The sequence below is a fragment of the Spirillospora sp. CA-142024 genome (assembly GCF_050942325.1).
Classification (GTDB): domain Bacteria; phylum Actinomycetota; class Actinomycetes; order Streptosporangiales; family Streptosporangiaceae; genus Spirillospora.
Genome location: NZ_CP192077.1, coordinates 1 through 56,955, shown reverse-complemented (window position 1 = coordinate 56,955; position 56,955 = coordinate 1). Strand labels below are relative to the sequence as shown.

At 69.3% G+C, this 56,955-nt stretch carries 53 protein-coding genes, 2 tRNA genes and 1 pseudogene (1 of these 56 only partly in view); 32 read left to right on the top strand and 24 right to left on the bottom strand.

The window, feature by feature from the left end; translation table 11 throughout:
- The 17 genes from ACQPZP_RS00280 to ACQPZP_RS00200 all read left to right on the top strand — a co-directional run.
- Positions 1-36: the 3' end of an iron-containing redox enzyme family protein gene (locus ACQPZP_RS00280; RefSeq protein ID WP_433475586.1), read on the top strand. 1,353 nt of this gene lie to the left of the window's left edge; 36 of the gene's 1,389 nt are visible here — the last part of the coding sequence; its start codon lies off the left edge, out of view; the stop codon is at positions 34-36.
- A 116-nt stretch (positions 37-152) separates the two neighbouring features.
- A complete protein-coding gene (locus ACQPZP_RS00275) occupies positions 153-521 on the top strand; it encodes a Rieske (2Fe-2S) protein (protein ID WP_433475585.1) in 369 nt (122 codons plus the stop codon).
- Positions 518-1,579, top strand: a complete 1,062-nt coding sequence (locus tag ACQPZP_RS00270; RefSeq protein WP_433475584.1) for a 50S ribosomal protein L11 methyltransferase — start codon at positions 518-520, stop codon at positions 1,577-1,579. Before ACQPZP_RS00275 ends, ACQPZP_RS00270 begins: the two co-directional genes overlap by 4 nt.
- The gene (locus ACQPZP_RS00265; RefSeq protein ID WP_433475583.1) at positions 1,576-2,988 is read left to right on the top strand and encodes an iron-containing redox enzyme family protein; all 1,413 of its coding nucleotides are present in this window, start codon (positions 1,576-1,578) and stop codon (positions 2,986-2,988) included. Before ACQPZP_RS00270 ends, ACQPZP_RS00265 begins: the two co-directional genes overlap by 4 nt.
- Positions 2,981-4,147 (top strand): hypothetical protein, encoded by a 1,167-nt coding sequence (locus ACQPZP_RS00260; RefSeq protein WP_433475582.1) that lies wholly within the window; start codon positions 2,981-2,983, stop codon positions 4,145-4,147. Before ACQPZP_RS00265 ends, ACQPZP_RS00260 begins: the two co-directional genes overlap by 8 nt.
- Positions 4,148-4,291: 144 nt before the next feature.
- Positions 4,292-5,560, top strand: a complete 1,269-nt coding sequence (locus tag ACQPZP_RS00255; RefSeq protein WP_433475581.1) for an ATP-grasp domain-containing protein — start codon at positions 4,292-4,294, stop codon at positions 5,558-5,560.
- A complete protein-coding gene (locus ACQPZP_RS00250; protein ID WP_433475580.1) occupies positions 5,557-6,834 on the top strand; it encodes an MFS transporter in 1,278 nt (425 codons plus the stop codon). Before ACQPZP_RS00255 ends, ACQPZP_RS00250 begins: the two co-directional genes overlap by 4 nt.
- Positions 6,835-6,925: 91 nt before the next feature.
- A complete protein-coding gene (locus tag ACQPZP_RS00245) occupies positions 6,926-8,191 on the top strand; it encodes an ATP-grasp domain-containing protein (protein ID WP_433475579.1) in 1,266 nt (421 codons plus the stop codon).
- On the top strand, positions 8,191-9,465 hold the full coding sequence (locus ACQPZP_RS00240; RefSeq protein WP_433475578.1) for a hypothetical protein: 1,275 nt from the start codon (positions 8,191-8,193) through the stop codon (positions 9,463-9,465). The genes ACQPZP_RS00245 and ACQPZP_RS00240 overlap by 1 nt, the downstream gene beginning before the upstream one ends.
- A gap of 165 nt (positions 9,466-9,630) precedes the next feature.
- Entirely contained in the window at positions 9,631-10,470 is an 840-nt protein-coding gene (locus tag ACQPZP_RS00235) for a S1 family peptidase (RefSeq protein ID WP_433475577.1), read from the top strand.
- A gap of 163 nt (positions 10,471-10,633) precedes the next feature.
- Positions 10,634-12,046, top strand: coding sequence for a cytochrome ubiquinol oxidase subunit I (locus ACQPZP_RS00230; protein ID WP_433475576.1), 1,413 nt, complete (start codon positions 10,634-10,636; stop codon positions 12,044-12,046).
- Between the two features lie 12 nt (positions 12,047-12,058).
- Positions 12,059-13,066, top strand: coding sequence for a cytochrome d ubiquinol oxidase subunit II (cydB, locus tag ACQPZP_RS00225; RefSeq protein ID WP_433475575.1), 1,008 nt, complete (start codon positions 12,059-12,061; stop codon positions 13,064-13,066).
- The gene (gene cydD, locus ACQPZP_RS00220) at positions 13,063-14,718 is read left to right on the top strand and encodes a thiol reductant ABC exporter subunit CydD (protein ID WP_433475574.1); all 1,656 of its coding nucleotides are present in this window, start codon (positions 13,063-13,065) and stop codon (positions 14,716-14,718) included. The genes cydB and cydD overlap by 4 nt, the downstream gene beginning before the upstream one ends.
- Before the next feature lie 107 nt (positions 14,719-14,825).
- Positions 14,826-16,568, top strand: coding sequence for a thiol reductant ABC exporter subunit CydC (cydC, locus tag ACQPZP_RS00215; protein WP_433475573.1), 1,743 nt, complete (start codon positions 14,826-14,828; stop codon positions 16,566-16,568).
- Positions 16,569-16,709: 141 nt separating this feature from the next.
- A complete protein-coding gene (locus tag ACQPZP_RS00210; RefSeq protein ID WP_433475572.1) occupies positions 16,710-17,306 on the top strand; it encodes a peptidoglycan-binding domain-containing protein in 597 nt (198 codons plus the stop codon).
- 107 nt (positions 17,307-17,413) lie between these two features.
- Positions 17,414-17,725, top strand: coding sequence for a hypothetical protein (locus tag ACQPZP_RS00205; protein WP_433475571.1), 312 nt, complete (start codon positions 17,414-17,416; stop codon positions 17,723-17,725).
- Complete coding sequence (locus ACQPZP_RS00200; protein WP_433475570.1) at positions 17,722-18,204, top strand: hypothetical protein; 483 nt, start codon at positions 17,722-17,724, stop codon at positions 18,202-18,204. Before ACQPZP_RS00205 ends, ACQPZP_RS00200 begins: the two co-directional genes overlap by 4 nt.
- Positions 18,205-18,252: 48 nt before the next feature.
- Here the strand turns inward: ACQPZP_RS00200 and ACQPZP_RS00195 are convergent, their stop codons facing one another.
- From ACQPZP_RS00195 to ACQPZP_RS00185, 3 genes are read right to left on the bottom strand one after another with little or no spacing between them, the layout of a single operon-like run.
- Positions 18,253-19,485, bottom strand: a complete 1,233-nt coding sequence (locus ACQPZP_RS00195; RefSeq protein WP_433475569.1) for a hypothetical protein — start codon at positions 19,483-19,485, stop codon at positions 18,253-18,255.
- A 10-nt stretch (positions 19,486-19,495) separates the two neighbouring features.
- Positions 19,496-20,380, bottom strand: coding sequence for a nitrilase family protein (locus ACQPZP_RS00190; protein ID WP_433475568.1), 885 nt, complete (start codon positions 20,378-20,380; stop codon positions 19,496-19,498).
- 11 nt (positions 20,381-20,391) lie between these two features.
- Entirely contained in the window at positions 20,392-21,753 is a 1,362-nt protein-coding gene (locus ACQPZP_RS00185; RefSeq protein ID WP_433475567.1) for an amidase, read from the bottom strand.
- A gap of 166 nt (positions 21,754-21,919) precedes the next feature.
- Here ACQPZP_RS00185 and ACQPZP_RS00180 point away from each other — a divergent pair, with 166 nt between their 5' ends.
- The 4 genes from ACQPZP_RS00180 (at position 21,920) to ACQPZP_RS00165 (ending at position 25,514) form a co-directional block, all read left to right on the top strand.
- Positions 21,920-22,972 (top strand): LacI family DNA-binding transcriptional regulator, encoded by a 1,053-nt coding sequence (locus ACQPZP_RS00180; protein WP_433475566.1) that lies wholly within the window; start codon positions 21,920-21,922, stop codon positions 22,970-22,972.
- Between the two features lie 98 nt (positions 22,973-23,070).
- Entirely contained in the window at positions 23,071-24,441 is a 1,371-nt protein-coding gene (locus ACQPZP_RS00175) for a cellulase family glycosylhydrolase (protein ID WP_433475565.1), read from the top strand.
- Between the two features lie 259 nt (positions 24,442-24,700).
- Positions 24,701-25,117 carry a hypothetical protein gene (locus ACQPZP_RS00170; RefSeq protein ID WP_433475564.1) on the top strand — a complete coding sequence of 139 codons (417 nt, stop codon included), beginning with the start codon at positions 24,701-24,703 and terminating at the stop codon, positions 25,115-25,117.
- 82 nt (positions 25,118-25,199) lie between these two features.
- A complete protein-coding gene (locus tag ACQPZP_RS00165) occupies positions 25,200-25,514 on the top strand; it encodes a hypothetical protein (RefSeq protein WP_433475563.1) in 315 nt (104 codons plus the stop codon).
- 98 nt (positions 25,515-25,612) lie between these two features.
- On the opposite strand, the gene ACQPZP_RS00160 is transcribed toward ACQPZP_RS00165, so the two are convergent.
- Entirely contained in the window at positions 25,613-26,575 is a 963-nt protein-coding gene (locus ACQPZP_RS00160) for an aldo/keto reductase (protein ID WP_433475562.1), read from the bottom strand.
- Between the two features lie 111 nt (positions 26,576-26,686).
- On the opposite strand from ACQPZP_RS00160, the gene ACQPZP_RS00155 reads away from it, so the two are divergent.
- Positions 26,687-27,292, top strand: a complete 606-nt coding sequence (locus ACQPZP_RS00155) for a TetR family transcriptional regulator (protein WP_433475561.1) — start codon at positions 26,687-26,689, stop codon at positions 27,290-27,292.
- 32 nt (positions 27,293-27,324) lie between these two features.
- Here the strand turns inward: ACQPZP_RS00155 and ACQPZP_RS00150 are convergent, their stop codons facing one another.
- Positions 27,325-27,717, bottom strand: coding sequence for a VOC family protein (locus tag ACQPZP_RS00150; RefSeq protein ID WP_433475560.1), 393 nt, complete (start codon positions 27,715-27,717; stop codon positions 27,325-27,327).
- Positions 27,718-27,753: 36 nt separating this feature from the next.
- Entirely contained in the window at positions 27,754-28,413 is a 660-nt protein-coding gene (locus ACQPZP_RS00145) for a YdcF family protein (RefSeq protein ID WP_433475559.1), read from the bottom strand.
- Positions 28,414-29,167: 754 nt separating this feature from the next.
- On the opposite strand from ACQPZP_RS00145, the gene ACQPZP_RS00140 reads away from it, so the two are divergent.
- Together ACQPZP_RS00140 and ACQPZP_RS00135 are read left to right on the top strand one after the other, a co-directional pair.
- Entirely contained in the window at positions 29,168-29,359 is a 192-nt protein-coding gene (locus ACQPZP_RS00140) for a hypothetical protein (RefSeq protein WP_433475558.1), read from the top strand.
- 363 nt (positions 29,360-29,722) lie between these two features.
- Entirely contained in the window at positions 29,723-30,694 is a 972-nt protein-coding gene (locus ACQPZP_RS00135; protein WP_433475387.1) for an IS481 family transposase, read from the top strand.
- 28 nt (positions 30,695-30,722) lie between these two features.
- Here the strand turns inward: ACQPZP_RS00135 and ACQPZP_RS00130 are convergent, their stop codons facing one another.
- The 5 genes from ACQPZP_RS00130 to ACQPZP_RS00110 form a co-directional block, all read right to left on the bottom strand.
- The gene (locus ACQPZP_RS00130; RefSeq protein ID WP_433475557.1) at positions 30,723-31,241 is read right to left on the bottom strand and encodes a tetratricopeptide repeat protein; all 519 of its coding nucleotides are present in this window, start codon (positions 31,239-31,241) and stop codon (positions 30,723-30,725) included.
- 456 nt (positions 31,242-31,697) lie between these two features.
- Complete coding sequence (locus ACQPZP_RS00125; RefSeq protein ID WP_433475556.1) at positions 31,698-31,874, bottom strand: hypothetical protein; 177 nt, start codon at positions 31,872-31,874, stop codon at positions 31,698-31,700.
- Positions 31,875-32,364: 490 nt separating this feature from the next.
- Positions 32,365-32,440, bottom strand: a tRNA-Ala gene (locus tag ACQPZP_RS00120).
- A 16-nt stretch (positions 32,441-32,456) separates the two neighbouring features.
- Positions 32,457-33,173, bottom strand: a complete 717-nt coding sequence (locus ACQPZP_RS00115) for an HAD family hydrolase (protein ID WP_433475555.1) — start codon at positions 33,171-33,173, stop codon at positions 32,457-32,459.
- A gap of 22 nt (positions 33,174-33,195) precedes the next feature.
- Entirely contained in the window at positions 33,196-33,315 is a 120-nt protein-coding gene (locus ACQPZP_RS00110; protein WP_021592723.1) for a DLW-39 family protein, read from the bottom strand.
- Between the two features lie 208 nt (positions 33,316-33,523).
- On the opposite strand from ACQPZP_RS00110, the gene ACQPZP_RS00105 reads away from it, so the two are divergent.
- The 3 genes from ACQPZP_RS00105 (at position 33,524) to ACQPZP_RS00095 (ending at position 36,457) form a co-directional block, all read left to right on the top strand.
- Positions 33,524-33,733 (top strand): hypothetical protein, encoded by a 210-nt coding sequence (locus ACQPZP_RS00105; protein WP_433475554.1) that lies wholly within the window; start codon positions 33,524-33,526, stop codon positions 33,731-33,733.
- A 17-nt stretch (positions 33,734-33,750) separates the two neighbouring features.
- On the top strand, positions 33,751-34,542 hold the full coding sequence (locus ACQPZP_RS00100; protein ID WP_433475553.1) for an SDR family NAD(P)-dependent oxidoreductase: 792 nt from the start codon (positions 33,751-33,753) through the stop codon (positions 34,540-34,542).
- A gap of 121 nt (positions 34,543-34,663) precedes the next feature.
- Positions 34,664-36,457, top strand: coding sequence for a M64 family metallopeptidase (locus ACQPZP_RS00095; protein WP_433475552.1), 1,794 nt, complete (start codon positions 34,664-34,666; stop codon positions 36,455-36,457).
- A 16-nt stretch (positions 36,458-36,473) separates the two neighbouring features.
- Here ACQPZP_RS00095 and ACQPZP_RS00090 read toward each other — a convergent pair whose 3' ends face one another.
- From ACQPZP_RS00090 to ACQPZP_RS00080, 3 genes are read right to left on the bottom strand one after another with little or no spacing between them, the layout of a single operon-like run.
- Complete coding sequence (locus tag ACQPZP_RS00090; RefSeq protein WP_433475551.1) at positions 36,474-37,400, bottom strand: DMT family transporter; 927 nt, start codon at positions 37,398-37,400, stop codon at positions 36,474-36,476.
- A 40-nt stretch (positions 37,401-37,440) separates the two neighbouring features.
- Positions 37,441-38,379 (bottom strand): AraC family transcriptional regulator, encoded by a 939-nt coding sequence (locus tag ACQPZP_RS00085; protein ID WP_433475550.1) that lies wholly within the window; start codon positions 38,377-38,379, stop codon positions 37,441-37,443.
- Positions 38,336-38,569, bottom strand: coding sequence for a hypothetical protein (locus ACQPZP_RS00080; RefSeq protein WP_433475549.1), 234 nt, complete (start codon positions 38,567-38,569; stop codon positions 38,336-38,338). Before ACQPZP_RS00080 ends, ACQPZP_RS00085 begins: the two co-directional genes overlap by 44 nt.
- Before the next feature lie 181 nt (positions 38,570-38,750).
- Between ACQPZP_RS00080 and ACQPZP_RS00075 the strand changes: the two genes are divergently transcribed.
- Positions 38,751-39,101 carry a VOC family protein gene (locus ACQPZP_RS00075; protein ID WP_433465501.1) on the top strand — a complete coding sequence of 117 codons (351 nt, stop codon included), beginning with the start codon at positions 38,751-38,753 and terminating at the stop codon, positions 39,099-39,101.
- Between the two features lie 468 nt (positions 39,102-39,569).
- Here the strand turns inward: ACQPZP_RS00075 and ACQPZP_RS00070 are convergent, their stop codons facing one another.
- Positions 39,570-40,304 (bottom strand): bleomycin resistance protein, encoded by a 735-nt coding sequence (locus ACQPZP_RS00070; protein WP_433475548.1) that lies wholly within the window; start codon positions 40,302-40,304, stop codon positions 39,570-39,572.
- A gap of 162 nt (positions 40,305-40,466) precedes the next feature.
- On the opposite strand from ACQPZP_RS00070, the gene ACQPZP_RS00065 reads away from it, so the two are divergent.
- The 4 genes from ACQPZP_RS00065 to ACQPZP_RS00050 all read left to right on the top strand — a co-directional run bounded on the left by ACQPZP_RS00065 (position 40,467) and on the right by ACQPZP_RS00050 (position 43,505).
- On the top strand, positions 40,467-41,330 hold the full coding sequence (locus ACQPZP_RS00065; protein ID WP_433475547.1) for a dioxygenase: 864 nt from the start codon (positions 40,467-40,469) through the stop codon (positions 41,328-41,330).
- Between the two features lie 42 nt (positions 41,331-41,372).
- Positions 41,373-41,729, top strand: coding sequence for an ADP-ribosylation/crystallin J1 (locus tag ACQPZP_RS00060; protein ID WP_433475546.1), 357 nt, complete (start codon positions 41,373-41,375; stop codon positions 41,727-41,729).
- 1,012 nt (positions 41,730-42,741) lie between these two features.
- Positions 42,742-43,233, top strand: coding sequence for a DUF2975 domain-containing protein (locus ACQPZP_RS00055; RefSeq protein ID WP_433475545.1), 492 nt, complete (start codon positions 42,742-42,744; stop codon positions 43,231-43,233).
- Positions 43,233-43,505: a helix-turn-helix domain-containing protein gene (locus tag ACQPZP_RS00050; protein ID WP_433475544.1), complete on the top strand. Its 273-nt coding sequence runs from the start codon at positions 43,233-43,235 to the stop codon at positions 43,503-43,505. The genes ACQPZP_RS00055 and ACQPZP_RS00050 overlap by 1 nt, the downstream gene beginning before the upstream one ends.
- Before the next feature lie 619 nt (positions 43,506-44,124).
- Here ACQPZP_RS00050 and ACQPZP_RS00045 read toward each other — a convergent pair.
- From ACQPZP_RS00045 to dnaA, 9 genes and pseudogenes are all read right to left on the bottom strand, one after another.
- Positions 44,125-44,201: transfer RNA gene (locus tag ACQPZP_RS00045), tRNA-Ile, on the bottom strand.
- A 93-nt stretch (positions 44,202-44,294) separates the two neighbouring features.
- Positions 44,295-44,669: pseudogene (locus tag ACQPZP_RS00040) on the bottom strand (DUF3566 domain-containing protein); the annotation flags it as partial.
- A gap of 735 nt (positions 44,670-45,404) precedes the next feature.
- Positions 45,405-47,909, bottom strand: coding sequence for a DNA gyrase subunit A (gene gyrA / locus ACQPZP_RS00035; RefSeq protein WP_433475543.1), 2,505 nt, complete (start codon positions 47,907-47,909; stop codon positions 45,405-45,407).
- 85 nt (positions 47,910-47,994) lie between these two features.
- A complete protein-coding gene (gene gyrB, locus ACQPZP_RS00030; protein ID WP_433475542.1) occupies positions 47,995-49,932 on the bottom strand; it encodes a DNA topoisomerase (ATP-hydrolyzing) subunit B in 1,938 nt (645 codons plus the stop codon).
- Between the two features lie 373 nt (positions 49,933-50,305).
- The gene (locus ACQPZP_RS00025) at positions 50,306-50,833 is read right to left on the bottom strand and encodes a DUF721 domain-containing protein (RefSeq protein ID WP_433475541.1); all 528 of its coding nucleotides are present in this window, start codon (positions 50,831-50,833) and stop codon (positions 50,306-50,308) included.
- Positions 50,830-51,972 carry a DNA replication/repair protein RecF gene (gene recF / locus ACQPZP_RS00020; protein ID WP_433475540.1) on the bottom strand — a complete coding sequence of 381 codons (1,143 nt, stop codon included), beginning with the start codon at positions 51,970-51,972 and terminating at the stop codon, positions 50,830-50,832. Before recF ends, ACQPZP_RS00025 begins: the two co-directional genes overlap by 4 nt.
- Before the next feature lie 33 nt (positions 51,973-52,005).
- The gene (gene gnd / locus ACQPZP_RS00015) at positions 52,006-52,926 is read right to left on the bottom strand and encodes a phosphogluconate dehydrogenase (NAD(+)-dependent, decarboxylating) (RefSeq protein WP_433475539.1); all 921 of its coding nucleotides are present in this window, start codon (positions 52,924-52,926) and stop codon (positions 52,006-52,008) included.
- Positions 52,927-53,039: 113 nt separating this feature from the next.
- Positions 53,040-54,239: a DNA polymerase III subunit beta gene (dnaN, locus tag ACQPZP_RS00010; protein WP_433475538.1), complete on the bottom strand. Its 1,200-nt coding sequence runs from the start codon at positions 54,237-54,239 to the stop codon at positions 53,040-53,042.
- Between the two features lie 664 nt (positions 54,240-54,903).
- On the bottom strand, positions 54,904-56,955 hold the full coding sequence (gene dnaA / locus ACQPZP_RS00005) for a chromosomal replication initiator protein DnaA (RefSeq protein WP_433475537.1): 2,052 nt from the start codon (positions 56,953-56,955) through the stop codon (positions 54,904-54,906).

The window sequence follows — 56,955 nt, the reverse complement described above, 5'->3', positions numbered from 1 at the left end:
ACCGTCTGCCTGCTCCACACCGCGGCCCCCGGCTGACACGTCCCGCTCCCTCAACGCTCCCGGGTCCCGTCACGCCCCACCCCGACTGCCCGCGCCATGCCCTGTGCCGTCCCCGCCCGTCACCGGCCGCGCCCGAACGACAAGAGGAGCCGATGGCACGCGTCATCGTGATGGATCTGAGCCGGCACAACACCGTGATGGTCGGACACGACCGCTACTTCGTCCTGCACACGGACGGGCGGGCGCTGATCGTCCGCGACCACTGCCCGCACCGGGGCGGCCCGCTGAGCCTCGCCCGCCGCACCCCCGACGGGCGGCGGCTGAGCTGCCCATGGCACGGCACCCGGGTCGGCGTCGCGGCGGTGAAGCGGTCCTGCCTGCCGATGGTGCGCAGCGGGGACGAGGCCGTCGTCGTGCTTCCGGACGGCGACGGCGCCCCCGTGTCGGTCATCCGCAAGGAGATCCTCGCCAACCTGCCGCCCGACCCGACCCACCACGCCGAGGGGGCCGAGTGCCGATGAAGACCACCGACACCCGCGACGAGCCGAAGCTCGCCGAGTTCCTCAGATGGGGACGCGACCTGCACCATCAGGGGCGTTACGAGGACGCCGCCCGGGCGTTCGAGCTCATCCTCGGCCTCGACCGCGACAACGAGGAGGCGCTGATCGGGCGGAACCGGGCGGTCCGCAGGGCCGTTCCCCGCTGGCACTGGGAGATGCTGCACGACGAGGAGCGCGCCGAACTCTACGACCGGGCGATCCGGCAGGCGGTGGCGGCCGCCCCGGACGCGCTCGTCCTCGACATCGGTGCCGGGTCGGGCCTGCTGGCGATGATGGCGGCACGGGCCGGGGCGCGGCAGGTGGTGGCGTGCGAGGGACAGCCGTCCGTCGCGGAGACCACGTCGCGGGTGGTCCGGGTCGCCGGGTACGACGACGCGGTCTCCGTCGTGTCGAAGATGTCCACCCGGATGACGGTTCCGGAGGACCTGCCGCGGCGCGCCGGCGTGCTCGTCACCGAGATCGTCGACTGCGGGCTGCTCGGCGAGGGCATCCTCGGCACGATCGCGCACGCCCGCGAGCATCTGCTCGCCCAGGACGCGACGATCATGCCGTCGCGGGGACGGATCATCGCGCAGCTCGTCGAGAGCGAGCCGCTGCACCGCAAGAACCACGTCGGGAAGCTGTACGGGTTCGACCTGGCGCCGTTCAACCGGCTGTCCACGCTGGAGTACTTCGACTCCCGGCTGCACCGGCACGAGCACCGGACGCTCTCCGACCCGCTGCCGGTGTTCGACTTCGACTTCTACACCGCCGACGCGCGGCCCCGGCGCGCCGAGCTGCGGGTCCGCCCGACGGCGGCGGGGAAGCTGCACGCGATCGCGTTCTGGTTCGAGATGGAACTGCTGCCGGGCATCACGATCGACAACGCTCCCGGGCACGGCTCGCACTGGAAACAGGCGATCCAGTGCCTGCCCGTCCCGCTGCACGTCCGGTCGGGGGAGCCGGTCGTGCTGGAGGCGTCCCACGACGGTGAGTGCGTGCGTTTCGACGTTGACGCCGGGTTCGAGGTGGAGGCATGACGACCACGACGACGAGCGCGCTCGCCGCGTACTGCGGACAGCGGATCTTCCAGCCGGGACCGGACGTCCTCATAGCCGACAACCCGTTCCTGCGTCCGATCGGCGCGCCCGGCGCCGCCGACCGGGACTTCTCGGTACCGGCGACCGAGGCGGAGTTCCTCGGCGGCGGGCAACTCACCGCCGGGCGCGTGCTCTGCAACGCCTACGAGAGCGACATGATCCTGCTGCCGGCCGCCGGGCTGGCCTCCGCGAAGGACGACTTCGACCTCTTCTACGGCGACGAGGTGCGGGCACTGCGCGACGCCGTCCGGCCGGGCCTGGAGCGGTACGCGTTCTCCTTCCTGGACGACGCCGTCACCGTGCCGCCGGTGACGACACTGGACGAGCTTCAGGCGTACTTCCTCGCCGAGGTCGGAGGCGCGGGCGCGCCCGCCGACGCGTCCGGCGCCAACCCGGCGGTGGACGCGGCCGCCCCGGTGACCGGCACCATGCGGGCGATCACCGAGTGCCGGACCGCGGAGGACGCGGCGGCGCTGCACCTCATCCAGCTCGCGCTGGACGCGCTGACCGAGGCGTCCGCCATGGCGCGCAACCTCGGCGGGTCGTACGGGGTCGAGCAGTCCGAGCTGTTCAAGATCTTCAACGACGAGTTCGGGTACGGCGTCTACGGCGCCAAGCACAGCACGATCTTCAAGGAGATGCTGGCCAGCGTCGGGCTGCGCACCGACCTGCACGCCTACTGGAACTTCTACCTGACCAGCTCCCTGGTCGGCGTCAACTACTTCAACTGGCTCACCGAGGACCATCGCGGCATGTTCCGCTACATGGCCGCGGTGACCTACCTGGAGTGGCTGTTCGCACAGGGGTTCGCCGACACGGGCGCCATGCTCCGCGCCGTCTACGGCGACCGGGTGGACGCCAAGTACTGCGACGAGCACGCCCACATCGACGTCCACCACGGGCGGATGACCTACGAGAACCTGCTGCTCGGCCTCGCCCGCACGCACGGCGAGCTGGTGATCCCCGAGCTGGTGCGCGGCATCGAGGACACCAAGCTGCTGCTGCGCCTCGGCGACGCCGACTTCCGCGCGCAGATCGCCTGGGCCGACACGCTCGCCGAGCACACCGAGCAGGGCGCCGCGCTGGCGTCCGCGGCGATGGACGACGCCGTGACCAGCACCCTTCGCCCCGACAGCCCGTTCTGCACCGGCGTGCACGAGACCGACCGGCTCGTCGAGGTCACCTCCGGCGAGGTGGACGTCTACGCGTGGGCGACCGAGAACCCGCACCGGCTCGGGACCGGCGACGTGCTGCTGGTGCCGCGCAGCCGCCTGCACGGCCTGAAGGCCGCGTCGCCCAAGGCCCGCGTGACCGTGCGAACCGTCGAAAGGACGTCCCGGAATGGCTGAGAACTCCCCCGTCGGCTCGTACACCGAGTGGGACCCGCTCGAAGAGGTGATCGTCGGCGTCATCGACGGCGCCGCCGTCCCGCCCTGGCACCCGGCGATCGAGGCGACCGTGCCGCCCGAGGCCTGGGACTTCTACCGCCGCAACGGCGGCGGCGGTTTCCCGCAGAAGCAGATCGAGGCGGCCCACGAGGAACTCGAAGGGTTCGTGTCGATCCTCGAAGGCGAGGGGGTCACGGTCCGGCGGCCCGACCCGGTCGACCAGTCCCGCTCCTTCGGGACGGCCGACTGGACGTCCACCGGCGGGTCGTCGCACACCTTCCCCCGCGACATCGCGCTGGTCGCCGGCGACCAGATCGTCGAGGCGACGATGGGCTGGCGGTCGTACTACTTCGCCACCCACCCCTTCCGGACGATCTTCAAGGACTACTTCCGGCGCGGCGCCCGCTGGGTCGCCGCGCCGAAACCGCAGCTCACGAACGACTCCTACAACCCCGGCTACGCCGCCGCCAAACCCGCGGCACCGTCCCCGGGCGACCCGTTCCCGGACGCGACGTCCGTCATCACCGAGTTCGAGCCGATCGTCGACGCGGGCGACTTCATGCGATTCGGCCGGGACATCCTCGTCCAGCGCAGCCACGTCACCAACCGGTTCGGCATCGAGTGGGTGCGGCGCCTGCTCGGCAACGAGTTCCGGGTGCACGAGGTGGCCTTCATGGACGACCACCCGATGCACCTGAACGCCACGTTCGTCCCGCTGCGCCCCGGCCGGGTGCTGATCAACCCCGAGCGGGTGCCGGAACTGCCGGAGATGTTCGCCGGCTGGGACGTGCTGATCTGCCCCGAGCCCGCCATCCCCGCCGACCAGACGATGTACTTCTGCAGCCGCTGGATCGCGATGAACACCCTGATGCTCGACCAGGACCGGATCTTCGTCGAGGCCCAGGAGACCGAACTGCTCCGGCTGCTGGAGAAGGAGGGCTTCACCCCCATCCCCGTCCCGTTCCGGACGGTCAACACGTTCGGCGGCGGCTTCCACTGCGCCACCCTCGACGTCCGCCGCCGCGGCGGTCTCGAAGACTATTTCCCCCAGGGGGGCGACCCCCTGGAACCCCCGTCGCGAACCGGTCGATCCTCACGCCACGGTTCCGGTGCGTCGTGACCGTGCGGGTTCTCGGCGTGGCGCCGCGGTCGCCCGGCTCGGCGGGTCGTGCGGCCTCCGCTCGCTGCGCTCGCTCCGGCCGTCCGCCCCGTGCACCGGGGCTGAGCCTCAACCCTTCTCGTCCATTCTCAAACCGAGGTCCGCATGGCGCATGACTTCTCCGCGGGCGACGAGCGTCCGCTGCTTCTACTGGTCGCGAGCAGCTACTGGGTCTACCGCAGGTACATCCTGGAGTCGGTGTCGGCGCGGTACCGGCTCTGGCTGCTGAACTCCACCCCGGCCACCTGGGAGGACCCCTACATCGCCGGGCACACCGTCGTCGACTGCCTCGACCTGGACAAGCTGACGGCGGCGGCGCGCGAGGTGGCCCGCGACCACGAGGTCGCCGGGGTCTTCTGCTACGACGAGGTCTACATCGAGACGTCCGCGCACCTCAGCGCGGCGCTCGGCTTCCCCGTCCTCGATCCGGACGCGGTGGCGCGGTGCCGCGACAAGTCCGCCACGCGGGCGGTGCTGGCGGACGCCGGGTTCCCGCAGCCCGCGTCCCGCGCCGTGTCGTCACTGGCGGAGGCCCGCGCGTTCGCCGGCGAGATCGGCTACCCGGTCATCGTCAAGCCGCGGAACCTCGGCGGCAGCCTCGGCCTCAGCAAGGTCGAGCGGCCGGACGACCTGGACGCCGCGTTCGCGCTCACCGACGGGACGCGGATGGGCGGCATCCGCCAGTTCGGCGACTACGTGATCGTGGAGGAGTTCCTCGACGGCCCGGAGATCTCCGTCGAGTGCGTGCTGTTCAAGGGGGAGTGCACGCCGCTGATCGTGGCGCGCAAGGTGCTCGGCGGCAGCGGCGACCTGGCCTTCGAGGAGATCGGCCATGACGTCGACGCGAACGACCCGCTGCTGTCCGACGCGGAGTTCCACGACACGCTGACCCGCGTCCACGCCGCCGTCGGGTTCACCGACGGCTTCACGCACATCGAGTTCAAGTTGACCCCGGACGGCGCGAAGCACGTCATCGAGATCAACGTCCGGCTGGGCGGCGGGATGATCCCGTACCTCGGGCTGCTGACGTCCGGTGTCGACGCGCCGCTCGCGGCGGCCGACGTCGCGGTGGGACGCCCCCCGGCCGTGGCGTTCCCGAAGCCGCGGAAGGCGGCGTCGATCCGGTTCGCCTATCCCCCGTACGACATGGAGATCATCTCGGCGACGGCGCACCCGGAGCTGATGTGCCCGCCGGTCACGGAGGTCGAGGTCGGAGCCGAGCCGGGGATGCGGATACGGCGGCCACCGCACGGCCTGGCCCGCTGCGGCTACGTGATCGCGGTCGGGGAGACGCTGGAGGAGACCCGTGCCGCCGTCCCGGACGCCGCCCGGTACTTCACGTTCGAGGGCACCCCGCTGGAGACGCCGACGTGACCGCCCCGAAGGGCGAGGACACGGCGGCCGGGCACCCGACGATCCTCGCCACGCTGCGCGAAATGAAGGGCACGGTCCGGATCCTCGTTCTCGGCAACCTGATCAGCAACCTGGCGGCGTTTCTCAACGCGTTCCTCGTGCTGTTCCTCACCGGCGAGGGCTTCAGCGCGTGGGAAGGCGGCGTCGTGCTGACCGCGCTGATGATCGGCCGGATCTCCGGGTCGGCGGTGGGCGGCGCCGCCGCCGACCGCGTCGGCTACCGCTGGGTCATCGTCGGCTCGATGGCGGGCACGGCGGTGCTGACCGCGGCGCTCGTGCACGTGCCGAACGTGTGGGCCGGCGCGCTGGTCGCCGGGGGAGCGGGGCTGACCGCGCAGGCGTACCGGCCGGCGGCGATGGCCTGGGTGGTCGAGCTGACGCCCAAGGACCGCCACGTGATGGTCTTCTCGGTGCTGCGGCTGACGTTCAACGTCGGTTCGACGGTCGGCCCGCTGGGCGCGGCGCTGCTGCTGACCTACACCTCCTACGGCGCACTGTTCTATGTCGACGCGGCCACGTCGCTGGCGTTCGGCGTCGTCGCCTACGCGGCGCTGCGGTCGGACACCGAGCCCGAACGCGGGGACGGCGGGTCCGGCGGCGAGCGCGGCGGGTACGGGCAGGTGCTGGCCGACCGGCGGTTCATGCTCGTCGTGCTCGGGCTCTTCTTCACCGCGGTGGCCTACATCCAGTCGTCGGCCGCCCTGCCGCTGTTCGTCACCGGGTCCGGGCACGACGAGCGTGTCTACGCGATGCTGCTGACCGTCAACGGGGGCATCGTCATCACCTTCGAGGTGCTGCTGTCCAAATGGCTCCAGCGGCTGCCGATCGGGCTGCCGATGACGCTCGGCATGGCGACGCTGGGCATCGGCCATCTGCTGTACACCGGCCCCACGCCGGTCGCACTGCTCCTGCTCGCGACGGTCGTGTGGACGTTCGGGGAGATCATCGCGGCGCCGTCCATGATGGCCTACCCCGGCCTGGTCGCGCCGACCGCACTGCGCGCCCGCTACATCGCGGCGGCGACGATCCCGCAGCAGGCCGGCTACGCCCTCGGCCCCATGATCGGCGTCGCGGCATGGCACGCGTGGGGCTCGGGCGTCTGGGTGCTGACCGGGGCGTTCGGGCTCATGGCCGCCGGCTTCGTCGCCGCCGGCGCCGGGCTGGCGGGGCGGCGCCCGGCGGACGAGCCGGGGCCCGCCCTTGAACCCGCCACCGCAGGCGAGGCCGGCGAATGACGCAGGCCGGCCTGTGCCGGGGACGGCGCGCGACGCGGGACGGCGCGCGACCGCGAAACGAACGGATCGACCCGAACAGAAGGTGACCTCCATGGACAAGCCAGTCGTCGCGATCGTGCGGCCCTTCACCTCGGCGGCGATGGTCGCCCCCGCGCTGCGGAAGGCGGGGTTCAGCCCGGTGGCTCTGATGGACTACACGGGCCCCGCGCTGGCACCGCTGCACTCCTCGCACGACCCCGGCCAGTACGACGCGGTCATCAACCATCACGGCGACATGGCGGAGACGATCGCCCGGCTCGGCGCGCTGAAGCCGATCGCCGTGATCCCCGGGGTCGAGGCGGCGCTGCGGCTCGCGCAGGAGTGCTCGGACGCGCTCGCGCCGGAGTTCTCCAACGACCCGGCGCGGGTCGACGCCCGGCGCCACAAGTACCTCATGCACCAGGCGCTGGCCGCGGCCGGGCTGCCCGTCCCCCGCCAGATCTCCACGACCGCCCCGGACGAGGTCGCCGCCTGGATCGAACGCGAGGGCCTCGCCGGCAAGGACCTGGTCGTCAAGCCGCCCACGAGCGCCGGCACCGTCGGGGTGAGCCGCGCGCCGGGCGGACGGGGATGGCACGAGCTGTTCACCGCCATGCTCGGTACCCGCGACAAGCTGGACGTGCTGGCCGAGGAGGTCCTCGTCCAGGAGCTGATGACCGGCACCGAGTACGCCATCGACACCGTCAGCCACGACGGCAGGCACTCGATCACCGACATGATCAAGTACCGCCGGGTGCCGTACGGCGAGGGCATCGCGGTCTACGACTTCGTCGAGTGGCTGCCCTACGACACCGCCGCGTACGGCGAGCTGATCGACTACGGGCTCGCCGCGCTGGACGCGGTCGGGCTGCGCAACTGGGCGGCGCACACCGAGATCATGATGACGCCGGACGGGCCGCGGCTGCTGGAGGTCAACGCGCGGCTGGCGGGCGCGGGCAACCCGGCGGTGACCGAGATCGCCACCGGGGAGAGCCAGGTCACCCGGATCGTGGACGTGTGCCGGGGCCTCGGCCCGCAGATGCCGCCCGGTTACACGCTGCGGCGCAACGTCATGGCGGTGTTCCTGATGTCGCACTCCACTGGGATCGTCCGCAACGCCGAGATCTACGACCAGGCCCGCGACCTGCCCAGCTACCACTCTCCGGTCCACGTGGTGCGCACCGGCGACCACGTGGACGCCAGCACCGACCTGTTCGCCAGCATGACGATGGGGTACATCATCCTCGCCCACGAGAGCGCGGAGCAGATCCACGCCGACCGGGAGGCCATCCGGAAGATCGAGCAGGACCTGGTCGTCGACACGGCGGAGGTCCGCTGATGGTCACCTCGCGCTACCTGGACGACCCCCGCCTCACGGACGTCATGGCGGACGTGGAGATGCCGCCGCTCCTGGGCGAGGCGTGGAGCGGACGCCTGCTGTCGCGTCCCCTGTTCTCCTCGCGGGAGCGGACCCGGCGGGCGGCCGCCGACGTCGCCGACCTGTTCGGGCTGCTCACGTCCCTCCCGGACCGGCTGTTCGGCGGCGACCGCCGCGCGTTCTGCGCCGCGGTCGGCGCGGACGAGCGGCGGGCCGCGCTGATGACCCGGCTCGACGGCGAGCCCGTCCTGTGCGGACGCGCCGACCTCCACGACGACGGCGAGCGGTTCCGGCTGCTGGAGTTCAACGTCGGCAGTGAACTGGGCGGCGTCGACATCAGCGAGGTCAACCGGGCCCTGCTCGGCACCAAGGTGTTCGCCGAGTTCGCCGAGGAGCACGGCCTGTCGACGGTCGACACGCCGGCGGTGCTCGCGCGGCAGTTCGTCCGGGCCACGCAGAAGGAGGCGCCCGTCGTCGCCACGGTGGAGGGCATCGGCGGCATCGCCCCGTACGAGGCGCTCCACCGGTCGTTCCAGGAGTCGATGAAGCGGCACGGCATCGAGCTGGTCTTCGGCGAGCTCGACCAGGTGCGGGAGAAGAACGGCCGGCTGTACCTGCATGACCGTCCCATCGACCTCGTTCTGCGGTACTTCTCCGCCCACCAGGTGTTGCGGGACCCGCGCAACGCCGAGCCCGCCGAGGCGGTGATGCGCGCCCATGAGAAGGGCCGGGTCGTGCTGTGGACGCCCTTGTCGTCGTCCATGTTCTCCTATAAGAGCTGCCTGCCGCTGCTCTCCGACCCCGACCTGCGCGCCGACCTGCCGCCGCAGGCGAACGCCCTCATCGACCGGCTGCTGCCGTGGACCCGGAAGCTCACGCCCGACCTGGTCGACCTCGTGCGGGACGAACGGGAGCGGCTGATCCTGAAGCCGGTGGCGGGCCTGTCCGGGCGGGGCATCCGCGCCGGCTGGGACCAGACGGACGCCGAGTGGGCGGAGACGGTCGCCGAATGCGTGCGCGAGGACTTCATCGTCCAGCGCCGCGTCGCCCCGGTGCTGGAGCCGGTGCGGGACGTGGAGTCCGGCGCGGTCTCGGACTGGCTGGCGGTGTGGGGCCTGTTCGTCTTCCCGGAAGAGTACGGCGGCGTATGGTGCAGGACCGTCCCGTCCGGTGCCGCGTCCGTGGTGAACCTCGGCACCAAGGGGGCCCGGGTCTCCTCCGCGTTCCACTACTGATCGCCGGTCCGCCGACGGGGTCTTCGGCGTCCCGTCGGCGGCCGGTTGTGCAATGCGTGCCCAATTCGGACCAGTTGCCGCAGTTCACCCGAATTTGGCACTTCCCGTGCACCGGCGGCCTGGTTAGCATCACGCTGCCCACCTCGATGGAGAGGACCCCCCGCCATGCACAGACGCATTCTCGGCGTACTCGCCGCCGCGTTCCTCGGCGCCGCGGCGATCACCGCCGGCCCGTCCACCGCGTCCGCCGCCCCCGCCCCGGCCAAGGCCGCCGTCGACTTCACCGGGATCGTCGCCCTCAGCAACTGCTCCGGCTCCCTCGTGCGCGCGCCCGGCGCCGCCGACGGCGATCCGGCGCTCGTGCTCACCAACGGGCACTGCTACGAGGGCGGCATGCCCGGCGCAGGCCAGGTGATCACGAACCGGTCGTCGAGCCGCTCGTTCACGCTCCTCAACCCCAGCGGCAGCGGATCGCTCGGCACGCTGCGCGCGACGGCGATGCTGTACGCGACGATGACCGACACCGACGTGGCCCTGTACAAGCTGAACAGGAGCTACGCGAGCATCCGCCAGTCCTACGGCGTTCCCGCCCTGGAACTGTCGCTCCAGCACCCGGCGGCCGGGACGGATCTGCGCGTCGTCTCCGGTTACTGGCGGCGGATCTACTCCTGCCGCCTGGACGGCTTCGCCTACCGCCTCCGCGAGTCCCAGTGGACGTGGAAGGACTCGCTGCGTTACACGTCCGAGTGCGACACCATCGGCGGCACCTCGGGCTCGCCGGTCGTCGACGCCGCCTCCGGCAAGGTCATCGGCGCGAACAACACGCTCAACGAGAGCGGGCAGCGCTGCACCCTGAACAACCCGTGCGAGGTCGACCAGTCCGGCAACGTCACGGTGCACGAGGGCATCGGGTACGCCCAGGAGACCTACATCCTGGCCGCCTGCATCGCCCCCGGAAGCGTGATCGACTACAACCGCCCCGGCTGCCTCGTCCCGCGCGGCTGACCTCCCGCTCGGGATCCGGCTCGTCCCACCGGCCCGCGGCCCCCGACGGCCGCGGGCCGCGCTGTGAGCGACGTAACGACCGCATGTAGTACTACAGCTCGTAGTATTTCTGACAGGATGTAGTACTACAGCCTGTAGTAGACGAGCCGGAGAGGCACCCGCCATGGACACGGTCGACATCGCCCGGTGGCAGTTCGGGATAACCACCGTCTACCACTTCCTGTTCGTCCCGCTGACGATCGGGCTCTCCGCGCTCGTCGCGGTGCTGGAGACGACCTGGCTGCGGACCGGCCGGACCGCCTACCTGCGGGCGGTCAAGTTCTGGGGCAAGCTCTTCCTGATCAACTTCGCGATGGGGATCGTCACCGGCATCGTGCAGGAGTTCCAGTTCGGCATGAACTGGAGCGACTACTCCCGGTTCGTCGGCGACATCTTCGGCGCACCGCTGGCGATCGAGGGGCTGCTCGCGTTCTTCGTCGAGTCGACCTTCCTCGGCCTGTGGATCTTCGGCTGGGACCGGTTGCCGAAGCGGGCGCACCTCGCCTGCATCTGGATCGTGCACGTCGGGACGCTGCTGTCGGCGTACTTCATCCTCGCCGCGAACTCCTGGATGCAGCACCCCGTCGGCTACCGCGTCGACCACGAGACCGGACGGGCCGTCCTCACCGACTTCTGGGCCGTCCTCACCAACCCGACGCAACTCGTCGCGTACCCGCACACGATCACGGCCGCGTTCGTCACCGGAGGCATGTTCATGGCCGGCGTCAGTGCCTGGCACCTCGCCCGGCGCAGGAACGTCGAGGTCTTCCGGCCCTCGCTGAAGCTCGCACTCGCCGTCACCGCGATCGCGTCCATCGGCGTCGCGATCTCCGGCGACATGCAGGGCAAGGTCATGACCGAGCAGCAGCCGATGAAGATGGCCGCCGCCGAGGCCCTGTACGAGACCGAGCAGCCCGCGTCGTTCTCCGTCCTCACGGTCGGGACGCTCAACGGCGACGAGGAGGTCTTCGGGATCAAGGTCCCGCACGTCCTGTCGTTCCTGGCGACGGGCAGCCTCGACGGCGAGGTCAAGGGGATCAACGACGTCCAGGCCGCCGAGGAGGCCCGGTACGGGCCCGGCGACTACCGGCCGATGATCCCGGTCGCCTACTGGAACTTCCGGCTCATGGTCGGGGTCGGGATGCTCACCGCGCTCGTCTCGCTGGCCGGGCTCTGGCTGCTGCGGCGCCGCCGGCTGCCGTCCAGTCCGTGGGTGTACCGGATCGGCATGCTGTCGCTCACGCTCCCGTTCATCGGCAACTCCGCCGGATGGGTCTTCACCGAGATGGGCCGGCAGCCGTGGTCGGTGTTCGGCGTCATGAAGACGTCCGCGAGCGTCTCGCCCGGGGTGTCGGCGTCCTCGATGCTCATCTCGGTCGTCTCGCTGACCGCGCTGTACGCCGTCCTGCTGGTCATCGAGTCGGGACTGATGCTCAAGTACGCCAAGGCCGGGCCGCCTTCGGAGGACGAGGTGCTGCCGCCTCCGCCCGGCGCCGGCGATTCCGAGTCCGAGCGCTCGCTCGCGTTCGCCTACTGACGGGAACCGGTCATGGAACTCACCACCGTCTGGTTCATCATCATCGCCTTCCTGTGGACCGGCTACTTCTTCCTGGAAGGGTTCGACTTCGGCGTCGGGATGCTGCTGCCCGTCCTCGGCCGGGACGACGTCGAACGGCGCGTCGTCATCAACACCATCGGCCCGGTGTGGGACGGCAACGAGGTCTGGTTCATCGTCGCGGGCGCCGCCACCTTCGCCGCGTTCCCCGAGTGGTACGCCACCCTGTTCAGCGGCTTCTACCTGCCGCTGCTGGCGATCCTGCTCGCGCTGATCATCCGCGGTGTCGCGTTCGAGTACCGGGGCAAGCGGGACGACGCCCGCTGGCGCTCCCGCTGGGACAAGGCGATCTTCTGGGGCAGCCTGCTGCCCGCGTTCCTGTGGGGCGTCGCGTTCGCGAACATGGTGCGGGGCGTGCCGCTCGACGCGGACCACGAGTACGCCGGGACGCTCGCCGACCTGCTCGGCCCGTACGCGCTGCTCGGCGGGCTCACCACGATGACCCTGTTCGTCCTGCACGGGGCGGTTTTCCTCGCGCTGAAGACGTCCGGGGAGATCCGCTACCGGGCGCGCCGCGTCGCGGGCCTCGCCGCGGTCGCGGCCATCGCCGCGGGCGGGAGCTTCCTGCTGATCACGCAGATCCAGTACGGCAGGCCGGTGACGTGGGCGACCGCCGCGGGCGCCGCCGCCGGGCTGCTCCTCGCCGCCGCCGCCAACCGGCGCGGCCGGGAGGGCTGGGCGTTCGTCGGCACCGGCGCCGCCATCGTGCTGGCGGTCGCGACCCTGTTCCTGTCGCTGTTCCCGGACGTGCTGCCGTCCACCCTCGCGACCGGCTCGCTCACGACCTCGAACGCCGCCTCGTCCGCCTACACGCTCAAGATCATGACGTGGGCGGCGGCCATGTTCACCCCGGTCGTGATGATCTACCAGGGCTGGACGTACTGGATCTTCCGGAAGCGGATCGGCACGTCCCACATACCGGCGCGGAAGCCGGTCGCATGAAACCCCTCGACCCCCGCCTGCTGCGGTACGCCCGCACGACGCGTCTCTTCCTCGCGGCGTCCGTGCTGCTCGGCGCCGCCACCGCCGGGCTGATCATCGCGCAGGCGACACTGCTCGCCGACATGCTCACCCGGGCCTTCCTGGGCGGCGCCACGCTCGCCGGCCTGCGCACCCCGCTGCTGCTCCTGCTCGCCGTCGTCCTCGGGCGGACGCTCGTCGCGTGGCTGCAGGAGGTCGCCGCCCACCGCTCGTCCGCGGCGGTCAAGTCACAGCTGCGCGGCCGTCTGCTCGCGCGGTCCCTGCGGCTCGGCCCGCGCTGGCTCTCCGGCGAGCGCAGCGGTGAGCTGGCCACCCTCGCGACCCGCGGGATCGACGCGCTCGACGACTACTTCTCCCGCTACCTGCCGCAGCTCGTCCTCGCCGTGATCGTGCCCTTGGCGGTCGGCGCGCGGATCCTGCTGGGCGACTGGCTCTCCGCCGTGACGATCGCGGCGACGCTGCCGCTCATCCCCGTCTTCGCGATCCTGGTCGGGCTGACCACGCAGCGGAAGATGGACCGGCAGTGGCGGACGCTGTCGATCCTCGCCGCGCACTTCCTGGACGTCGTCGCCGGGCTGCCCACGCTGAAGATCTTCGGCCGGGCCCGGACGCAGGCGGCGCGGATCCGCGAGATCACCGACCGGCACCGCCGGGCGACCATGTCGACGCTGCGGATCGCGTTCCTGTCCGCCCTCGTCCTCGAACTGCTCTCGACGCTCTCCGTCGCGCTCGTCGCCGTGTCGATCGGCCTGCGCCTGGTCGAGGGCGGGCTGGGCCTGGAGACCGCGCTGCTCGTCCTGATCCTGGCACCGGAGGCGTACATTCCGCTGCGCCAGGTCGGCGCGCAGTATCACGCCAGCGTGGAGGGCCTCACCGCCGCATCGCGGATCTTCGAGGTCCTGGAGACGCCCGCACCAGCCACGGGGACGCGGTCCGACGTCCCCGATCTGGCCCGCTCGACGCTCCGCCTGGAAGAGGTGACGGTCGCCTACCGAGGCCGGGACGCCCCGGCCCTCGACACCTTCTCGTTGACCGTCCACCCTGGCGAAACGGTCGCTCTGACCGGGCCGAGCGGTGCCGGGAAGTCGACCGTCCTGTCGGTGCTGCTCGGGTTCGTCCAGCCGGACTCGGGGCGCGTCCTGGTCGACTGGGACGACCTCGGTTCCTTCGACCCGGACGCCTGGCGCGCCCGGATCGCCTGGGTTCCGCAGCGCCCCTACCTGTTCGCCGGTTCCGTCGCGTCGAACATCCGCCTCGGCCGCCCGGACGCGTCCGACACCGAGGTGCGCGCCGCCGCCGAGGCCGCGAACGCCCTCTCCTTCATCGAGGCGCTGCCCTCCGGCCTCGACACACCGCTGGGCGAGCGCGGCACGGGCCTCTCCGCGGGCCAGCGCCAGCGCATAGCCCTGGCCCGCGCCTTCCTCCGCGACGCACCCCTCCTCCTGCTGGACGAGCCGACCTCCAACCTGGACGGTGAAAGCGAAGCCGAGGTCATCGAAGCCGTCGCACGCCTGAAGGCGGGCCGAACCGTCATCCTCGTGGCCCACCGCCCGGCCCTGACCGCCCTGGCCGACCGCACCGTCACCGTCGCCAACGCGGAGGTGACCGCATGACCCCGCACCCCAACGACGCTCGTGTTGCCTGTGCGCCCGCGAATAATTCACGTGAAACCTCTCCTCATGCACAGCGTGCGGGCCTGGCCTTTTCCGGGGGTGGCGGCGTGATTCTGCGGCTGATCAGGTTCGCGCGTCCGGCTCGGGGACGGCTGCTTCTCGCCGTGCTCTTCGGCGTTCTGGCGCTCGGCAGCGGGGTCGGGCTGATGGCGACGTCGGCCTGGCTGATCTCGCGGGCGGCGCAGCATCCGCCCGTGCTGATGCTGATGGTCGCGATCGTGGCCGTCCGCGCGTTCGGCCTGGGACGAGGTGTCTTCCGCTACGTCGAGCGCCTCGTCGGGCATGACGCGACGTTCCGCATCCTCGGAGACCTCCGCGCACGCGTGTACGAGCGGCTGGAACGCCTCGCCCCCGGCGGGCTGCCCGCCTTCCGCGGCGGCGACCTGCTGAACCGGCTCGTCGCGGACGTCGACGCCGTCCAGGACCTCTTCCTCCGCGTACTGCTGCCCTGCACGGTCGCCGCGGTCGTCGGCGCCGCTTCGGTGGGGCTCGCCTGGGCACTGCTTCCATCGGCGGGGGTCGTCCTGCTCCTGGCCCTGCTTCTCGCCGGTGTCGGGGCACCTTGGCTGTCGTCCGCCATGGCACGGCGGGCCGAGCGGCAGACGACCGACCTGCGCGCCGAACTGACCTCGCACATCGTGGACACCTTGCAGGGCGCCCCCGAACTCATCGCGTACGGCGCCGCCCCGGAACAGCTCACCAAGGCCGGGCGGCTGGACCGCGACTTCACGCGCGCCTCGGGCCGTTCCGCCACGACCACCGGAGTCGGCGCGGCCGTCTCCGCACTGGCAGGCGGTCTGGCCGTCTGGGGCAGTCTCGCCGTGGGCGTGCCGGCGGTCCGCTCGGGGGCGCTCGACGGCGTACTGCTCGCGGTGGTCGTCCTCCTCCCGCTGGCCGCGTTCGAGGTCGTGGCCGGATTGCCCCAGGCCGCGCAGTACATGGAACGCGTCCGCCGTTCGGCCACACGCATCTTCGACGTCCTGGACAGCCATCCCCCGGTGCAAGACCCGAACGAGCCCACACCGTTGCCCGCATCGCCCTACACACTCTCGGTCGAGAACCTCCAAGCCCGTTGGACGCCCGGCGCGCCCTACGCCCTCGATGGCATCTCAATGGACCTGTCCCCGGGCCGCCGCTGCGCGATCGTGGGCCCGAGCGGTTCTGGCAAGACGACCCTCACCGCCGTCCTGCTCCGTTTCCTGGAACCCGCCGGCGGCGGGGTGTCCCTCAACGGCGTGGACCTACGGGCTCTCAGTGGCGACGACGTCCGCCAGGTCATCGGCCTCTGCGCCCAGGACGCGCACCTGTTCGACTCCACGATCGGCGAGAACATCCGCCTGGCCCGTCCCACCGCCACCGACGACGACATCCGCGACGTCCTGGGCCGAGCTCGCCTCCTCGACTGGGTCGACTCCCTGCCGCACGGTCTCGACACCCGCGTCGGTGAGCACGGCGCCCGGGTCTCCGGTGGCCAGCGCCAGCGCATCGCACTGGCGCGCACCCTCCTCGCCGAGTTCCCGATCGTCCTCCTGGACGAACCCGCCGAACACCTCGACATGGCGACCGCCGACGAACTCACCGCCGACCTCCTCACCGCCACCGAAGGCCGGACGACCCTCCTCGTCACCCACCGCCTCGCCGGCCTGGACGCCGTGGACGAGATCATCGTTCTGGACGAGGGCCGCGTCGTCGACCGGGGAAGTCACAGCGGCCTCCTGGACCGCCCGGGTCTCTACCGTTCGCTCTGGCACCACGAGAAGGCCGCCGAGCACACCCTCGAATTTAACTGAGTAAATTATCCCAATTCAGGTAAACCTGATCACCCACCAATTCGTCGCGACACTTTCTGGAGATTATTCAGAACAATTCTCAACCGGTCGGCATCACATCGGAGTACAGGATCCAATCGACCGGAACAGGGGGTTCCACAGATGAAGATCTTGGCTCGCGCGGTGCTCGGCACCGCGGCCACGCTCCTCGCGCTCGGCACCGGGGTGGGCGCGATGAACACCGCCAGCGCCGACGGCCCGGACACCAATCCCGCGGTCCTCAGGGCCATCGCGTCCCAGCCGTGGGTGGATCTCGGACCCGGCGACAGCGACTACCGCATCGCCTCCGCCCGCTGCTACCTGGTGCAGTTCGGCTACTACGGCGACTGCACCCCGACGTCCGCCGGCGAGGGCTGGCCGGCGAACCTCGGCGACGCGCTGAAGAAGTACCAGAAGGCGCGCAACCTGCCCCAGTCCGGCAGGCTCGACGTCGAGACCTGGGGCGCGCTCGGCGCGGGCGGCGGCGAGGTCGGCCAGGGCAGCACCCGCCGCAACCAGATCAAGGGCATCCAGTACGCGATGAAGGTCCTCCAGAACCGCTCACTCGTCGTGGACGGATACTACGGCGCGGCGACCACGAAGGCCGTCACCGCCTTCCAGAAGCGCAAGGAGATCGACGCCGACGGCATCTTCGGCCCGATCACCTTCCGCGCCGCCTTCGCCAAGGGCGCCGAGACCCAGCGCACTCCAGGCCGATAACCCACCGGCGGCCGCCTTGCGACCACTCCCGATCGCAAGGCGGCCGCCTCCACTCGCCGAATAGAATCGCGAGATATCGACGTAACATGGCGTGTTATGCTGCGGTCGTGGCGAACACAAGGTTCAGCATCTCAACCGATCCGCAGATTCATGCGGCGATCAAGGCGCACGCTGACGCCGCCGGGATGGACGTGTCCGGTTACATGGTCGCCGCCGTGGTCGCGCAGATGGCGGCGGACGACGCCGCGGAGGCCGTCTTCGCTCCGCTGGACGCCGACAACAGCGCGGCCCACGATGAGGCCGCGGGCCTTCAGGCGCCCAGCGCACCCGCGTTCGAGGACCTCACGGCCGACGACCAGGCACAGGTCCGCAGGATCCTCTCCTCCGCGCTCGGCACGGACCGCGCCGACGTTGCATGAGTGCTCGCACCGTCGTCTATGACACCGGCATGCTCCTGGCGATGCTGAGCGGCGATGCCGTGGCCCTGACATTGCACAATGGGCTACGCCCCGCGCCGCACAGGCCCATCCTCATCGGTCCCGTTCTGGCGCAGGCGTGGCGGCCTGATCCCAAGACGGTGCACGCTTTCAGCGGTTTCCTGCGGGACTGCACCGTCCCGCAGGCACGAGGCACAGCGCCACCCATCCGGGGAACGGCCGCCAACGCCGGTTGCGTCGCCTGCGCGAAGACCACCACTCTGGACTCGTACAAGCGGGCTGGGGCGATGCTCGCCAAGGCGGTGCCACCGGGCAAGAAGCGTCCCGACGCCGTGGACGCGCTGGTCGTGGTGACCGCCGCGTTGCACGTCCCAGCCCAGATCCTCACGAGTGATCCCGGCGACCTGGCATGTCATGCCGCCACCCTCGATCACGCGGACATCACCATCGAGCGGGTCTGAACCATGCAACCGCTGGCGGCATCAGCAATGTCGATCCTTCGAGACGGGTCAGAGCGTTGAGACGAACCCGGGCAGGAGACCGAGCACCGGGACGGCGATGAGCGTGCAGACGGTCATGGAGACCACGTTGCCGATGAACGGATGGAAGTCCGGTGGCAGGCGTCTGGAGACCAGTGCGGCCAGCGGCGGACCGGCGACCGCGCCGAACACCGCCCCGAGGACGACCGCCTGAACGGTCGCGCCATAGGTGAGGACCACCGCCGGCGCCACCGAGACGACCGGAACGAACGTCGGATACCAGCCGAGGACGGCCCAGCGGCGCTGGTAGAGCAGGACGCCCAAGGTCCCCGCCAGGACCTGGGCGGTGAGCATCGCGGGCAGCAGCCCGCTTCCGTACACCGGGGTAAGCGGGTTGAGCAGATAGGTCGCGAGCGTCCCGCCGATCAGGCCGATGGCGGCTATCTCGTTGCCGTAGAACTGGGCTTCGGTGAAGTCGGCCAGCACGCGCCGGATCACCCAGACGCCGCCGCGCTCGTCCGGCTCGAGCGCCGTGGGCTCGGCGTGTTCGGCGCTTCGCTCGGCGGAGAGCGGACGAGGCATCCACGGCAGATGCCGGCAGATCAGGAACGCCAGGAGCGCTCCGACCCACATGCCCGTGACGTTGCCGATGATGTTGGGCAGGTGCAGGGGGTGGCAGAAGTAGTTCGCCACGACCAGCGCCGTCGGCGTCGTCAGCGCGGCTCCGAGCACCGCCCCGGTGGCGGCCACCGACCATCCCGCGCCGTAGACGAGCACCACCGCGGGCGGAACCGACACGAACGGCACGAAGGTGGGCTGCCACTGGCCGGTCGCCGGGATCGTCCACCCCCAGGCGAGGTCGGACAGCAGCAGGCCGGACGCGGCGGAGCACAGCAGCCACGGCCACAGTCCGGTGCCATAGCTGATCGGGAAGCCCGCCCAGCGGCGGCCCCTCCGCCAGGCCGTGTGCGCGAGCCAGCCTCCCGCGATCATCCCGAGCCCGCCGATCGCGGACTTGAAGAACTCGGCCTCGGTGGCGTCCCCGATCCACCAGCGCAGGAACTGCGGGACGTTCGCGTACGCCTCGTCCTGCCAGGCGGCGTAACCGGGCAGGACGTGAGGCAGTCTGTCCGTGGCACGCGAGAGGAGGACGGCGAGCACTGCGGTCACCGAGACCAGGACGGCGCCGCCCGCCCATCTCGCGACCGCCGGATCCGCGGCGCGGGCGGCCACGGCCGGCGAGGTCTTCGTCGTGTCGCTCATGACCGCGTCCTCACCGCGGGAAGGCGTCGCCGCCGCGGTAGCCGAGCAGCGGATCGTAGAGATCGGTGCGCCGGTCGCGGACGAGGTCGTTGAGGTCGTTCCAGATCGGCGCCGACCGCGCCGCCACGACGTCGAGGTCCGCGTAGACGGTCGTCTCGCCCTCGGGCGGGGCGACGGAGCCGATCGGCCAGCCGTTGGTGCCCGTGATGAGGGAACACCCGAGGAACCTGCCGCCTCTCTCCTCACCCACCCGGTTCGCCGCCACGATCGGAAGGTTGTTCACGTGCGACGCGCTCATCGTCAGGTAGGCGGCCATGCACCGGCCCGCCTCGTCGAACAGCGGAGGCGGCGTCCACACCCAGTTGTTCACGCTGCAGACGACGTCCGCGCCCTGCGTGGCGAGCAGCCGCGCCACCTCGGGGAACCAGATGTCCCAGCAGATCAGCAGCCCGATCCGGCCGATCCTGGTCGGGAACACCGGGAAGCCGAGATCGCCGGGCTCGAAGATCAGCTTCTCCCGGTTCCACAGGTGGGTCTTCCGGTAGGTGCCGATCACCCCGTCCGGGCCGGTGAGCACCGCGGTGTCGTAGAGCCGGACGCCGTCGCGTTCGGCCAAGCCGCCGACGATGTGCAGGCCTCGCTCGCGGGCGACTTCCGTCCATGCCCGCGTGGTGGGCCCGTCCGGCACGGGCTCCGCGTGGGCGTACGCCTCCTCGCGGGTGGCGAATCCGTAGCCGGTGGCGGCCAGTTCCGGGAGCACGATCAGCGTGGCTCCGCGGTCGGCGGCCTCGTTGATCAGTTCGAGGCTCCGCTGGACGTTCTTCTCCTTGTTCTCCAGGCCGACCTGGGGATCGAACTGGACGGCGGCCGCGGTGACCGGGCTGACAGCGGACATGGGGTGCTCCTTCAGGGCTGGGATGCGGTGGTGGTCGTCTGGTTCGCGTCCGCCAGGCGGCCCGCGACGGCGAGCAGCAGGCGCTCGGCGCCCGGCCTGGCGATCAACTGGAGGCCGGTGGGCAGCCCGTCCACCAGTGCGGCGGGCAGGCTGATGGCGGGCAGCCCGAGCACGCTCCACGGACTGGTGAGCGACAGCAGCGCGGCTCGGACGTCGATCGACGTCCCGTCCAGAGGCGCGCTTCGGACGTCCAGTGGCGGAGGGAGGATCGGGACGGTGGGCATGGCGAGAAGGTCATGGCGTCCTAGGAGCGCCGTCACCGCGCCTAGGACCCGCTCCCGGATCCTTTGGGCCGCGGCCGTGTCCTCTTCGGTGATCCGCCCGGCGGCGTGCAGGCGGGCGAGAACCTCCTCGTCGTAGAGGTCCGGTGCGACGGCCAGGTATTCGGCGTGGACCATGTGGACCTCGCGGCCCTGGATCGCCTGGTAGGCCCAGCGCAGCCGCGCGACGTCCGGGACGGCCACGTCCTGCACGGGCAGCGGTTCCAGCATGGCGCGGGCCGCCTCGGTCACCCGCGGGTCGGCCGGATGGAGGGCGTCGGGCGCCACCCACCCGACGCGACAGCCGGAGATGTCCGGCTCGGGGGCCTCCTGACCTGCCAGGACGTTCCAGAGCAGCAGGCAGTCCCCGGCCGTGCGCGCCATCGGGCCGACCGTGTCCAGGGAGGGCGACACCGGGAAGACGCCGCCGGACGGCACGGCGCCATGGGTGGGTTTGAGCCCGACGATTCCGCAGCAGGCGGCGGGGATGCGCACCGAGCCGCCGGTGTCGGTGCCCACCGCGAGCGGCACGATCCCGGCGGCCACCACGGCGGCGGACCCGCTGCTGGAACCGCCGGAGATGTGACCGTGCCGGTACGGGTTGCGGGTCGCTCCGCTCGCCGACCGGTCTCCGGTGGGGCCGAACGCGAACTCGTGCGTCGCCGCCTTCCCGACGATGACGGCGCCGGACGCGCGCAACCGGCGCACGCACTCCGCGTCATGCTCGGGCACCCGGCCGGCGTGGTGGCGCGAGCCCATCGTGGTGCGCAGGCCGGCGGTGTCCACGACGTCCTTGACCGCGACGGGGATGCCGTGCAGGGGGCCGCGGTCCAAGCCCGCGGACAGTTCGCGACCCGCGCGCTCCGCCGCCGCTCGCGCACCGGGCATGTCGACCGTGACGAACGCGTTGAGTTCCGGGTCGAGCCTGGCCGCCTCGGTCAGCGCCCGCTCCACCAGATCGTCCGGAGACATCGTCCCGGCGCGCAGCGCCCCGGCCAGCTCGGTCACTGTGCGCCGGGCGAACCAGCCCGCGCCCGGCGGCGGCCCGATCACGCCTGCCTCGCAGCGTCGACCCGTCCTGTCACGACTCGCCTCTTTCCCCAAACGTTTGGGTGTTGATCTCTGGCTGACCCAAACGATTGGGTCAAACGTTTGGGTTGTATAAAAGACACCGAACGGTTGCCCTGTCAAGGGGTGCGGCGACAGAGAGGCGGGACGGGTGGCCCGGAGCGACCGGCAGCGGCCCGCGACACTGCGGACCATCGCGCAGGCGGCGGGGGTCGACGTCTCGACCGTGTCCCGGGTGCTCAACGGCACCGCCGAGGACGCGCAGCGCGCCGCGTCCCGCGAGACCGCCGACGAGATCAGGCGGTGGGCGGCCCGGCTGAACTACCGTCCGAACCCGCACGCCACGAGCCTGCGCACCGCGCGGAGCAACCTCGTCGGCGTCCTGGTCCCCCGGCTGTCCGACCTGGTGCTCGCCACGATCTACGAGGGCGTCGAGGACGCAGCCGCCCGGCACGGCCTCACGACCTTCGTGATGAACAGCCACGACCGCCCGGACCAGCAGCGGGCGCGCACCGAGCTGGCGCTGTCACGCCACGTCGACGGGCTGGTCTTCGGCGACGCGCACACCGACGCCGCGTTCCTCGACGAGATCGCCGAACGCCGGATCCCGTTCGTGCTCGTCAGCCGGCACGCCGGCCGGCATCCCGCCGTCACCTGCGACGACCACCTCGGCGGCCGGCTGGTCGCCGAGCATCTCCTCGGCCTCGGCCACCGGCGGGTCGGGGTCATCGCCGGCGAGCCCTTCGCCAGCACCGGCGCCGACCGCACCGCCGGCTTCGTCGACCGCTACCGCGAGGCGGGCCTCCCGGTGCCCGGCTCCCACGTCGTCCGCTCGCGGTTCGACGCCGCCGGCGGCCGCGACGCCGCCGAACGCCTCCTCCGGCACGACCCCCGCCCCACGGCCATCTTCGCCGTGAACGACTTCGCGGCCATCGGCGCGCTCGGCGTCCTGCGCGACCACGGCCTCCGGCCCGGCAAGGACGTCGCCGTCGCCGGATACAACGACACCCCGCTGGCCGCGGAACTGCCCATCCCGCTGACCAGCGTCCGCTCGCCCATGCGGCAGATGGGCGCCCAGGCCCTCGACCTGCTGGTCGAGCTGCTCGCCGGACGGTCGCCCGCGTCCGAGCGCCTGCGCCCGGACCTCGTCGTCCGTGCGTCCACCGACCCAGCGAAGCTCTCCAGGATGATCGAGGAGTTCTGACGCGGCCGGCCCGTGAAAGACGTGAAAGACCACTGGCCTGAAACGAGGGGCATCCCTACGCTGCCGGGGTCGCAGACGAACTCTGGAGGGCCGCCCCCATGCCCGAGCTCCCCGCCGCGTCCACTCCCGCCCGGACATCGATCGACCGCAGGAAGTTCTTCGGGGTGACCGCGGGGGCCGCCGCGGCGTCCGCCTTGCTGAGCCCGGCCACGGCACGCGCCGACGCACAGGGATCCGGCCGCCGCCGGCGCCGCCCGGTCCGGTTCGGTGTGAACTACGTGCCGAGCAAGAACTGGTGGTTCTCCTGGTCGGACTGGGACCGCAGGTCGATCACGGCCGACCTCGACGACATCGCATCCCTGGGCATGGACCACATCCGGATCATGCTGATCTGGTCGGAGCTGCAGCCGAACGCCGCCTACGCCCGCGGCGAGCAGCTCGACCGGCTCGAAGAGCTCCTCGACCTCGCCACCGACCGGCACCTGGACGTGGAGGTGACCGTCTTCAACGGCGCGGTCAGCGGAGTCCTGTTCGTCCCGCCGTACCTCATCAACAACGGCAACGGCAAAATCCGCAACGTGCTCACCGACCCGGTCGCGGTCGAGCGGGAGCAATGGCTTCTCGGCCAGATCGCCGAACGCATCGGCCGGCATCGCGCGTTCATGGGTTTCGACCTGTCCAACGAGATCCACTGGTTCGCCAAACCGCTGGGCATGACGGCCACCCAGGCCGAGGGCGACGCCTGGCACACCGCCCTCTTCGACACCTGCGAAAAGGTCGCGCCCGGCAAGATCCACGTGTCGGGAATCGACCATTGGCCATGGCAGAACAACGACTATTGGACGCGCGACGGCCTCGCGACCGCCGGGACGATGACCGCCAACCACACCTGGGCCGGATGGACGCAGGTCATCCAGCGATACGGCTCCCTGTCGACCTCGTCAACGCACTACTCAGAGTTCTTCGTCGAACTCATCAAGGCTTTTCACACCGACCTGAAACGGCAGGTGTGGATAGAGGAGACCGGCGTCTCGACCGTCTGGATGGACGCGGCCCACATCCCAGCCTGGACCGAACGATCGATCCGCGCCATGGCCGACTGCACCGGCCTCTTCGGCATCACCTGGTGGGACTCCCACGACCTGAACCCGAAACTCAGCGGATACGTCGACCTCGAATACGACCTCGGCCTCTTCACCAACGACCGCGAGCTCAAGCCGATCGGCAAGACCATCCGGAAACTCATCGCCGAGTACGACGCCCGCCCCCCGTCACCGCCACAACGCGCAACGGCGCTCGTACTCCCGGACGACATGATCCCGCTGGCCGACTTCACCCGATTCTTCGACCCGTTCATGAAACTGGTCGACGAGGGAACACGCCCCGCCGTGGTCCTCCAAAGCCGCACCACCGACACCGCCTACCTCACCGCCCGCGGCATCGACCACCTGATCAGCCCCGACCGCTAACGCCACAAGTAGTCGTAACGTGCCGCCGCGGGACCGATGAAGACCTCACCGTCTCGCGAATCAGGTCGAGCACATCGCCGACGTTCTGGGAGCGCACCGCGCGGGCGTAGCACACCGCGTCCAGCCAGCCACCCTTAGGAAACGTCCACCCCTCGGCGGCCCGGCCACCAAGAATGCGTTCCACTTGCTCCCGCAGCCCATGAAACTCCAGCCAGCCCCGTACATAGACCCAACTCCCCATCCCCCAATACTGCAGCCCGTGTTGGCAGGGGGCGACAGCCGGCTCGGTTTCATCGATCATGAAGGCATGCCGGAACACATCCCCGCCCACCTTGACGCCGTCGGACCAGGCTGGCACCCGCTGCTGCTACGCCTGCACGAGCAACTGCTGGCCGTGAACCCCGACTACAGGGTCAAGCAGGTCAAAGAGAAGTACGGCACTCTGCGGATCTACCTCCTGACCGGCTTGCTGCGCTACCCAGGCTGGGAGACCGGCAATTTGCCCGAACCACACGAGGAGGAACGCTACAAGCGCGAGGACGAGGCGGCGCGGCGCCTTGTACACGCGGCCGAGGAGGAGTCGGCCAGAATCTGTGAATCCTGCGGTAACCCTGGCGAGACCAGAGGAAACAGCTGGCTGAAGACCTTGTGTGACGACTGCGCCACTCCTCGCTAAGACGAAGTGATTTGCGGCACTGAAGTCCGACGGCGCACCACTAACGCTCATCACAAGATCGAATCTCCGTATACTCGCCGCCATGAGGAAAACGATCTTGGGCACTCTGGTCACCGTGGCGGCCGGTGCCCTCGTCTCCGTCACCCCGACGGCCGCGCACGCCGAGCCGTGGCCTTCCGACTGCAAGGACGACTTCCGCGCGCCCCGCGTCGGCACGTGGGCGCGATGCGACTCCGGCGCCGGCTATGTGCAGGCCATCGCCAAGTGCAAGAAGCGGGACGGGACCAGCGGCACAAAGAACGCCTACGGGCCGTGGAAGTGGATCGGTTCGACCTCTCTGTCGAAATGCCCCACCGGCTGGATCGCCGTAAGTCACTCCCACACCGTCAAGCACTGACCGGGCAATAGCGCGCACCGAAAGGCTCCTCAATTTTCGGTGCTGGGTGGTTCCCGCGCCGGTTGACCACGGCCGAACGGCAGCTCACGCGATGTCGGTCAGATCCAGGTCGGGAGGGCGTGGTCGACATAGCGGGCGCCGAAGCCACCGGTGGGCAGGATCTGGGCGATGGCCTCCAGGTCGGCGCTGGTCAATGTCAGGTCGACGGCGCCGGTGTTCTCCTTCACCCGCTCGGCACTGCGGGTGCCGGGGATCGGCACGATTTCCTCGCCCTGGGCCAGGATCCAGGCCAAGGCCAACTGGGCGACGGTCGCGTCCTTGGACGCGGCCAGTTCGGTGAGCTGCGCGACGGCGTCCAGATTCTTCTCGAAGTTGCCGGGCTGCCAGCGCGGGTCGGCGTTGCGCATGTCGGTGGCGTCGTATTGACCGGCGGGCTTGGCGGTTCCGGTGAGGAAGCCGCGTCCCAGCGGGGAGTAGGCGACGAACCCGATGCCCAGCTCGCGCAGCACGCCGAACAACTTCTCGACGTCCCCCTCGAAAAGCGAGTATTCGGTCTGCAGCACTGAGACCGGCTGCACGGCGTGGGCCCTGCGGATGGTCTGCGGCCCGGCCTCGGACAGGCCGAAGTACTTCACCTTGCCCGCCTCGATGAGCTCCTTGACGGTCCCGGCGACGTCCTCGATGGGGACGTCGGGGTCGACACGGTGCTGGTAGAGCACGTCCACGTGGTCGACGCCCAGGTTGCGCAGGCTGTTGTCGAGCACCTCGCGGATGTGCACCGGCCGGCTGTCGGTGCCGTAGTCGCGGGTGAAGCCGAACTTGGTCGCGATGGTGATCTCGTCGCGGAACGGCGCCACGGTCCTGCCGACGATCTTCTCGTTCTCGCCCCACCCGTACAGCTCGGCAGTGTCGAAGTGGGTAACGCCCAGCTCGTGGGCACGTCGGATCGCCGCAGTGCCCTCCGCGTCATCGCCGGGGCCGTACGCCATGGAGATGCCCATCGAGCCGTAGCCGACCGCTGAGGTGACCAGGCCCTGACGGCCCAGGGTGCGCTGCTGCATGGTGAATCATCCTCCATCGGCCAAACCGAACCGTTCGGTATGGTCGGTGGCCACGCTACCTTCCGCATTTCCCATGTCAAACCAAACGGTTCGGTTGGCTAGGGTGAGGGCATGGCCGGCACCGACTCCACCCGCGACCGGATCGTCGCCGCGGCCAAGGCGGAGTTCGCCCGGCACGGCATCGCCGGCGCCCGCGTCGACCGGATCGCCAAGACCGCCCAGACCAGCAAGGAACGCGTCTACGCCCACTTCGGCAACAAGGAAGCGCTGCACGCCTACGTCGCCTCCAGGGAACTGGCGGCCGCAGCCGAAGCCATCCACCTGGACCCGGCCGACCTGTCGAGTTACGCCGGGCAGATGTTCGACTACTTCACAGCCCACCCCGACAGCCACCGCTTCATCAGCTGGGGTCGCTTGGAGCTGAGCCCTGATTCCACCGGGAAGCCCCCCGCCACCGACCGGCCCGACCCATATGGCGAAGCAATTCTCGGCAAGGTCGAAACGATCCGCCGCGCACAGCAGGCCGGAGACCTCGACCCGACCTGGGACCCGATCGATGTGATGACCCTCGTCACCCAGATCGCCCACGCCTGGATCGCCCAACCTGAACTCGCCGCCCTCGCCCGGCTCGCGGCCACCGACCCCACCCTCGCCGCACGCCGCACCGCCGTCATCCGCGCCGTCCGGACCCTCTTCCCACCCGTACCACTCGCTTGACCCTCCAGGCGGCCGTCACCGGTCGTGGTCCGTCAAGGCGAACCGAGCAGATCCCATCGGTTGCCGGCGATATCGAGGAACACGGCGACTCGCCCATAGGTCTCTGTGCGCGGCAAGGTCACGAAGTTGACGCCGGCGGCCATCATGCGCTCATGGGCGGCATCGAAGTCGTCCACTCGGAGAAAGAACCCAACGCGCCCGGCCACCTGGTTTCCGACGGCACCGGTTTGGCGTTCGCCATCCGCGCGAGCCAGCAAGATGCCAGTCTCGGCACCCGGCGGCCGCACGACGACCCAGCGTTTCGGACGGCCGTCGTTGGTCAGCGATGGCGAGTCCTCGACCAGGTCGAATCCCAGGGCCGCGGTGAAGAACTCGATGGCCTGATCGTAGTCGTCCACAATGATCGTGATCAGATCAAGTCGCACCTGCATGAGACTAGCTCGCAAAGCCTTGCAAGACCGTTATCGGACGAGCCTGGTGGTAAAACCTGCCTCGACCAGGCGGCGGAAGGCCGCTTCGACTTCGGGCGGCATGTCCTGTGGGATGGCGTATCCCTGTGTGGGGTAGACAATGATGCGCTGGGTGTCGCCTACCAGCATGTTGATAACGCGGTTCACGTCGCCGATGCTCACGATGTACTCGTCCAACGGGAGCGGTCGAGACGCGCAGATGATCTCAAGGTCCGGCCACAGCTTCTTGGCGGTGGAGTAGGCGCGACGCTGCTGGTAGGGCCGAGAGATCAGGTTCGCTGAGCCGACTTCGATCCCGCGGTCGGCGAGTAGCTTGCGGGTGAACTCGATGTTCTGGCCGGTGTTGGTGGCCTTGGGCTCGACCAGGATCGCCTCATCGGGAACGCCGAGTTCAATCGCGTGTTCGCGGTAGTGGACGGCTTCGCCGCGCGGGAATCGTTCGATCGTCGTCGGTGCGTTGGCGCCGGTGAAGACAATGCGAGGGAACATGCCCTCGTGGTAGAGCTCCGCTGCGAAGGTGGCGACGCCGAGATCATGGCTACCGAGTCCGATGGCGACGTCACTAGGCCGGATGGTGTGGCGCATGTCGTGGTAGCCCCAAAGCGTTTCCACGTCAGCGCGGTAGGCGGCAGGCAAAATCACCTCGGGCACGCGGATCACTCCTTCCGGCGGGGCGTCACGGTTGGCTCTTACCACGAAAACGCTCGGCCTCCCGAACTGCTCGTCCCGGCCGCCTGATAGCACGCTAATCGCACGAACGCCCTCATCCATGATCGAGATGAGGGCTTTCTGGCAGGTGGAGCCTAGGGGGTTCGAACCCCTGACACCCGGCTTGCAAAGCTGATCACGGGCCCTCCGCCCGACCTGGCGAACCGCGCACCTGGGCCTCCTCGGCGATCTCCCCGAAAGTGACCGTGAGACCTTGATCACCGCCCCATCGGGCACGCAACGGGCACGGCACCGATGGCTGGTGCTCGCGGGGCGCAACAGACGAACGAACCTGTCCGGAGGGTGCTCCCGCGCGAACGGCGCGCATCCCGAGACAGACCGACTCGCACGGGAGTGCCCTCCGGGTCCAGGAGGGGTCTGGGGAACCACGGGGTTCCCCAGTAGCGCACGCGCAACCGATCTTCCGGCAATCCCCTGACGGCTCCAACGGCCCTTGACCACCGTCACGCCCTGGTGCTCATCGCCGAACGGGCTTAAGGGGTCGTCCCACGTCGCTCGCTGAGAGTCCGGGAGCCACGCAAGATAGCAGATCCCCGCAGTTCCGTCCGATGGCGTCGGCTGTGCTGTGATCTTGATCTACATCGGCTCGCTAGGTTGCCATCGACCGACTTCCTCCCACTGTGGAAGTTAGAGGCACGACTAGGACGTGCCCCCGAGTGAAATGGGTGAACAAACCATGACCACTGACGGTCAGCAGGCCAACGCCAAGGCCGACGAGGCCAAGACGGATCTGGCAGCCGCAGCTCGCGACTTCGCCAGCAACCCGTCGGCCGAGAACGACCAGCGCCTCGGCGACGCCTACCAGACGTCCTCCGAGGCGCACAGTGCGGCTCGCCCGGTCAACGGCGGGTCCGGCTCCGGGGCCTGACCGCCCCGGCAGTAACCGGTAACACGGCAACATCCGGTCCTCGCGCTCCTGAGCGCGAGGACCGGCTCTTTATGGCCTCAGAAGACTCCGGCGTTGGCTCGCCAGGGCGGGGGCGCGCCCCCAACGGTGAGCGGTCGAGGTGGGGCCGGCGGGCATGGCACGATGCGTGGCCCGGCGCGGCCGTCCGGTGACCGGCGCCCACGCCGCACGCTCCGGGCGGCCTGGCGCGGGGCCGCGCAGCGGCCTGAGCGCCGCCGCCCCTTGATCCAAAACAGCCCAATTCGGCAAGCAAGTGAAGTCAGCTGCTCTAAAACTGACGATGATCGTTGACACCTGGGTCTCCGGCCACTACGGAGATCATCTATGTCGACCCCCAGCCCCCAGCTCGACCGTCCCAGCCCTCCACTGGACCGTGAGGCCAAGCGGCGCCTGGCGGTCATCCGGCACGTCGAGGAGGTCACCGGCAACGTCGCTCAGACGTGCCGGTACTTCGGGATCAGCCGGCAGGCGTACTACATCTGGTACCGCCGCTACCAGGCCGAGGGCGTCGAGGGCCTGCGCACCCGCTCCAAGCGCCCGAAGACCAGTCCGAACGCCACCCACGTCGAGGTCGTCGGGAAGATCATCTACCTGCGGCAGAACTACCACTTCGGGCCCGAGAAGATCGCGATGTACCTCAAGCGGTACCACGACGTCACGATCTCCAAGTCCGGGGTGTGGCGGATCCTCAAACGGCTGGACATGGGGCGGCTGCCCGCCTCGCAGCGCTACAAGCGGCACGACAAACGCTGGAAGCGGTACGAGAAGCAGCTGCCCGGCCACCGACTTCAGATCGACGTGAAGTTCATCGAGCCGATCGCCGGTGCCGCAACCGGGCGCCGCGGCGGCCGCAACAAGTACTACCAGTTCACCGCCATCGACGACTGCACGCGGCTGCGAGTGCTGCGCATCTACCCGACCCTCAACCAGAAGACCGCGATCCAGTTCCTGGACTACGTGCTGTCGCGGCTGCCGTTCCAGGTCGAGGTGATCCAAACGGACAACGGTGCAGAGTTCCAGTCCGGGTTCCACTGGCACGTGCTGGACAAGGGCATCGCGCACACCTACATCAAGCCGCGCACTCCGCGGCTGAACGGGAAGGTGGAACGCTCACATCGCATCGACGCCGAGGAGTTCTACGCGATGCTCGACGGTGTCCTGATCGACAGCGCCGAGGTGTTCAACGACAAGCTCCGCGAGTGGGAGGACTACTACAATTACGATCGACCACACGGCGGCCTCGGCGGCCAGACACCCTACGAACGTCTCAAGCAGAAGACTCAGGCCCAGACGTAAACGATCATCGTCGGTCGCACAAGTGAAGTCAGCTGCGTTGTTCGGACCGGTATTGGCGGACGGCTTCGCGGGTGGTTATTAGTCGTTCGCGGAACTGCTCGGCGAGTGGTTCGGCGGGGTAGTGCTCATCGAGCACCTCAACGAGGTCTTGGCCTCGCATCGCAAGGTCGTAGTTCTGGCGGTCGTAGTCGAAGGCGGCCAGACCTTGCCGAACGGCCTCGTCGAGATCGCCTCGGCGGGCGTGGATGATCCCGAGGTTGATCCGGGCGTCGCCCGTGCGCATGGGGGCGTTGCTGGTGCCGTCGGCCCTGGTGTGGCGGGACAGGACTTCGAGCGAGTGCTCTTCGGCGCGTTCGTCGTCGCCCTGGTTGGTGTAGATCGTGGAGGCGTAGAACACCCACTTGGAGTGGTCGAACACGAAATGGTGATCCGGCCTGGAGGGAGTGGCAAGTTGGCCGAGAACCTCCGCGCCGCGTTCAAGGGCCTGGCGTGATTCTGTTCGGAAGGTGGTTCCGAGCCGTGAGTACGCCTGCGCTTCCTTCAACATCAGTTGAACCGCAGCGTTGCTGCTGCCGGCGAACTCCTGCCCTCGTTGGGCGGCGTCGAGTACGTCTTCGTAGCGGCCTTCGACGAGTGCGAACCCGCTGTTCTGTTGCCAGATACCTCAACACCCGCCAGACCACCATGGCGCAGCGTTAACTGGCCGTGAGATTTCCGGGGGCGCAGCGGCGTTTGGTGCCGGTGATGGCGTGACAGCTCCGGTGACGTCTGGTTCCCTGGTGCTACCCAGGCCGGAACTTTGGTTCTGACCTGGGCAACCCAGATCCCCAAGTGACCGCTCTTGCCCCCTGGCGACCGCCCCTGATAGGGGGCTAGTCGGACGTTGTCTTCGGCGCCGGGCGACCCGCCCGCCACCGCCGTGTTGTGGTAGTCACCGTTCCGAAACTGGTACGGCCCGTGCCCCTTGATCGGGGCACGGACCGCGGTTGTTCTCCCGGACTACCTACTTGAGCTGGTCCGGGTCGGGGCCAGCACCCTTGACCTCGTCCTCCAGGTACGAGGGATGAGCGTCGAAGGCCTGGGCCCCCAGGGTGAGGTCCTCCATGAGGGCATCTTCCTCTTGCGGGGTGAGTTCGGGATCTTCGCCCGTCCCGCCGGTGTTCCCGTTGCCTGCGGCCATGACAGGCTCCTTTCGGTTGGCTGTGGCCGATCGCCGTGTGAGCGACCACCCTCGACCGTCCGGAGGCGCGGGTCTCCCGCAAAGCCCCGATCCTCCCGCCTCCGGCCACCTGGGCGAACCATGGGAGTCTGGGCAACACTGACCCGGCCTCCGGCCGCACGGGCGTGCATCGGTCCGGAGTGCTTATTCGCGCGAACGGGCCGATGTGGACAGGACCGATTCGCGCGAATAAGTGCTCCGGCTCCGAGGGTCCAGGGGGCGGGAGCCCTCTGGTACCAGGAAGCTCAACCGACTTTCGCAGGGACCCGCTCGGGCGGCTCAGAACCGTGCAGGTCACCGGACATGCGCTCAACGACAAGATCAAAGCGGAGCGGAACGGCGACGATGACGAGGATGACGGCGGCCTTGGTGGGGCGCTCGTCCCGGTGGCCTGATCGCACGCTAATCGCACGAACGCCCTCATCCATGATCGGGATGAGGGCGTTTTGCCTGGTGGAGCCTAGGGGATTCGAACCCCTGACACCCGGCTTGCAAAGCCGGTGCTCTACCAACTGAGCTAAGGCCCCTCGCGGCGGGTCAAGCCTACCCGGGGTCGGGGATGGGCGTGGCATCGGCGGGAGTGCGGAGGATGAGGTCGGGGAAGGCGGCGACGCTCGGGATGATGTGGGTGGCGCCGGCGGTGAGGAGGCGGTCGTGGTCGTGGGCGCCGGTGAGGACGCCGGCGACGATTGACGCGCCCGAACGGCGGCCGGAGAGCATGTCGTTCGCGGTGTCGCCGCAGACGGCGATGTGGCGGACGTCGTCCACGCCGAGGCGCAGGGCCGCGGTGAGGATGAGGTCGGGCCACGGGCGGCCGCGGGGGACGTCCTCGGGACAGAGGGTCAGATCAACGCGGTCCCACCAGTCGAGGGTGTCGAGGATGCGGGCCTGTGTGCTGCGGCCGAAGCCGGTGAGCAGGCATACTCGGACGCCGGCGCCGCGGATGCGCGCAAGAGCGGCATCGGCGCCGGGTACGGGCTTCAGACCGCGCCTGTCGACGAGCTGGTCGTAGGAACGCTCGAACGCCAGGTTCGCGGCCTGGGCGCGGGGCTCGTCGAAGAGCGAGCGGAATATGCCGATCTTCGATCCGCCGCGCGCGTCGCGGAAGCCGGCGAGGGCACGGCCGTAGGCCGCCGTGCCGGAGACGATCCCCAGGGTGGCGATCGCCTCGGCGAAGGCGGACTCGACGGTGTCGCCGTCCGCGACGGTGGTCCCGGCGAGATCGAGGCAGGCGACGGTGATCGGCTCTGCTTCGCTCACGCCGGGGCCTGTCGCCGGCGTGTCAGTTGTCGGACGACGTGGCCTCGGTCCACAGGTCCAGCTCGGCGCGGTCCTGCTGGAGCTTGCGCCAGACGGCGAAGCCACCGAGTGCGACAACGGCGAGGACGAGCAGCTTCTTCACGGTGGGACCCCTTCACCTCGACTATCAAGTCAAAACCCGGGAATTGCGCATAGTGACTGCTTCCCCCAGGCTCTTCCGCAGCCTAGCAACCGTTGCCGGGCGATCAGCACTCAGTCGCCCTCATCGGACCGCGCGTCCAAAGAAGACGTCACGTTTCGCAGGGCCGGGACGGCCGCATAATCCGGGGTGACGACCTTCGGGAGTGCCGATGGCTGAGGACGACTTCCGGCGCTGGGAACGCGAGCTGGACTCGGGCGTGCCGGAGGAGCGGGGCTCCGGGGGCCGCGGGATGGTCCTGGTCGCGGGCCTGACCGCCATGGGTTGCGCCGCCATGATCGCGTTGGGCGAGGTGCCGCTCGGCACCGCCGGGCTGGTGCTGTCGTCGATCATTCTGCTGCTGTGGCGGATCGGGATGTGATCCGCCATCATCTCGGCATGGATCTGCGCGGAGCGAACGTCCTGGTGACCGGGGCGACCGGCGGAATCGGCCAGGCGCTGGCGAGGGCGCTGGCCGATCGCGGGGCGAGGGTCGTGCTGACGGGCCGCCGGGCGGACGTCCTGGAACCGCTGGCCGAGCGGCTCGGCGGGCGGGCCATCGTCGCCGACCTGGCGGATCGGGCGGCGGCCGAGGGGCTGCTGGACGAGGCCGGACGGGTGGACGCGCTGGTGGCGAACGCGGCACTGCCCGCTTCCGGGCTGCTGGCCGACTACTCGATCGCGCAGATCGACCGGGCGCTGGACGTGAACCTGCGGGCACCGATCGTGATGGCGAAGCTCGCGGCCGCGCAAATGGCCGATCGTGGCCGCGGACATCTGGTATTCGTATCGTCACTGTCCGGTAAGACGGCGTCCGGGCATGCGTCGCTGTACAACGCGACGAAGTTCGGAATGCGGGGCTTCGCCTTGGCGCTGCGGGAGGATCTGCGTCCGCACGGCGTCGGCGTCTCGACGGTGTTCCCAGGTTTCATCCGGGACGCGGGCATGTTCGCCGACGCGGGTGTGAGTCTGCCCAAGGGGGTCGGGACGAAGTCGCCCCGGGACGTGGCGCGCGCGACCGTCCGGGCCATCGAGCGGAACGTCGCGGAAATCGACGTGGCGCCGCTCGGGCTGCGGATCGGCGCGCTGATAGGCGGGGTCGCCCCTGTCCTGTCCGCGGCAGTGCAGCGGCGTGCGGGCGGGCAGCGGATCTCGCGGGGCCTCGCGGACGGCCAGCGCGACAAGAGGTAGCGACAAATCCGGATCTTCCGGCGATAATCCGGGCGGACCCGCTTGATCAGCGGGACGAGCCGGCGCACCGTCCTGGCCGCACCCCGCCCGCCGTGTGCGCCCCGCGCGAGGAGGTCTGCGCATGTGGACGGGCAGGAAGATCGTGATCGGGACTGCGGCCGTGACCGTCCTGTCGCTGCCGTCGGCGCCCGCCCGGGCGGCGGAGCCGGCGGACGCGACGGTGGTTCCGGTCCAGATCACCGGTGATCCGGCGAAGCGCTTCAACCTTGTCGTGCTGGGGGACGGCTACACGGCGGCGGACATGCCGAAGTTCCGCGCGCACCTCGCCAAGCACCTGAACGACCTGTGGACGATCGAACCCTTCAAGTCGTATCGGAGCTACATCAACGTGTACGCGGTGGAGATCCCGTCCGGGGAGTCAGGGGTCAGCTGCGACCCTGCACTGTCGTCCCCGCGCCGCACGACACCGTTGAAGATGGCGTTCTGGAGCGGCTGCCGGGAGGACGGCATCCAGCGCCTTCTGGTCATGGACTCGACGGCTGCCAAGACGTACGCGGACCTCGTCCCAGGCACGACGGCGGGAAATCGGCAGCTCCTTGCGCTGGCCAACAGCGACACCTACGGCGGTGCAGGCGGCACCTATGCAACAGCGTCCGGCGGGAACGCAATGTCGGCTCTCATCGCGCCGCACGAGCTCGGCCACTCGCTGGGTGGCTTGGACGACGAGTACGACTACTACCAGCGTGGCGTCCCTGGCGGGACGTACACCGGTCCTGAGCCTGGCTCCATTCACCACACGCTGCTGACCGAGCAAGAGATGAAGGCGCAGAAGACGAAGTGGTGGCGGTGGCTCGGTGAACGAAGCGAGGCCGGGGGCACCATAGGGCGGTACGAGGGCGGGCTCTACTTCAGCAAGGGAGTGTGGAGGCCGAGCCAGCACTCGATGATGAAGACGCTGGGCTACTACTACGACCAGGTCGCACGTGAACGGATGACCCAGCGGATCTCAGCCAAGGTCAACCTCGTCCAGGCGAACACGCCCACGGACGCCCCTGTGGGGGACGATCGTGTGCTGTGGATCGAAACGATGCATCCGACCGGTCACCAGGTGTCCGTCACATGGACGGTCGACGGGAAGACCGTTGGACGTGGGGCGAACCTGGATCTGTCCAGGCTGCACCTTAAGAAGGGCACGCACACGGTCAAGGCGACGGTGACCGACCCCACGGGCTTCGTCCGGGACCCAGCGATACGGTCATCCGCAGCGCTCACCCAGGTCCGCACATGGACGGTCGACACGAGCCTGACCACACCGCCTGCGAACGTCCCCACCGACTTCACGTCGTCCACGCCGACCGACAAGCCCGTCGGGGGCGAGTCTGTCGTGTACGTGGAGACGACCCACCCTGTGCAGAACGCGCCGAAGGTGCGCTGGGAACTCGACGGACGGCGTGTAACCGGCGGCGACCGGGACATCGACCTGAGACGGTTCCACTTGGCCAAGGGCACGCACACGCTGGCCGCGGAAGTCGGCTCCAAGAGCCGCTCTTGGGCGATCGACGCGCAGGACCCGACCGTGACCTATGAGCTCTCCAAGGCCGGATCGAGCCGGGTGCGCCCCGGGCACACGCCCGAGTACGTCTTCGACGGCCCGTTCACCATGCGGCTGACCGGCGCGGACGACCGTCCAGGCGTGGTCGTCTCGGAGTTCCGCGTGGACGGCGACGGATGGTTCAACTACTTCGGCTGGCCGACCGACTCGTCCGCGCCCTGGCTGTTCACCGAGAACGGTACGGTCATCGACAGCCTCACCTACGGCAAGCTCGGCAAGGGCCGCCACACCATCGAATACCGCGCCATCGACCCGGCGGGCAACGTCGGAAAGCCCGCGAGGTTCATTGCGACGCTGCGCTGACCGGCCCTCGCCCCTGTCAGTGTTCGGACGCGGGCTCCGCTGCGGACGCGGGTTGGGGCGCGGGGGTGTCGGACGTGGGCGCCGGCTCCGGGGAGCGGTGCGCGGTTGCGAGGATGGAGCCGCCGAGGATCAGCACGAACGATGCGGTGATCGTGCCGGTGAGGGGCTCGTCGAGGAACACGACCCCGGCGGCGACGGCCACGGCCGGGTTCACGTACGTGAACACCATGCCCCTGGACGTGCCGACCTCCCGGATGAGCTCGAAGAACACGATGAAAGCCAGCGCCGTGCACACTAGGCCGAGCGCGACGAGCGCCACGAGGACGCGCCCGCTCGGCATGGTCTCCGGCCAGGTGGCGATCGCCGGGCCGGTGTAGACGAGTGCGGCGATCGCCAGCGCGAACGCCGCCATGTGCAGGCTCGGGAGGTCCTGGAGCCGCCGGGTGGCGATCACGGGTGCGATGGAGTACCCGAGCGCGACGAGCATGACCTCGCCGATCGCCCATGCGCTGCCGCCGCCGAGGTGCGGCCCGGCGAGCACACCGACGCCGGCCAGCCCGACCAGGAGCCCCGCCCACCGCACCGGCCCGAGCCGCTCGGCGTCCCCGGCGAGCCGGGCCAGCAGCACCCCGATGATCGGGACGGCGGCGATCAGGAGCCCGGTCATGGAGCTGGTCAGCCGGTTCTCCGCGTCCGACAGCAGCGCCCACGGGCCGAGGATCTCCACGGCGGTGAAGAGCAGCAGCGGACGCCAATGACGCCGGACCAGGTCCAACCGGCCCGCCCTGACCGCGAGCGGCAGCAGGATGATCGCGCCGAGCGCCGTCCGCGCGAACACCACCATGGGGACCGAGACGCTCTCGACCGCCACCTTGATCATCAGATAGGGGATGCCCCACAGCACGCTCATCAGCGCGAACAGCATCCAGCCACGGCGACTCAACCCGACCTCCGTTCACGTCCACTCTGGACGTTCACGACATTCAGGATGCGGGCCGGCGGGTCATGCCGTCTTGAACGCTGTTGCGGTACGCGCCCGGCGTGACGCCCAGCACGCGGCGGAACCAGCGGGTGAGATGCGCCTGGTCGGCGAAGCCGACGAGCGTCGCCGCCTCCGCCGGGCGAAGCCCCACGTCGAGCAGCGCACGCGCACGCGCCACCCGGTGCTGGGCGAGCCACGCGTACGGCGGCATTCCCATCGCGTCCCGGAAGACGCGCAACAGCTGATAGCGAGAAAGCTCCAGGTCAGCAGCGACTTCGGCGAGCGTCGGCGGGGAGACGAGTTCGTCGGACAGGCGAGTCGCGACCGTTCTCGCGATCCGCCCGGCTTCGGCCCTGCGGTGCCCCGGGACCGCCTTCGGCCCGGACGCCGCATGCCGCTGGACGAGCGCGCCCAGCACTCCGAGCAGCCGTGACTCGCCCTCAAGCGGATCTTCGCCGAGCCTCAGTGCGCGGTGGGCGAGCCGCAGCGCCTCGCCGAGCCGCGGGTCGTCGATGATCGGGTCGGCGAAGTGGGGTTCCACCGAAACCGGCCCGGGTTCCGCCGTCGTCGCCGCTCCCAGCAGCTCGGCGCCCGGGTAAAGGCACAGATAGGCGAAGCCTTCGGGACGTGCCGGACCGCCTGTGTGCGCCTCGCCGGGCTCCACCACGACGACGTCCCCGGCCGCCGAGTAGATCCGCTCGCCCCGGTAGAGCATCGTCTCCAGGCCGTCGACGGTCACCCCGATGGCGTACTCGTCGTGAGTGTGCGGCGCGTAGTGCCGGCTGCCGATCCTGGCCGTCAGCAGATCGAGCGGCGCCCCCTGGATGCCGCCCACCCGCGTCCACAGCGTCCGGTCGGCGCCGGCGACGTCACCGCTCCGCGCCCGCCGGTGCCGGTCAGGCCGAGAAGACGTGCCGGAGCCGCCAGCGATCCTCGTCACGGCCGAGCTCCACGACGGCCACGCCCTCCGCGCCGGTGACCCGCATCCGGTAGACCCTGCCTTCGCGGGCCGTCCCGTAGGTCTTCAGCACCTCGTCGACCGCGTAGCGCGTCCCCCGCCACTCGTACGCGGTGAGCCGTCCCGCCGGGTCGTGCTCGGCGCGGACCGGCTCGTTCAGCAACTGCCCCATGCCGGGAGCGTAGCACGCATTCGAACTGGTGTTCGCAGGTCGGAGAGGCGATCACGCCCCTCGCGGCGCCGGTTCCGGACCACAGTACGCCCGCGTCCCCCCGCTGCGCCGGGCGTGGCGCGGAACTCGAATCCTTGGCACCGGGCAGGGGAAGGACCAGAGAACGGCGAAGGGAAAGGCCATGATCAACGGTGCCCATGTCATCCTCTACAGTCGCGACGCCGAGGCGGACCGCGCGTTCATCCGGGACGTGCTGGGCTTCCCGGACGTCGACGCCGGCCACGGCTGGCTGATCTTCAAGCTGCCTCCCGCCGAACTGGCCGCGCATCCCACGGAGGGGCAGCCCCGCCATGAGTTCTACCTGATGTGCGACGACATCCACGCCACGCTGGACGACCTGATCGACAAGGGTGTCCACGTCGACGTGCCGGTCAGCGAACAGCGCTGGGGCCTGCTCGCGGCGATCAGACTGCCGAGCGGCGGAGACCTTCCGATCTACCAGCCGCTGCACCCGCTGGCGAAGGACCTCTAGGCGCCGTCATCCACAGGCTGTGGGCAACCTCGGCACACACCTCCCTCGGCGTCGCAACAGGCGTTCCGGAGGACGCGTCCACAGGCGGATCCCCAGAACAGCCGGGCTTTCCACGGTCTGGACGGCCCGTCGAAGGCCGTCCCCTCCAGGATCGCCGCGACGGCGACTCCATCCACAGAATCCACAACCTGTGGATAACTCTGGTGCACAACCTGGGTACGACGGCCCGGCTCTGCGTCCACCATTCTTCCCCAGGCCGCCCCCAACCTGCGCGACCAGTTGTCCACGTCGTGGAAAAGCCGCTGACCAGCGACAAGACCTCGCCGGGGGCATCGTCACCCACACCCTGTTCACACCCTGTGGGCGGACACCCTCCACAACCGTGCCCCGCCGGTGGACAACGTTGCCCACAGCAATCCCCAACCACGTCCCCAGCTCACCCGCGGTGCCGCCTCACTTTCCCACAGGTCAGGCCGACGGCGGCACACCCGGGTCGTCCTGGTCCCTCGACGCCGTCTCCAGGTCGGCCAGCCGTTGAAGGTCATCGGACAGGCCGGCGGTGTCGGGGATGTCGATCGCGCGAGCCTCGGCTATGAGCGCCCGGGCCCGAGGCAGTTCGTCCAGGTGGACGGCCATGTCGGCACGCAGGACGAGGGCTTTCAGGCGGTCGGACGACGACAGCGGCTCGCCCGACGCCAGCAGATGATCAAGGATCCGGGCCCCGGCCCGGTGATCCCCCTTGGAGTCGCCGAGGAGCGCGGCCATGTGGAAGGCCCTGGCCACCGGCTCCTTCGGAATCGGCGCATGCCGCAGATCGTCCGATATGGGCTGGCCGACGCGGAGTTGAAGACCGTCCGGGTCGCTGAGCAGGAACTGCCGGACTCCATAGGACATGTCACGCAAGGCGCTCAGCCGAGGCAGCCCGCGGGTGGGAATCCGACCGAGGGCCTGCCTGAGCCCGCTCCGAAACGACTCGTAGAGGGCGTCCACCTCCGTCGTGGTGATGTAGCACATGTTCATGGACGCGGCCGGATCGTGCTTTTTCCGGCCGAAGAACTGGAGCTCGACGTCGCCGCGGCGAACCCCCAGGTGGGGATTCGGACTCGTCTGCCAGGTGGTCTGCCCGAAACCGAGGACCCGATAGAACTCCCAGGTCGCGGTGATGGAACGGCACGGAAAGATCGGTATCGCCTTCTCACCCATACCCGAGAGCGTAGGAACGCCAAGGAAGCTAGTCAAGTTTGATTACATCTTCACGCCCCGACCGGAGCAGATGGAGGATGATGTGTCGCGGTGGGCACCATTCGGAGGGGCAGGTCAAACCTCGCCGAGAGTTTTCCACAGGTTGTGGACAGGAGGGCATCCGTGGACTTCAACGAGCACACTGCCACACAGGCCGTTCAGGACAGTTTTCGCAACACCCCCGACGCTCGCCTCCGTGACCTGCTGGACGCGCTCGCCAGCCATCTGCACGCATTCGTCCGCGAGACGAAGCCGTCCATCAAGGAATGGGAGGTGGCCATCGGGTTCCTCACATCGGTCGGCCAGGCTTGCACCGACACACGCCAGGAGTTCGTCCTGCTGTCGGACATCCTCGGCGTCTCGATGCTGGTGGAGACACTGAACGAACACGAGGGCGGCACAGAAAGCACCGTCCTTGGCCCTTTCCACATGGTGGAGTCGCCGCAGCGCGCGCTTGGCGACACCATCGATCTGGTCGGCGAAGCAGAGCCGTGCGTGGTCTCAGGACGCGTGCTGGACACCGACGGCGCACCTCTGCCCAACGCGGAAGTCGACGTCTGGCAGTGCGACGAGAACGGCTTCTACGACGTTCAGCAACCCGGCGTGCAACCGGTCGGCAACGGACGCGGCCTTTTCCACACCGACGCCGAAGGCCGGTTCAACTTCCGCACCGTCATCCCCAGCCACTACCCGATCCCGACGGACGGCCCGATCGGCCGCCTCCTGGAAGCCACCGGACGCCACCCCTACCGCCCGGCCCATATCCACTTCATCGTCGGGGCGGACGGCCACACCCCTTTGACCACACACGTCTTCGTTGCAGGCAGCCCCTATCTGGACTCCGACGCGGTCTTCGCGGTCAAGCAGAGCCTCATCGTCGATTTCACCGAATCAAACGACAAGGAGGCCGCCTCCCGGAACAACGTCCAGGCCCCCTTCCGCCACGCCCAGTTCGACCTGGTCCTCAGCAGGGAGGCCGACCGGTAAATGCCGTGGCCACCGGACGTCCCAGCCGGGCAGACTCTGCGGATGACCACCCGCACCCTCTGGCGCCCGGTCGGCCCCGCCGAGCTGGACCTCCTGCGCGCCTCGGGCTGGCGTTCATGGCCGCCCAGGCTCCCGGACCAGCCGATCTTCTACCCGGTCCTCAACGAGGACTACGCGATCAAGATCGCGCGCGACTGGAACGTGCCCGCACACGGCTCGGGCTACGTGACGAGGTTCGAGGTGGACGCCGCCTTCGCCGCACGCTACCCCGTCCGCCAGGCCGGCGGCCGAACGATCCTGGAACTCTGGGTCCCCGCCGAGGATCTCGAAGAGTTCAACAAGCACATCATCGGCCTGATCGAGGTCATCCACGAGTTCCACGCCGACGCCCCCAAGTAATCCACAACCTGTGGAGAAACACCCCCACCCTCTGGATAACCACCCCTGACCTGCACAGACACGCTGACCACCCGCGCTTTCCCGCTCTCAAGGGAGGGCTACGCTACGCGGGTTGCTGACGGGCATATCGGGCTGCGGCCCCGGCCTAGGAGGTATGCGTGGCACGGTTATGGGATGCGCTTAACCGCCTTGATGACCGTTTGCTTTACGACTCTGAGGGTCGTCTCCGTGGGAAGTCCTTCGCTCTCACTCGCACCGCCGGCGTGATCTCGGTCATCACCTTGATGGCTGGGCTCGTTCTGATCATCGGCCGGGTGCTGTGGTGGGCCGAGCCGACGGCAGGTCTAGGCGTGCTGTGGGTTGTTGCAGGACTCTACGGCCTCCTGCGATGGACGCTCGCACGTCGCCGCAATCAGCCCACCTCAACTGGAGGGGGCGGGGGCTGAGCCCCATAAGGAAAGGGCCACCACGCATAAAGCGGCACCCTTCGACCACACCACTCCCAACCGCTGCAGGGCTTTGGCGTCGAGGGGCGACCGCCCCCATGTGAGCCGCCTCAGCAGCGTCACCGCACCTATGAGGAGAAACTGACCGACGTCGCGCTGGCCACCGAGATAATCCGTGACGCCGCACTCGGGAACGGTGTCCTGTCGTTGCCGGTCTCAACGGACACCGACTTCCTACCCGCGATCAAGGCGTGGCGGGAGCTGGCGCCCAATCGCCGGATGCTGGTCGCCTGCCCTCCAGGCAGAGGCAGCCCCAACCGTTTGCTCTCAAGGCAGGCGCCAACGCTCGCCGGTGCACGCTGGTACGGCAGCCGCCGGTTCTTAGCTGACCAGCGAATATTCCCTGTTCAGGCGTGCGCGCTGGTGGAACCATCGTGCTCGTGCCTGGTGTCGGCGGCGCCACGTCACGCTGCGGTCGCTGAAGCGCCGAGCCTCCTCAGCCAACCCCTTGCCTTATCTATCGAATACCGATAGATTTCCATCGCAACTCGATGGAAGGTGGGGCCATGGGAAAGCTGACAGTGCGCGCGCTGCGCGCCGTGCTCGGGGTGGTGCTCACCGGCACCGTGTTGGTCCAGGCATTGATGGTGTGGGCATTGGTCAGCGGGAACGACCCAGAGGACGGGTCGCTCCCACTGACCCCGCTGCGCGTGATCACGATCCTGGGCATCGGGACGGTCCAGGTCACCGGGGTCTGCGTATGGCGGCTGGTGACGATGGTGCGACGCGGAACCGTGTTCTCCCACGCCGCCTTCCGGTACGTGGACGTCATCATCGGCGCGATCGTGGCGGCTGCCCTCGTGTGGTTCGCGGTCACGGCCCTCAATGCGCCGGGCCAGCGAGACGACCCGGGCGTCACCCTCATCATGGGCGGCATTGGCGTGGCCATCCTGGGCGTCGCGCTCATCGTGCTCGTGCTGCGGACGCTGCTCGCCCAGGCCGTCGCGCGAGAAGTCGAAGCGACGCAGATGCAGGCCGAGCTGGACGAGGTGATCTGATGCCGATCACCGTCGACATCGACGTGATGCTCGCCAAGCGGAAGCTGTCGGTGGGCGAACTCGCGGACCGCGTCGGGATCACCCCCGCCAACCTGGCGGTACTCAAGAACGGCCGCGCCAAGGCGGTGCGCTTCACCACACTCGCGGCGCTCTGCGAGGCGCTCGACTGCCAGCCGGGAGACCTGCTGCGCTTTGAGGCCAAGGACACCGCGGACGGGAGACCTCTGGCGTCGGCAACGTCGGCGAAGGCCGAAGTGGAAGACGAACCCTAGTACGGCAGCCGCCAAATTGGGGTTTGATCTGGTGTGATGCGGCTGGGAGAGGCTGCGCGCATCTAGACGCTCATCTACCGACCTTCCCTGTCCGGCTACTGCTGCCACCTCCAGGATCGCGCTCGATCCTCGTCCGCCGCCTGGAGCGCGCCCGGTCCAGGCGCCTTATGTGCACGACTTCCATTTCTTGCCCGCGACGGCGAAGCTCCGCCCGGACGACACCCTGCGGTATTCGACGTGTCGTACACGACCGGATGCGAGCGGGCATCAGCGCCCTGGCATGGAGCTGAAGGGGCTCGTAGGTCTCCGGGTCAGAGACGGGGCTAGCGTCGGTTTCGGCCGAACTCTCGTTGTCGCTCCCAAGCCATCTGTGAATCGTCCTCGTCCAACGCCCCCTCGGATACCGACCCCCCACACAAACCGCGCGCCCTGTCAGGGAGTGCCGCAGGCGACACCGGGCCTCGCCAGGTCCAAGTGGAAAAGGATCAGGGACGATCGGGTTGTCTCGGGGGATCAGCTCGTGCCCCGTGATGGCACGGAGTCCAAGTGCCATGGGAGTGCCAAACGACCGAAGACCGGTTCCGAGTTACTCGGAACCGGTCTCTGACCTGCATTGATCTGGTGGGCCTAGGTGGACTTGAACCACCGGCCTCATCCTTATCAGGGATGCGCTCTAACCGACTGAGCTATAGGCCCGGAGTGTGCCGCCGCCCCCTGGCGGCGCAACGAGAGGTTACCCCATCTGGGCGGGCAACCGGAAATCGATTGCGGGGCGGCGGCGGGGTGGGGCTACTCGGCCTCCTTGAGGGTGACTTCCACGCCGCCCACGAGGTCGGCGGCCAGGTTGTAGATGACGGAGCCGACCGTGGAGAGGGCGGTGATGAGGAGGACGTTCAGGGCGCCGACGAGGACGGTGTACCCGAAGACGCGGACGAAGGAGAACCAGTTGCCGGCGTCGACGCCGCTGCTGGTTTCGCCTTGTTCCTTGGTGAGGCTGTTGACGGTGTCGCTGATCGCGTCGAACACGCCGAGGCCGGACAGGATCACGTACAGGACGATGACGGCGACCAGGAGGACGACGAAGCAGACCAGCGACATGACGAAGCTGAACTTCATCACCGACCAGGGTTCGAGCCGGGAGAGCTGAAGCTGGGCCTTGCGGGCAGGTTTGCCGTTGGCGGGTTTCGACGAGGAGTTGGCGGGGGCCATCGAGGTGGACGGGCGGTCCTTCAGGACGGTGCCGGCGAAGCCGCGGCCGCCCGAGCCCGAACCGGAGCCGGAGGTGGACGTCGAGTTGCCCGACGGGGTTCCTGGGGAGTTGAACGGCTTGGCGGGCATGTCCGTACGTCCTGTCGAGACCGAACCGGACGGCTCGGCGGGCTTGGTCCAGCCTGCCGAGCCGGAGGGCGACGGGGCCGGTGAAGGCGAGGAGGAGGGTGCCGGCTTCTCGTCCTTGGGCGGCTCGGCGGTGTCCTTGACCGGGGCGATCTCCGGGGTTTCGGACGCGCCGGCCGTGGGCCGGTTCTCCTCCCCGATCTGGGCGAGGTCGGTCCGTGTCTCCTCCGTCCCGGGGCTGTCCGGCTCGGCGGAGGCCGCGGCGCCCGGGTCGATGTCGACGACCGTCTCGTCCCGCCCGGACTTGGCGGACGCGGCGGCCACGGTCTTGCCCGGCTTCGCGCCGGGCTTGCCGGCGGGCTTCGCCTTGGGCTTGGCGGAGCCTGGTTTCGCCGAGCCCGGCCGCGCCGGACGCGGTTTGGCCGCGCCCGGTTTCCGGGTGCCGCCGTCCTTGGCGGCACCGTCCTCGGCGGTGTCGGCCGTGCCGGGCCCGTCCTCGTCGTTGCCGGGCTCGGTGCTCACATGTCCTCCTGCCCTAGCGGCTCGGTGACGATGCTGGATACGTCACTCACCGTCGCCCCCTTCGGCGTCGTCCGAGTCCTCCATGGACTCTACGTTCCTCGCGATGGCCACCACGCTGTCCCCGTCGGCGAGGTTCATGAGGCGGACCCCCATGGTCTGCCTGCCGGACTGCTTGATCTCGGCGGCGGTGGTACGGATGACGCCGCCGTTGGACGTCATCGCGAACACCTCATCGTCCAGGCCGACCATCAAGGCCCCTACCAACATTCCGCGCGATTCCACGATCTTAGCGGTGAGGACGCCCTTACCCCCACGCCCCTGGAGCGGGTATTGGTCCACGCGGGTGCGCTTGGCGTAGCCGCCCCGGGTGGCCACCAGGACGTCGTCGGAGGCGTCCTGGACGACCAGCATGTTGAGGACCTCCTGGTCCTCCTCGAAACGCATGCCGATCACGCCGGACGTGGCGCGTCCCATGGGCCGGAGCGACTCGTCGTCGGCGCGGAACCGGATCGCCTGGGCGCCGGTGGACACCATCAGCAGGTCGTCGTCGGACGACACCAGCCGCGCCGCGATGACCTCGTCGTCGTCGACGAGGTTGATGGCGATGATGCCGCCGGTGCGGGGCGAGTCGAAGTCGCGCAGGGCGGTCTTCTTGACGCGGCCCTTCTTCGTCCCGAGGACGAGGTAGGGGGCGACCTCGTAGTCGCGCAGGTCCATGACCTGGGCGATGTGCTCGTCCGGCTGGAAGGCGAGGAGGTTCGCGACGTGCTGGCCGCGCGAGTCGCGGCCGGCATCGGGCAGTTCGTACGCCTTCGCCCGGTAGACCCGGCCCTTGTTGGTGAAGAACAGGATCCAGTGGTGCGTCGTCGTGACGAAGAACTGGTCGACGATGTCGTCCTGCTTCAGCTGCGCGCCGCGGACGCCCTTGCCGCCGCGCCGCTGCGCCCGGTACAGGTCGGTCTTGGTGCGCTTGGCGTAGCCGCCGCGGGTGATCGTGACGACGACGTCCTCTTCGGCGATGAGGTCCTCGTACGACACGTCCCCGTCGAACGGGATGATCTCGGTGCGCCGCTCGTCGCCGAACTTCTCGACGATCGGGGCGAGCTCGTCGCCGACGATCCGCCGCTGCCGCTCCGGCGAGGCGAGGATGTCGTTGTAGTCGGCGATCTCCGTCATGAGCTTGTCGTACTCGTCGGTGATCGCCTGGCGCTCCAGGGCGGCGAGCTTGCGCAGCTGCATGTCGAGGATGGCCTGCGCCTGGATCTCGTCGATCTCCAGCAGGCTCATCAGGCCCTGCTGCGCCTCCGAGGCCGACGGGGACCGCCGGATCAGCGCGATGACCTCGTCGATCCGGTCGAGGGCCTTGAGCAGGGCGCGCAGGATGTGGGCGCGCTCCTCGGCCTTGCGGAGCAGGAACCGGGTGCGGCGGACGATGACCTCGATCTGGTGCGCGACCCAGTGCCGGACGAACTGGTCGATGCGCAGGGTGCGCGGCACGCCGTCCACCAGCGCGAGCATGTTCGCGCCGAACGTCTCCTGCAGCTGGGTGTGCTTGTACAGGTTGTTCAGGACGACCTTGGCGACGGCGTCCCGCTTGAGGACGATGACGAGGCGCTGCCCCGTCCGGCCGGACGTCTCGTCGCGGACGTCGGCGATGCCGTCGAGCTTGCCGTCCTTCACCCCGTCGGCGATCTTGAGGGCGAGGTTGTCCGGGTTGACCTGGTACGGCAGTTCGGTGACGACGAGGCAGGTGCGGCCCTGGATCTCCTCGACCTCCACGACCGCCCGCATGGTGATCGAGCCGCGGCCGGTGCGGTAGGCCTCCTCGATTCCCTTGCGGCCGACGATGAGGCCGGCGGTCGGGAAGTCGGGGCCCTTGACCCGCTCGATCAGCGCCTCAAGGAGCTCCTCGTCGGACGCGCCGTAGTTCTCCAGGTACCACCGGACGCCGTCGGCGACCTCGCGCAGGTTGTGCGGCGGGATGTTCGTCGCCATCCCGACCGCGATGCCGGCGGACCCGTTGACCAGCAGGTTCGGGTACCGGGACGGCAGGACGTCCGGCTCCTGCGAGCGGCCGTCGTAGTTGGGGGAGAAGTCGACGGTCTCCTTGTCGATGTCGCGCAGCAGCTCCATCGCCAGGGGCGCCATGCGGCACTCGGTGTACCGCATGGCGGCGGCCGGGTCGTTGCCGCGCGAGCCGAAGTTGCCGTTCCCGTCGACCAGCGGGTACCGCATCGACCAGGGCTGCGCGAGCCGGACGAGCGCGTCGTAGATGGCGGAGTCGCCGTGCGGGTGGTAGTTCCCCATGACGTCGCCGACGACGCGGGCGCACTTGAAGTAGCCGCGGTCGGGCCGGTAGCCGCCGTCGTACATCGCGTACAGGACGCGGCGGTGCACGGGTTTGAGGCCGTCCCGTACCTCGGGCAGCGCGCGCGCGACGATGACCGACATCGCGTAGTCGAGGTAGCTCTTCTGCATCTCGACCTGGATGTCGACCGGCTCGATCCGTTCGCCGGGGTGGCCGCCCTCTGTGGTCACGTCCGTCACTCTCAAGACCTCTTCTGCTCGGTGGGAAGGAAGTACCGGCGCCTGTGGGAGTCAGGCCGATGGGAGCCCGGCCCAGGCGGGTGCCTCAGATGTCGAGGAAGCGCACGTCCTTGGCGTTGCGCTGGATGAACTCCCGGCGGGGCTCTACCTCCTCGCCCATGAGCACGCTGAACAGCTCGTCCGCCTGGGCGGCGTCGTCCAGCTGGACCTGCAGCAGGACCCGGTTGTCGGGGTCCATGGTGGTGTCCCAGAGCTCGTTGGCGTTCATCTCGCCGAGGCCCTTGAAGCGCTGCACCTGGTCGCGGGGACGGGGGTCGCGCTTGCCCGCGGCGATCCCGGCCTCGATGATCGCGTCCCGCTCGGCGTCGGAGAAGGCGTAGTCGGCCTCGTTGCCCCGGGCGTCCCACTTGATCTTGTAGAGCGGGGGCTGGGACAGGTACACGTGCCCGGCCTCGATCAGCGGCTTCATGAACCGGAACAGCAGCGTCATCAGCAGCGTGTTGATGTGGTGGCCGTCCACGTCGGCGTCCGACATCAGGATGATCTTGTGGTAGCGGAGCTTGCTGATGTCGAACTCGTCGTGCACTCCGGTGCCGAGGGCGGTGATGATCGCCTGCACCTCGTTGTTCTTCAGGATCTTGTCGATCCTGGCCTTCTCCACGTTGAGGATCTTGCCGCGGATCGGGAGGATCGCCTGGAAGTGCGGGTTCCGGCCGCCCTTCGCGGAGCCGCCCGCCGAGTCGCCCTCGACGATGTACAGCTCCGACTTGGCCGGGTCGGTCGACTGGCAGTCCGACAGCTTGCCGGGCAGCGACGTCGACTCCAGCAGGCTCTTGCGGCGGGTCAGGTCGCGCGCCTGCCGCGCCGCGACCCGCGCGCGCGCCGCCTGCGACGCCTTGTTGATGATCTCCTTGGCCTCGCCGGGGTTCTCCTCGAACCAGTCGCGCAGGTGCTCGTTGCACGCCTTCTGCACGAACGACTTGGCCTCGGTGTTGCCGAGTTTGGTCTTGGTCTGCCCCTCGAACTGCGGGTCGGCCAGCTTGATCGAGATGATCGCGGTGAGGCCCTCGCGGACGTCCTCGCCGGTCAGGTTGTCGTCCTTGTCGCGCAGCAGGCCCTTGTCGCGGGCGTACCGGTTGACGATCGTGGTCAGCGCCGCGCGGAACCCCTCTTCGTGGGTGCCGCCCTCCGCCGTGTTGATCGTGTTGGCGAAGGTGTGGACGGACTCCGCGTAGGACGAGTTCCACTGCATGGCGATCTCGACCGACATGCCCGTGGTGTCGTCGTCGAAGTAGACGACCGACTCGTGCGCGGCGTCCTTGCGCGCGTTGATGTAGCGGACGAAGTCCTCGATGCCGCCCTCGTAGCAGTACCGGACGACGTGCGGCTCACCGTTGATGTGGTCGGGACGCTCGTCCCGCAGCGTGATGGACAGGCCGCGGTTGAGGAACGCCATCTCCTGCATGCGGCGGGAGAGGGTCTCGAAGTTCCACTCGGTGGTCTCGAAGATGCTGGGGTCCGGCCAGAACCGGATGAGGGTTCCGGTCTCATCGGTCTCCTCGCCCTGGCTGAGCTCCGTCTCCGGCCCCTGCCACGTGTAGGACTGACGCCACACGTGGCCGTTGGTGCGGACCTCCGCTTCCAGACGGGTGGACAGCGCGTTCACCACGGCGGAGCCGACGCCGTGCAGGCCACCGGAGACGGCATAGGACTTGCCGTCGAACTTGCCGCCCGCGTGCAGCGTGGTCAGCACCAGCTCGATGGCGGGCCGTTTCTCCACCGGGTGCTCGCCGACCGGGATGCCGCGGCCGTTGTCGAGCACGCCGACACCGCCGTCGGCCATCAGCGTGACCACGATCTCGTCGGCGTAGCCGGCCAGGGCCTCGTCGACCGAGTTGTCCACGATCTCGTAGACGAGGTGGTGCAGGCCGCGCTCACCGGTCGAGCCGATGTACATGCCCGGGCGCTTGCGAACCGCCTCAAGCCCTTCAAGGACAGTGATCGAACTAGCGTCGTACGCCAAAGGAGATCCTCCTGCCGGGGACGTCCGCCGCCCCGCGCCCGAGGGAGGCGCGGTGTGCCCCGTAACACACATGAAGGCACCCGGGTCATGCTCTGGTTCTTCTTGGTCAGAGCCCCGGGCACCCCATGGCGGCGCAGCATCCTGAACCCGGAATCATTCTACCGGGTGACACGACAGAAAGTGGCACTCACAAGCTCTGTATGCGCGTGTGGCGGCCGATCGACCCTGGAGCCACATCCCCCCATACGGCCTGGGGGGTTCTCTGGCCTACGTGGCGCTGGCCGCTGAACTGGAGACCGTGACCCCCGAACAGATGTTCCCACCCGCCACCGACACTCGGCGCCCGCCGAGGGGGACGCCCCGGCGCGCCGGCTCAGCGGGCACGCCAGGCGCCCGTCCGGCGCGGCCCGGAGGAGGGGCCCACCACCTTCACCTTCCGGACGGTGCCGTGCCCGAGTTCCTCGTTCAGCCGCCGGACCAGGGTGGACGACAGCAGGCGCAACTGCGTCGCCCACGTCGTCGAGTCGGCGGCGACGGTGAGCTCGCCGTCCTCGAAGCGGTCCGGGCGGGTGTGCTCGGCCAGTTCCGCGCCGACGATGCCCGCCCAGTTGCCGAACACGCCGCCGACGGCCGCCCGCTGCTCCCAGCCGCGGGACGCCATCAGATCGCGGATCGCCGCCCCGAACAGCTTCGGATCACCGCCGCGTCCGGGCTCCCGCACGCGGACGACCCGGCCGTTGCCCTTGCGCTTCTGGCCGGGAAGGGTGCCCCGTTTCAGGGCGTCCGCCTTCGCCTGGGCGAGCGCCTCCCGCGCCAGTTCGATCCCCGACTTGGCCGGGGCGGCCCCCTCGCCGGCGGTCTCCTCGTCGGCGGAGTTGTGCACATCCTGTGGATCGCTCACGCGTTCGCCCCCTCGGAGCCCCGGACGACCTGGCCGTCGGAGACGGTATACGAGCCCCCCGTCAGTTCGGCGGGGACGTCCGCCGGAACGGCCGCCGTGATGAGGACCTGCTCGGCCGGCGCCACCATCTCGGCCAGCCGGCTGCGGCGTCCGGTGTCCAGCTCGGCGAACACGTCGTCCAGGATGAGCACCGGGTCGTCGCCGTCAGCGCGGAGCAGGTCGAACGCGGCCAGGCGGAGCCCGAGCGCGAACGACCACGACTCACCGTGGCTGGCGTAGCCACGCGCTGGAAGCTCCCCAAGGCGCAGGACCAGCTCGTCCCTGTGCGGCCCGACGAGGCTCACACCACGCTCCAGCTCCTGCTTACGTGATTCGCCCGTCGCCGCGAGCAGTTGCTCGGCAAGTTGTCCACGGTCTGTGGACAACTCCGCGTCCCCCAGGGAGCTCCTGTAGATCAGGTCGACCGCGCCACTGTGCGGCGCAAGCGCCGCATAGGCGCGGGCCACCAGCGGACGGAGTGCGTTCACCAGGTCCAGCCTGGCCGCCAGGAGCTCCGATCCCGTACGTGCCAGATGCGAATCCCACACGTCCAGGGTCGCGAGCACCTCCTGGCTGGGGGAGCGCCTATGCGCGGCCGCCGATCTCAACAGGGCGTTGCGCTGCTTGAGGACGCGGTCATAGTCCGAGCGCACACCGGCGAACCGTGGAGCCCGCGCGGTGAGCAGCTCGTCCATGAACCGGCGCCGCTCCCCCGGATCCCCCTTCACGAGCGCGAGGTCCTCGGGGGCGAACAACACCGTCCGGAGCATCCCCAGGATCTCGCGTGGCCTCGGGACGGGGGACCGATTGAGCCGCGCCCGGTTCGCCTTGCCCGGGTTGATCTCAAGCTCGATCAGTGCCTTGCGGTCGTCCTTCACCACACCGGCCCGGACGATCGCACGCGGCGCCCCATGCCGGACGAGCGGCGCGTCCGTCGCGGCCCTGTGGCTGCCGTGCGAGGCGACGTACCCGATGGCCTCCACCAGGTTCGTCTTGCCCTGCCCGTTGGGGCCCACGAACGCCGTGACCCCCGGCTCCAGCGCGACCTCGGCGGCCGGGTAGGAGCGGAAGTCCTGGAGCGAAAGGTGGGCGACGTGCACGACACACGAGCGTAGAGCCTTCCGCGTGCCCCGTCAGACGGCGGGCGGGTTGACGTCGGCGCCGGGGGAGTCGCCGTCACCGACGGCCTCGACGGCGTGGCCGCCGAACTGCTTGCGGAGGGCGGCGACGACCCGCATCGCGGGCGAATCGTCCTGGCGGGAGGCGAAGCGGGCGAACAGGGAGGCGCTGATCGCGGGGAGCGGGACGGCGTGCTCGACCGCGGCCTGGACGGTCCAGCGGCCCTCGCCCGAGTCGTTGGCGAAGCCGCGCAGATCGTCCAGCTCGGGGTCGTCGGCGAGCGCGCGGTTCAGCAGGTCCAGCAGCCAGGAGCGGATGACCGTGCCCTCCTGCCAGCTCCGGAAGGTCTCCGGCACCTTGTTCACGAGCGGGCTGGCCTCGATCAGCTCGTAGCCCTCGCCGAACGCCTGCATCATCGCGTACTCGATGCCGTTGTGGACCATCTTCACGAAGTGGCCGGCGCCGATCTTCCCGGAGTGGACGAAGCCGAACTCCCCCTCCGGCTTGAGCGTCTCGAAGATCGGCATCAGCCGCTTCACGTTGTCGTCGTCCCCGCCGACCATGAGGGCGTAGCCGTTCTCCAGGCCCCAGACGCCGCCGCTCACACCGCAGTCGACGAACCCGATGCCCTTGGCGGCCAGTTCCTCGCCGTGCTTCTGGTCGTCCACATAGTGTGAATTACCGCCGTCGATCACGATGTCGCCCGGCTGCAGTGCCTCCCCCAGGCTGTGGATGGTGTCGGCGGTCGGCTGGCCCGCCGGCACCATGACCCAGACGGCGCGCGGCGCGGACAGCCGTCCGATCAGCTCCTGGACCGAGCCGACGTCGCTGACCCCCGGGTCGCGGTCGTAGCCGACCACGGTGTGGCCGCCGCGGCGCAGCCGCTCGGCCATGTTGCCGCCCATCTTGCCCAGGCCGATGATCCCAAGCTCCATGAAACGCTCACTCTCCCCAGTCCGTGACTACCCGTGCCGTCCGCGGGGGCTCGGCTCCCCCGCGGAACCATCGTCCCCGGCGCGCCCCAGGGCATGCCCTCGGGGGGTCATGCTCATCCGGACAGCCTGACGGGCATGATCAGGTAACGGTAGTTCGGGTTCTCCCCTTCCTGCGGCGGCTTCCCGGTGAGGACGGCCGGCTTGGTCGGGGTCGTGAAGGACAGCCGAGCCACGTCGGAGCCGATCGCGGAGAGCCCGTCGAGGAGGAACGCGGGGTTGAACGCGATGTCGATGTCCTCGCCCTCCAGAGACGCCTCCAGGGCCTCCACGGCCTGAGCCTCGTCCCCGGTGCCCGCCTCCAGGACGACCTCGCCCTGGCTGAACGAGAGCCGGACGGGCGTGTTCCGCTCGGCGACCAGCGAGACGCGCTTGACGGCCTCGATGAACTGCGCTGTCTGGATCTCGGCGAGGCCCGCGTACTCGCTCGGCAGCAGCGACCGGTACTTGACGAAGTCGCCGTCCAGCAGCCGGGACGTGGTGCGGCGGCCGCCGCCCTCGAAGCCGATCATGCCCTCGCCGGTGCCGCCCGCCCCGCCGAGCGCGATCGACACCTCCGCGCCGGCCGTCAGCGACTTGGCGGTGTCGGCGAGCGTCCGGGCGGGGACGAGCGCGACGGCGGAGAAGTCGGGCCGCTCGGGCTTCCAGTGCAGCTCACGGACGGCGAGACGGTAGCGGTCCGTCGACGCCAGCGTGACGGTCTCGCCTTCGATCTCCACCCGGACGCCCGTCAGCATCGGGATCGTGTCGTCCTTGCCGGCGGCGATCGCGACCTGGGAGACGGCGGCCGCGAACTCGTCGCTGCCCACCGACCCCGCCGCCGGCGGCATCTCCGGGAGCGTCGGGTAGTCCTCCACAGGCATGGTGAGAAGTGTGAACTTCGCGCTTCCGCAGCGGAGCATCACCTTCGCGCCATCCGTCGTCACTTCCACAGGGTGGGGAGGGAGGCTGCGCGAGATCTCGGCGAGAAGGCGTCCGGACACCAGCGCGGTCCCGGCCTCCTCGACGTCGATGTCCGTGGACACCTGGGCGGAGACCTCGTAGTCGAACGCGGACAGCTTCAGCCGGTCGGCGTTCGACGCGGACCCACCATGGCCGGCGGACGCAGCCGCCGCGGATGCGCTGTCGCCGCTGTCTTCCCCTCCGGCGACGATGTGCATGCCCGCCAGGACCGGTACCGGGGGGCGGACCGGGAGCGTGCGCGCGGTCCAGGCGACGGCGTCGGCCAGGGCGTCTCTGTCGATGCGGAACTTCAAGTGGACCCGCCTCCTGCAGGTTTCGGACAACGGTGAGGTGATCTCGACTGGGCCGGGGCGCTCGGGGCGCGTTGTCCCCAGGCCCTGACTTGAGGTGGATCTTTTTTTGGATAGAGAAGTAGAGCAGTACCAGTAATAGGGGCGGTGGATAGTGTGGACAGAGGCCATCGTCCCAGGTGAGACCGCGTTTCTCTGTCCACGGGCGCTGTGCATGGGGCGTGGACGGCGCGGCGGCGCCTGGGGACGGCGAAATCATCCCCACAGGTCGTCCTCATGTCATCCCCCGGTTATCCACGAGTTCTCCACGGGTCTTCCGCCGGTTCGCCGTCCGTTCGCCGTGGCTGGGGACACCGGGACGGGAGATCGCCTGGTCCGCCCCCAGGCCGTCCCCAACTCTTCCACCGGTTTTCCCCAGGAGGCGGGGCGGCCGTGCACAGCCGGTCCACCTCCGTCCACTGTTCATCCTCAGCTTCTCCAACGGTTGCCCACAGGGTTATCCGCGAAAATCCCCAGAGTTTTCCACAACTTGTGAGTAGCGGCGCCGATTCTCGGGACAGTCGCGCCCTTTGTCGGTTCTTTGCCCGGAACAGGGTGTGGACGAGGCGTTCGGAGCCCGTCCACAGGGGCGGCACCGGTCTGTCCACAATGTGTACGGCGCGGCCGGTCAGCGCTTGCGGGCCTGATGCTTGATGCGTCCCGTCAGCTCCGTGACCTGGTTGTAAATGGCGCGGCGCTCGGCCATCAGCGACCGGATCTTGCGTTCGGCGTGCATGACCGTGGTGTGGTCGCGTCCCCCGAACTGCTGCCCGATCTTGGGGAGGGACAGCTCCGTCAGCTCCCGGCACAGGTACATCGCGATCTGCCGGGCGGTGACGAGCATCCGGGACCGGGACGGGCCGCACAGGTCCTCGATCGTCGTCCCGAAGTACTCCACCGTCTGCGCCATGATCATCGCGGCGGTGATCTCGGGTCCGGAGTCGTTCGGGATGAGGTCCTTCAGCACGATCTCGGCCAGCTTCATGTCGACCGACTGCCGGTTCAGGCTCGCGAACGCCGTGACCCGGATCAGCGCGCCCTCCAGCTCGCGGATGTTCGTCGCGATCTGCGAGGCGATGAACTCCAGCACGTCGGGCGGCGCGGCGAGGCCCTCCTGGCGGGCCTTCTTCTGCAGGATCGCGATCCGCGTCTCCAGCTCGGGCGGCTGGACGTCGGTCGTCAGGCCCCACTCGAACCGGTTGCGCAGCCGGTCCTCCAGCGTCACCAGCTCCTTGGGCGGACGGTCGCTGGAGATCACGATCTGCTTGCTGGCGTTGTGCAGGGTGTTGAAAGTGTGGAAGAACTCCTCCTGCGTCTGCTCCTTGCCTTCAAGGAACTGGATGTCGTCGACGAGGAGGATGTCCACATCCCGGTAGCGGCGGCGGAACCCGTCCGCCTTTCCGTCGCGGATCGAATTGATGAAGTCGTTCGTGAACTCCTCGGAGCTCACATAGCGGACGCGGGCCCCGTTGAAGAGGCTTTGCGCGTAGTGCCCGATCGCGTGGAGCAGGTGCGTCTTGCCCAGGCCGGAGTCGCCGTAGACGAACAGCGGGTTGTACGCCTTCGCCGGCTGCTCGGCGACCGCGACGGCGGCGGCATGGGCGAACCTGTTGGACGAGCCGATGACGAACGTCTCGAACGTGTACTTGGGGTTCAGGCGCGCATGCTCGGACGCGCCGGCCGGCTGCGCCGGCGCGGGGGCGCGGGGGTCGGCGACCTCCTCGTCCCGGAAGGCGCCCTCGCCCCGAAAGGTCTGCTCCCCGCCGCCGTACTGCTGTTCGCCGCCGGGGAAGGGCTGCTCGCCGTTCTGGAACGTGTCGTCGGTGTGCCCGAGCGGTGGCTCGTTCCCGCCGTGCTGGGAGTCGCGGCCCGGTTGCTCGGAGCGGCCGCCAGGGCGCAGCTGGCCGAGCGTGCGGTCGTTCAGGTGAGAGTGCGGCGGACGTCCCGGAGGCTCGCCGCCGAACCCTTCCTGCCCTCCACCGAAGTTCTCCTGGCCTCCGTAGCCGGTGTAGCCGCGCCCCTGGAACGGTGCCGGGCCGCGTCCGCCCGGGCCCGTTCCATACGCCGGTGGGCGAGGCGGCGGCGGATACGCTCCACGATCGTCATCCTGACCCTGTGGATAACCTCCGGGCGGACCGGGATTGTGGGTAACTCCCGACTGGGGCCGGTACCCCTGGTCGTTGTACGGCTGTTCCGGGTACGGGCGGTCACTGCGTTCCCCGTAGGACGACGGGTCCCCGTACTGCTGGTCACCGTAGGACTGATCCGTGTAGGGACGATCCCGGTCGCGGTCGTCATGCGAGCGGTCACCGAAGGGCTCGCCATAAGAAGAAGGTGTGGGCTCGTGCATGCCGAGCCCGGACCCCGGCCCAGGGATCGGTGCGCCCAGCGGCTCACCCGTGCCCGGACGGGCGCCTGCGGGCGGCTCCGGCTGGACGGTCACCGCGACACGGATCTCCCTGCCCAGCTCGCGGGAAAGGGCCTGCGTGATGAGGTTGCGGAGGCGCGTTTCCAGCGCGTCCTTGGCGAACTCGTTCGGCGCGGCCAGCAGGGCCGTCCCCTCGACGAGCGCCAGCGGGCGGACCATGGGCAACCATGCGCGGTAGCTCGGTGACAGATCGCTCTCGGACAGTGCGGTGAGGGTGCGGGCCCAGACCGATCCGAGATCCTGACCGTCCAT

Coding starts and splice junctions, on each gene's coding strand:
- ACQPZP_RS00260 (WP_433475582.1), top strand. CDS start 2,981: ATGGCTGAGAACTCCCCCGTCGGCTCGTACACCGAGTGGGACCCGCTC.
- ACQPZP_RS00080 (WP_433475549.1), bottom strand. CDS start 38,569: ATGGGGCAGTTGCTGAACGAGCCGGTCCGCGCCGAGCACGACCCGGCG.
- ACQPZP_RS00100 (WP_433475553.1), top strand. CDS start 33,751: ATGGATCTGCGCGGAGCGAACGTCCTGGTGACCGGGGCGACCGGCGGA.
- ACQPZP_RS00240 (WP_433475578.1), top strand. CDS start 8,191: ATGGTCACCTCGCGCTACCTGGACGACCCCCGCCTCACGGACGTCATG.
- ACQPZP_RS00135 (WP_433475387.1), top strand. CDS start 29,723: ATGTCGACCCCCAGCCCCCAGCTCGACCGTCCCAGCCCTCCACTGGAC.
- dnaA (WP_433475537.1), bottom strand. CDS start 56,955: ATGGACGGTCAGGATCTCGGATCGGTCTGGGCCCGCACCCTCACCGCA.
- ACQPZP_RS00245 (WP_433475579.1), top strand. CDS start 6,926: ATGGACAAGCCAGTCGTCGCGATCGTGCGGCCCTTCACCTCGGCGGCG.
- ACQPZP_RS00255 (WP_433475581.1), top strand. CDS start 4,292: ATGGCGCATGACTTCTCCGCGGGCGACGAGCGTCCGCTGCTTCTACTG.
- ACQPZP_RS00105 (WP_433475554.1), top strand. CDS start 33,524: ATGGCTGAGGACGACTTCCGGCGCTGGGAACGCGAGCTGGACTCGGGC.
- cydB (WP_433475575.1), top strand. CDS start 12,059: ATGGAACTCACCACCGTCTGGTTCATCATCATCGCCTTCCTGTGGACC.
- ACQPZP_RS00060 (WP_433475546.1), top strand. CDS start 41,373: ATGACCACCCGCACCCTCTGGCGCCCGGTCGGCCCCGCCGAGCTGGAC.
- ACQPZP_RS00160 (WP_433475562.1), bottom strand. CDS start 26,575: ATGCAGCAGCGCACCCTGGGCCGTCAGGGCCTGGTCACCTCAGCGGTC.
- ACQPZP_RS00270 (WP_433475584.1), top strand. CDS start 518: ATGAAGACCACCGACACCCGCGACGAGCCGAAGCTCGCCGAGTTCCTC.
- ACQPZP_RS00140 (WP_433475558.1), top strand. CDS start 29,168: ATGACCACTGACGGTCAGCAGGCCAACGCCAAGGCCGACGAGGCCAAG.
- ACQPZP_RS00125 (WP_433475556.1), bottom strand. CDS start 31,874: ATGGCCGCAGGCAACGGGAACACCGGCGGGACGGGCGAAGATCCCGAA.
- ACQPZP_RS00130 (WP_433475557.1), bottom strand. CDS start 31,241: ATGTTGAAGGAAGCGCAGGCGTACTCACGGCTCGGAACCACCTTCCGA.
- ACQPZP_RS00195 (WP_433475569.1), bottom strand. CDS start 19,485: ATGAGCGACACGACGAAGACCTCGCCGGCCGTGGCCGCCCGCGCCGCG.
- cydD (WP_433475574.1), top strand. CDS start 13,063: ATGAAACCCCTCGACCCCCGCCTGCTGCGGTACGCCCGCACGACGCGT.
- gnd (WP_433475539.1), bottom strand. CDS start 52,926: ATGGAGCTTGGGATCATCGGCCTGGGCAAGATGGGCGGCAACATGGCC.
- ACQPZP_RS00175 (WP_433475565.1), top strand. CDS start 23,071: ATGCCCGAGCTCCCCGCCGCGTCCACTCCCGCCCGGACATCGATCGAC.
- ACQPZP_RS00265 (WP_433475583.1), top strand. CDS start 1,576: ATGACGACCACGACGACGAGCGCGCTCGCCGCGTACTGCGGACAGCGG.
- ACQPZP_RS00155 (WP_433475561.1), top strand. CDS start 26,687: ATGGCCGGCACCGACTCCACCCGCGACCGGATCGTCGCCGCGGCCAAG.
- ACQPZP_RS00230 (WP_433475576.1), top strand. CDS start 10,634: ATGGACACGGTCGACATCGCCCGGTGGCAGTTCGGGATAACCACCGTC.
- ACQPZP_RS00275 (WP_433475585.1), top strand. CDS start 153: ATGGCACGCGTCATCGTGATGGATCTGAGCCGGCACAACACCGTGATG.
- ACQPZP_RS00165 (WP_433475563.1), top strand. CDS start 25,200: ATGAGGAAAACGATCTTGGGCACTCTGGTCACCGTGGCGGCCGGTGCC.
- ACQPZP_RS00050 (WP_433475544.1), top strand. CDS start 43,233: ATGCCGATCACCGTCGACATCGACGTGATGCTCGCCAAGCGGAAGCTG.
- ACQPZP_RS00075 (WP_433465501.1), top strand. CDS start 38,751: ATGATCAACGGTGCCCATGTCATCCTCTACAGTCGCGACGCCGAGGCG.
- ACQPZP_RS00070 (WP_433475548.1), bottom strand. CDS start 40,304: ATGGGTGAGAAGGCGATACCGATCTTTCCGTGCCGTTCCATCACCGCG.
- ACQPZP_RS00200 (WP_433475570.1), top strand. CDS start 17,722: ATGAGTGCTCGCACCGTCGTCTATGACACCGGCATGCTCCTGGCGATG.
- ACQPZP_RS00190 (WP_433475568.1), bottom strand. CDS start 20,380: ATGTCCGCTGTCAGCCCGGTCACCGCGGCCGCCGTCCAGTTCGATCCC.
- ACQPZP_RS00235 (WP_433475577.1), top strand. CDS start 9,631: ATGCACAGACGCATTCTCGGCGTACTCGCCGCCGCGTTCCTCGGCGCC.
- ACQPZP_RS00055 (WP_433475545.1), top strand. CDS start 42,742: ATGGGAAAGCTGACAGTGCGCGCGCTGCGCGCCGTGCTCGGGGTGGTG.
- ACQPZP_RS00095 (WP_433475552.1), top strand. CDS start 34,664: ATGTGGACGGGCAGGAAGATCGTGATCGGGACTGCGGCCGTGACCGTC.
- ACQPZP_RS00210 (WP_433475572.1), top strand. CDS start 16,710: ATGAAGATCTTGGCTCGCGCGGTGCTCGGCACCGCGGCCACGCTCCTC.